The 55364-nt window shown below is 72.3% G+C and carries 55 protein-coding genes and 3 pseudogenes (2 of these 58 running past the window's edge); 29 read left to right on the forward strand and 29 right to left on the reverse strand.

Going from position 1 to position 55364, the window contains the following annotated elements; translation table 11 throughout:
• A protein-coding gene (locus tag ACFWEE_RS02120; protein WP_386885561.1) for an FAD-binding and (Fe-S)-binding domain-containing protein crosses the window boundary here: on the reverse strand, positions 1-607 show its 5' portion. Its footprint begins 2372 nt before the window's first position; only the first 607 of its 2979 coding nucleotides appear in the window; it begins with the start codon at positions 605-607; its stop codon lies beyond the left edge, outside the window.
• A gap of 357 nt (positions 608-964) precedes the next feature.
• On the opposite strand from ACFWEE_RS02120, the gene ACFWEE_RS02125 reads away from it, so the two are divergent.
• From ACFWEE_RS02125 to ACFWEE_RS02160, 8 genes and pseudogenes are all read left to right on the forward strand, one after another.
• Complete coding sequence (locus ACFWEE_RS02125; RefSeq protein ID WP_386885563.1) at positions 965-2638, forward strand: ATP-binding protein; 1674 nt, start codon at positions 965-967, stop codon at positions 2636-2638.
• Positions 2635-3099, forward strand: coding sequence for a roadblock/LC7 domain-containing protein (locus ACFWEE_RS02130; protein ID WP_386885564.1), 465 nt, complete (start codon positions 2635-2637; stop codon positions 3097-3099). Before ACFWEE_RS02125 ends, ACFWEE_RS02130 begins: the two co-directional genes overlap by 4 nt.
• Positions 3099-3470, forward strand: coding sequence for a DUF742 domain-containing protein (locus ACFWEE_RS02135; RefSeq protein WP_327176349.1), 372 nt, complete (start codon positions 3099-3101; stop codon positions 3468-3470). The genes ACFWEE_RS02130 and ACFWEE_RS02135 overlap by 1 nt, the downstream gene beginning before the upstream one ends.
• Entirely contained in the window at positions 3451-4107 is a 657-nt protein-coding gene (locus ACFWEE_RS02140; protein ID WP_386885566.1) for an ATP/GTP-binding protein, read from the forward strand. Before ACFWEE_RS02135 ends, ACFWEE_RS02140 begins: the two co-directional genes overlap by 20 nt.
• The gene (locus ACFWEE_RS02145) at positions 4104-5363 is read left to right on the forward strand and encodes a cytochrome P450 (RefSeq protein ID WP_386885568.1); all 1260 of its coding nucleotides are present in this window, start codon (positions 4104-4106) and stop codon (positions 5361-5363) included. The genes ACFWEE_RS02140 and ACFWEE_RS02145 overlap by 4 nt, the downstream gene beginning before the upstream one ends.
• A gap of 56 nt (positions 5364-5419) precedes the next feature.
• Positions 5420-6607 carry a cytochrome P450 gene (locus ACFWEE_RS02150; RefSeq protein ID WP_386885811.1) on the forward strand — a complete coding sequence of 396 codons (1188 nt, stop codon included), beginning with the start codon at positions 5420-5422 and terminating at the stop codon, positions 6605-6607.
• A gap of 110 nt (positions 6608-6717) precedes the next feature.
• Positions 6718-7836 carry a phosphoserine transaminase gene (gene serC / locus ACFWEE_RS02155; RefSeq protein WP_386885570.1) on the forward strand — a complete coding sequence of 373 codons (1119 nt, stop codon included), beginning with the start codon at positions 6718-6720 and terminating at the stop codon, positions 7834-7836.
• Between the two features lie 212 nt (positions 7837-8048).
• Positions 8049-8645: pseudogene (locus ACFWEE_RS02160) on the forward strand (Uma2 family endonuclease); the annotation flags it as partial.
• 48 nt (positions 8646-8693) lie between these two features.
• Here the strand turns inward: ACFWEE_RS02160 and ACFWEE_RS02165 are convergent.
• From ACFWEE_RS02165 to ACFWEE_RS02180, 4 genes and pseudogenes are all read right to left on the reverse strand, one after another.
• A complete protein-coding gene (locus ACFWEE_RS02165; RefSeq protein ID WP_386885813.1) occupies positions 8694-9125 on the reverse strand; it encodes a DUF4259 domain-containing protein in 432 nt (143 codons plus the stop codon).
• A 160-nt stretch (positions 9126-9285) separates the two neighbouring features.
• Complete coding sequence (locus tag ACFWEE_RS02170; protein ID WP_386885572.1) at positions 9286-9723, reverse strand: hypothetical protein; 438 nt, start codon at positions 9721-9723, stop codon at positions 9286-9288.
• Between the two features lie 88 nt (positions 9724-9811).
• Positions 9812-10432 (reverse strand): class I SAM-dependent methyltransferase, encoded by a 621-nt coding sequence (locus ACFWEE_RS02175; RefSeq protein ID WP_386885815.1) that lies wholly within the window; start codon positions 10430-10432, stop codon positions 9812-9814.
• A gap of 216 nt (positions 10433-10648) precedes the next feature.
• A pseudogene (locus tag ACFWEE_RS02180) lies at positions 10649-11167 on the reverse strand (cysteine hydrolase family protein); the annotation flags it as partial.
• A gap of 125 nt (positions 11168-11292) precedes the next feature.
• Here ACFWEE_RS02180 and ACFWEE_RS02185 point away from each other — a divergent pair.
• Both ACFWEE_RS02185 and ACFWEE_RS02190 read left to right on the forward strand, forming a co-directional pair.
• The gene (locus ACFWEE_RS02185) at positions 11293-11490 is read left to right on the forward strand and encodes a hypothetical protein (protein WP_386885573.1); all 198 of its coding nucleotides are present in this window, start codon (positions 11293-11295) and stop codon (positions 11488-11490) included.
• A gap of 455 nt (positions 11491-11945) precedes the next feature.
• A complete protein-coding gene (locus ACFWEE_RS02190) occupies positions 11946-13988 on the forward strand; it encodes a HelD family protein (protein WP_386885817.1) in 2043 nt (680 codons plus the stop codon).
• A 63-nt stretch (positions 13989-14051) separates the two neighbouring features.
• Here ACFWEE_RS02190 and ACFWEE_RS02195 read toward each other — a convergent pair whose 3' ends face one another.
• The 3 genes from ACFWEE_RS02195 to ACFWEE_RS02205 form a co-directional block, all read right to left on the reverse strand.
• Complete coding sequence (locus ACFWEE_RS02195) at positions 14052-14414, reverse strand: hypothetical protein (RefSeq protein WP_386885574.1); 363 nt, start codon at positions 14412-14414, stop codon at positions 14052-14054.
• Between the two features lie 201 nt (positions 14415-14615).
• Positions 14616-15503, reverse strand: a complete 888-nt coding sequence (locus ACFWEE_RS02200) for a septum formation family protein (protein ID WP_386885575.1) — start codon at positions 15501-15503, stop codon at positions 14616-14618.
• Positions 15504-15642: 139 nt separating this feature from the next.
• Positions 15643-16692 (reverse strand): WD40 repeat domain-containing protein, encoded by a 1050-nt coding sequence (locus ACFWEE_RS02205; protein ID WP_386885576.1) that lies wholly within the window; start codon positions 16690-16692, stop codon positions 15643-15645.
• 168 nt (positions 16693-16860) lie between these two features.
• On the opposite strand from ACFWEE_RS02205, the gene ACFWEE_RS02210 reads away from it, so the two are divergent.
• Together ACFWEE_RS02210 and ACFWEE_RS02215 are read left to right on the forward strand one after the other, a co-directional pair.
• Positions 16861-17637 (forward strand): GDSL-type esterase/lipase family protein, encoded by a 777-nt coding sequence (locus ACFWEE_RS02210; protein ID WP_386885578.1) that lies wholly within the window; start codon positions 16861-16863, stop codon positions 17635-17637.
• 207 nt (positions 17638-17844) lie between these two features.
• Entirely contained in the window at positions 17845-18663 is an 819-nt protein-coding gene (locus ACFWEE_RS02215; RefSeq protein ID WP_386885579.1) for a hypothetical protein, read from the forward strand.
• Positions 18664-18758: 95 nt separating this feature from the next.
• Here the strand turns inward: ACFWEE_RS02215 and ACFWEE_RS02220 are convergent, their stop codons facing one another.
• The 5 genes and pseudogenes from ACFWEE_RS02220 to ACFWEE_RS02240 all read right to left on the reverse strand — a co-directional run bounded on the left by ACFWEE_RS02220 (position 18759) and on the right by ACFWEE_RS02240 (position 22569).
• Complete coding sequence (locus ACFWEE_RS02220) at positions 18759-19400, reverse strand: TetR/AcrR family transcriptional regulator (protein ID WP_386885581.1); 642 nt, start codon at positions 19398-19400, stop codon at positions 18759-18761.
• A 368-nt stretch (positions 19401-19768) separates the two neighbouring features.
• Positions 19769-21259, reverse strand: a complete 1491-nt coding sequence (locus ACFWEE_RS02225) for a hypothetical protein (RefSeq protein ID WP_386885582.1) — start codon at positions 21257-21259, stop codon at positions 19769-19771.
• A 270-nt stretch (positions 21260-21529) separates the two neighbouring features.
• The gene (locus tag ACFWEE_RS02230) at positions 21530-21769 is read right to left on the reverse strand and encodes a superinfection immunity protein (RefSeq protein ID WP_386885584.1); all 240 of its coding nucleotides are present in this window, start codon (positions 21767-21769) and stop codon (positions 21530-21532) included.
• A gap of 51 nt (positions 21770-21820) precedes the next feature.
• Positions 21821-22051, reverse strand: a pseudogene (locus ACFWEE_RS02235) (pyridine nucleotide-disulfide oxidoreductase); the annotation flags it as partial.
• A gap of 308 nt (positions 22052-22359) precedes the next feature.
• Positions 22360-22569 (reverse strand): EF-hand domain-containing protein, encoded by a 210-nt coding sequence (locus ACFWEE_RS02240; RefSeq protein WP_386885585.1) that lies wholly within the window; start codon positions 22567-22569, stop codon positions 22360-22362.
• Between the two features lie 404 nt (positions 22570-22973).
• On the opposite strand from ACFWEE_RS02240, the gene ACFWEE_RS02245 reads away from it, so the two are divergent.
• Positions 22974-23942 (forward strand): SGNH/GDSL hydrolase family protein, encoded by a 969-nt coding sequence (locus ACFWEE_RS02245; protein WP_386885586.1) that lies wholly within the window; start codon positions 22974-22976, stop codon positions 23940-23942.
• 91 nt (positions 23943-24033) lie between these two features.
• Here the strand turns inward: ACFWEE_RS02245 and ACFWEE_RS02250 are convergent, their stop codons facing one another.
• The 3 genes from ACFWEE_RS02250 to ACFWEE_RS02260 form a co-directional block, all read right to left on the reverse strand.
• Positions 24034-24696 carry a pyridoxal 5'-phosphate synthase gene (locus ACFWEE_RS02250; protein ID WP_386885588.1) on the reverse strand — a complete coding sequence of 221 codons (663 nt, stop codon included), beginning with the start codon at positions 24694-24696 and terminating at the stop codon, positions 24034-24036.
• Positions 24693-24929, reverse strand: coding sequence for a hypothetical protein (locus ACFWEE_RS02255; RefSeq protein WP_386885589.1), 237 nt, complete (start codon positions 24927-24929; stop codon positions 24693-24695). Before ACFWEE_RS02255 ends, ACFWEE_RS02250 begins: the two co-directional genes overlap by 4 nt.
• A gap of 91 nt (positions 24930-25020) precedes the next feature.
• Positions 25021-26025, reverse strand: coding sequence for an aldo/keto reductase (locus ACFWEE_RS02260; protein ID WP_386885591.1), 1005 nt, complete (start codon positions 26023-26025; stop codon positions 25021-25023).
• A 166-nt stretch (positions 26026-26191) separates the two neighbouring features.
• Between ACFWEE_RS02260 and ACFWEE_RS02265 the strand changes: the two genes are divergently transcribed.
• From ACFWEE_RS02265 to ACFWEE_RS02285, 5 genes are all read left to right on the forward strand, one after another.
• Entirely contained in the window at positions 26192-26605 is a 414-nt protein-coding gene (locus tag ACFWEE_RS02265) for a MerR family transcriptional regulator (RefSeq protein ID WP_386885592.1), read from the forward strand.
• Between the two features lie 285 nt (positions 26606-26890).
• Positions 26891-27919: an NlpC/P60 family protein gene (locus ACFWEE_RS02270; RefSeq protein WP_386885594.1), complete on the forward strand. Its 1029-nt coding sequence runs from the start codon at positions 26891-26893 to the stop codon at positions 27917-27919.
• 134 nt (positions 27920-28053) lie between these two features.
• Positions 28054-28383 (forward strand): hypothetical protein, encoded by a 330-nt coding sequence (locus ACFWEE_RS02275; RefSeq protein ID WP_386885595.1) that lies wholly within the window; start codon positions 28054-28056, stop codon positions 28381-28383.
• A gap of 178 nt (positions 28384-28561) precedes the next feature.
• Positions 28562-28930: a YbjQ family protein gene (locus ACFWEE_RS02280; protein WP_386885597.1), complete on the forward strand. Its 369-nt coding sequence runs from the start codon at positions 28562-28564 to the stop codon at positions 28928-28930.
• Positions 28931-29340: 410 nt separating this feature from the next.
• Positions 29341-30507, forward strand: coding sequence for a cellulose binding domain-containing protein (locus ACFWEE_RS02285; RefSeq protein ID WP_386885598.1), 1167 nt, complete (start codon positions 29341-29343; stop codon positions 30505-30507).
• 530 nt (positions 30508-31037) lie between these two features.
• Here ACFWEE_RS02285 and helR read toward each other — a convergent pair.
• From helR to ACFWEE_RS02315, 6 genes are all read right to left on the reverse strand, one after another.
• The gene (gene helR / locus ACFWEE_RS02290; RefSeq protein ID WP_386885600.1) at positions 31038-33299 is read right to left on the reverse strand and encodes an RNA polymerase recycling motor ATPase HelR; all 2262 of its coding nucleotides are present in this window, start codon (positions 33297-33299) and stop codon (positions 31038-31040) included.
• Between the two features lie 324 nt (positions 33300-33623).
• The gene (locus tag ACFWEE_RS02295) at positions 33624-34553 is read right to left on the reverse strand and encodes a polysaccharide deacetylase (protein WP_386885601.1); all 930 of its coding nucleotides are present in this window, start codon (positions 34551-34553) and stop codon (positions 33624-33626) included.
• Between the two features lie 17 nt (positions 34554-34570).
• Positions 34571-35371 carry an SDR family NAD(P)-dependent oxidoreductase gene (locus ACFWEE_RS02300; RefSeq protein ID WP_386885603.1) on the reverse strand — a complete coding sequence of 267 codons (801 nt, stop codon included), beginning with the start codon at positions 35369-35371 and terminating at the stop codon, positions 34571-34573.
• Positions 35368-36792, reverse strand: a complete 1425-nt coding sequence (locus tag ACFWEE_RS02305; RefSeq protein WP_386885605.1) for an amidohydrolase — start codon at positions 36790-36792, stop codon at positions 35368-35370. The genes ACFWEE_RS02300 and ACFWEE_RS02305 overlap by 4 nt, the downstream gene beginning before the upstream one ends.
• Positions 36789-38111, reverse strand: coding sequence for an MFS transporter (locus tag ACFWEE_RS02310; RefSeq protein WP_386885606.1), 1323 nt, complete (start codon positions 38109-38111; stop codon positions 36789-36791). The genes ACFWEE_RS02305 and ACFWEE_RS02310 overlap by 4 nt, the downstream gene beginning before the upstream one ends.
• Before the next feature lie 28 nt (positions 38112-38139).
• Positions 38140-39975: a PucR family transcriptional regulator gene (locus ACFWEE_RS02315; protein WP_386885607.1), complete on the reverse strand. Its 1836-nt coding sequence runs from the start codon at positions 39973-39975 to the stop codon at positions 38140-38142.
• A gap of 108 nt (positions 39976-40083) precedes the next feature.
• Between ACFWEE_RS02315 and ACFWEE_RS02320 the strand changes: the two genes are divergently transcribed.
• Positions 40084-41256, forward strand: coding sequence for a M20 family metallopeptidase (locus tag ACFWEE_RS02320; RefSeq protein WP_386885608.1), 1173 nt, complete (start codon positions 40084-40086; stop codon positions 41254-41256).
• A 131-nt stretch (positions 41257-41387) separates the two neighbouring features.
• On the opposite strand, the gene ACFWEE_RS02325 is transcribed toward ACFWEE_RS02320, so the two are convergent.
• Positions 41388-42602, reverse strand: coding sequence for an FAD-dependent oxidoreductase (locus ACFWEE_RS02325; protein WP_386885609.1), 1215 nt, complete (start codon positions 42600-42602; stop codon positions 41388-41390).
• A 59-nt stretch (positions 42603-42661) separates the two neighbouring features.
• A complete protein-coding gene (locus ACFWEE_RS02330; RefSeq protein ID WP_386885610.1) occupies positions 42662-43372 on the reverse strand; it encodes a TetR/AcrR family transcriptional regulator in 711 nt (236 codons plus the stop codon).
• Positions 43373-43541: 169 nt separating this feature from the next.
• Here ACFWEE_RS02330 and ACFWEE_RS02335 point away from each other — a divergent pair, with 169 nt between their 5' ends.
• The 3 genes from ACFWEE_RS02335 (at position 43542) to ACFWEE_RS02345 (ending at position 44939) form a co-directional block, all read left to right on the forward strand.
• Positions 43542-43811, forward strand: a complete 270-nt coding sequence (locus ACFWEE_RS02335) for a type II toxin-antitoxin system Phd/YefM family antitoxin (protein WP_386885612.1) — start codon at positions 43542-43544, stop codon at positions 43809-43811.
• Positions 43801-44268 (forward strand): type II toxin-antitoxin system VapC family toxin, encoded by a 468-nt coding sequence (locus tag ACFWEE_RS02340; protein ID WP_386885614.1) that lies wholly within the window; start codon positions 43801-43803, stop codon positions 44266-44268. The genes ACFWEE_RS02335 and ACFWEE_RS02340 overlap by 11 nt, the downstream gene beginning before the upstream one ends.
• A gap of 74 nt (positions 44269-44342) precedes the next feature.
• Complete coding sequence (locus tag ACFWEE_RS02345) at positions 44343-44939, forward strand: DinB family protein (protein ID WP_386885616.1); 597 nt, start codon at positions 44343-44345, stop codon at positions 44937-44939.
• Between the two features lie 23 nt (positions 44940-44962).
• Here the strand turns inward: ACFWEE_RS02345 and ACFWEE_RS02350 are convergent, their stop codons facing one another.
• Positions 44963-45565: a TetR/AcrR family transcriptional regulator C-terminal ligand-binding domain-containing protein gene (locus tag ACFWEE_RS02350; protein WP_386885618.1), complete on the reverse strand. Its 603-nt coding sequence runs from the start codon at positions 45563-45565 to the stop codon at positions 44963-44965.
• A 157-nt stretch (positions 45566-45722) separates the two neighbouring features.
• Here ACFWEE_RS02350 and ACFWEE_RS02355 point away from each other — a divergent pair, with 157 nt between their 5' ends.
• The 4 genes from ACFWEE_RS02355 (at position 45723) to ACFWEE_RS02370 (ending at position 48848) form a co-directional block, all read left to right on the forward strand.
• The gene (locus ACFWEE_RS02355; protein ID WP_386885619.1) at positions 45723-46511 is read left to right on the forward strand and encodes an SDR family oxidoreductase; all 789 of its coding nucleotides are present in this window, start codon (positions 45723-45725) and stop codon (positions 46509-46511) included.
• Positions 46512-46670: 159 nt separating this feature from the next.
• On the forward strand, positions 46671-47972 hold the full coding sequence (locus ACFWEE_RS02360) for an aminotransferase class I/II-fold pyridoxal phosphate-dependent enzyme (RefSeq protein ID WP_386885621.1): 1302 nt from the start codon (positions 46671-46673) through the stop codon (positions 47970-47972).
• Positions 47973-48111: 139 nt separating this feature from the next.
• Entirely contained in the window at positions 48112-48528 is a 417-nt protein-coding gene (locus ACFWEE_RS02365; protein WP_386885623.1) for a DMT family transporter, read from the forward strand.
• Positions 48525-48848 carry a DMT family transporter gene (locus ACFWEE_RS02370; protein WP_386885625.1) on the forward strand — a complete coding sequence of 108 codons (324 nt, stop codon included), beginning with the start codon at positions 48525-48527 and terminating at the stop codon, positions 48846-48848. The genes ACFWEE_RS02365 and ACFWEE_RS02370 overlap by 4 nt, the downstream gene beginning before the upstream one ends.
• Before the next feature lie 49 nt (positions 48849-48897).
• Here the strand turns inward: ACFWEE_RS02370 and ACFWEE_RS02375 are convergent, their stop codons facing one another.
• Complete coding sequence (locus ACFWEE_RS02375; RefSeq protein WP_386885626.1) at positions 48898-49554, reverse strand: TetR/AcrR family transcriptional regulator C-terminal domain-containing protein; 657 nt, start codon at positions 49552-49554, stop codon at positions 48898-48900.
• Between the two features lie 59 nt (positions 49555-49613).
• Here ACFWEE_RS02375 and ACFWEE_RS02380 point away from each other — a divergent pair, with 59 nt between their 5' ends.
• Positions 49614-51071 (forward strand): FAD-dependent oxidoreductase, encoded by a 1458-nt coding sequence (locus ACFWEE_RS02380; protein WP_386885627.1) that lies wholly within the window; start codon positions 49614-49616, stop codon positions 51069-51071.
• An 85-nt stretch (positions 51072-51156) separates the two neighbouring features.
• Here the strand turns inward: ACFWEE_RS02380 and ACFWEE_RS02385 are convergent, their stop codons facing one another.
• Positions 51157-52113 (reverse strand): zinc-binding alcohol dehydrogenase family protein, encoded by a 957-nt coding sequence (locus tag ACFWEE_RS02385; RefSeq protein ID WP_386885628.1) that lies wholly within the window; start codon positions 52111-52113, stop codon positions 51157-51159.
• A gap of 106 nt (positions 52114-52219) precedes the next feature.
• Between ACFWEE_RS02385 and ACFWEE_RS02390 the strand changes: the two genes are divergently transcribed.
• Positions 52220-52702: a MarR family winged helix-turn-helix transcriptional regulator gene (locus ACFWEE_RS02390; protein ID WP_386885629.1), complete on the forward strand. Its 483-nt coding sequence runs from the start codon at positions 52220-52222 to the stop codon at positions 52700-52702.
• Positions 52703-52811: 109 nt separating this feature from the next.
• On the opposite strand, the gene ACFWEE_RS02395 is transcribed toward ACFWEE_RS02390, so the two are convergent.
• A complete protein-coding gene (locus ACFWEE_RS02395; protein ID WP_386885630.1) occupies positions 52812-53504 on the reverse strand; it encodes a hypothetical protein in 693 nt (230 codons plus the stop codon).
• A gap of 325 nt (positions 53505-53829) precedes the next feature.
• On the opposite strand from ACFWEE_RS02395, the gene ACFWEE_RS02400 reads away from it, so the two are divergent.
• A complete protein-coding gene (locus ACFWEE_RS02400) occupies positions 53830-55026 on the forward strand; it encodes a low temperature requirement protein A (protein WP_386885632.1) in 1197 nt (398 codons plus the stop codon).
• 113 nt (positions 55027-55139) lie between these two features.
• Here the strand turns inward: ACFWEE_RS02400 and ACFWEE_RS02405 are convergent, their stop codons facing one another.
• Positions 55140-55364, reverse strand: partial view of a GNAT family N-acetyltransferase gene (locus ACFWEE_RS02405; RefSeq protein ID WP_386885634.1) — the end only. The gene runs 831 nt beyond the window's last position; only the last 225 of its 1056 coding nucleotides appear in the window; its start codon lies off the right edge, out of view — the gene reads right to left on this strand; its stop codon occupies positions 55140-55142.

Below are 55364 nucleotides of genomic sequence, written 5' to 3' on the forward strand. Positions count from 1 at the left end.
CGGCGGGGGCGCCGCCCGCCCGGCCCGCGCCGGGGCCGGCGCTCTCCGCCCCCCAGCCGCGGCCGAGGCGCAGGGTGTCTCCGCCGTAGCGGGCGACGGTGAGGGCGTGGACGTTGTCGGCGGTGGTGCCCCAGGCGACGGAGTGGGCGCCGCAGGAGTTGTTGCCGATCATGCCGCCGAGGGTGCAGCGGCTGTGGGTGGAGGGGTCGGGGCCGAAGGTCAGCCCGTGCGGGGCGGCGGCGGCCCGCAGGTCGTCGAGGACGACGCCGGGCTGGACGACGGCCGTACGGGATCCGGGGTCCAGCTCCACGATCGCGTCGAGGTGCCGGGTGAGGTCGAGGACGATGCCGGTGCCGGTGGCCTGGCCCGCGATGGAGGTGCCGCCGCCGCGCGGTACGACGGGCACCCCGTGGGCGCGGCAGACGGCGAGGGCGGTGGCGACGTCGTCGGCGTCGCGCGGGGAGACGACTCCGAGGGGGACCCGCCGGTAGTTGGAGGCGTCCATCGTGGTGAGCGCCCGGGAGGTCGCGTCGAAGGAGGTCTCCCCCCGGACCTCGGAGCGGAGGTCCCGGGCCAGGGCGTCACTGAGAGCGTGCGTTTCGGCCATGGCACCAGCATGCCGGGCGGGTACCCGCACTCTTCGGACAACACCGCCCGCACAACCCCATAGGCAACACGAAACGAACAGAGAACGCCACCATGACTTCCCAAAAGGACCCTCAATTCTCCTATAGTGAGCACGACTTGCGCTGGAAGAATCAGCTCCAGTTGTCACGGCTCTCTCACCCTCCGCGACGAAGGCGCCGAAAGCCGTTTCCCGACCGCCTCGCCCCATCGCCTCGCCCCACCGCCCCAACCTCCGCCCCCCGCCCGACGCCCCCACTCGACGCCCCGCCTGCCGCCGCGTCCGCCGCGCCGCCCGACCGGTCGGCGCCGTCCGTGCCGTCCGCCCCGAGGACTCCGATTGCGCCCCTCAACCCGGTCGACCGCGCTCACCGCGCTGGTGTCGGCAGTCGTCTCAGGCTCGCTGTGCGCGTGGGCCACCGTCGTGGCCCCCGCTTCGGTGCGGACCCCCCTGGCCTGGGGGGCGGGTGCGGCAGCCGTCGCACTGACCGTGGCCGCGGCCGTCGCCGCCCACGCGCTGGGCACCGCGCGGGCGGTGCGGGAGGCCCGTGCGGCGGACAGCCGGAGGTTCACCGACGAGACCACCCGCCTGGTGTCGGCCGCCTCCGCCGACGCGCAGCGCTTCACCGCCGAGGCCGCCCGGATCAAGGCCACCTCCCGCGCCGAGGCCACCCGCGCCGCCTCCGAGGCGGCCACCGCGCTCGCCCGGGCCACCACCGAGGCGGCCACGGCCAAGGAGCGGCTGGCGGCGGAGACCGCGCGGCGCACCGCCGAGAACGAGGCCGACCGGGAGCGCTTCGCCGCCGAGAAGGCCGCGCTCTCCGCCCGCCTCGCCCAGGCCGAGCGGGAGCGGTCCGCCGCCCTGTCGACGGGCGCCAACGCGGCGAGCCGGATGCAGGCCCTGGCCACCAGCATGCTGGCGGACCTGCGGGAGATGGAGAACCGGCACACCGACGAGAACGTCCTCGGCGACCTCCTCCACCTGGACCACCGCACCGCCCAGGCCGGCCGGCTCGCCGACTCCGTCGCCGTCCTGACCGGTGCGCGTTCGGGGCGCCGATGGGCCAGGCCGATCGTGATGGAGTCCATCCTGCGCGGCGCGATGGGCCGGATCAGCGGCTACCGGCGCATCCGGCTCCACTCGACCAGTGACGTGGCCATCGCCGGTCACGCGGCCGAGGGCGTCATGCACGCGCTCGCCGAACTCCTCGACAACGCCGCCAACTTCTCGCCGCCCACCGCCGAAGTGCACGTGTACGTCGAAGAGGTGCCGTCCGGTGTGGTGATCACCGTGGAGGACAGCGGGCTCGTCATGAGCGACGTGCAGCTGCGCCGCGCCGAAGCGGCCGTCTCCCCGGGCGAGAGCGTCGCCGCGCCCTCCGGTACCCGCCTCGGTCTCGCCGTCGTGGGCCGCCTGGCCCGCAAGCACGGGCTGCGGGTCTCCTTCCGGCCGTCCGCGCGCGGGGGCACCGGCGCCCTGCTGATGCTGCCGCAGGAGCTCATCGCCCGTACGCCCGCGGGCGCCGCGTCCCCGACGCTCCCCGCCGCCGTACCGAAGCCCCGTACCCCCGAGGCGCAGACGCGCGACACCACCGCGCCGGAGCCTCCTGCCCCCGAGTCCCGCACTCCCGAGCCGGAGCCCACCCACTCGGCGGCGGACGCCGAAGCGGCGCAGGCCCCCGAGGACACGGCCCGCCCGGCCGAGGACGCCAGGACCGCGACCGAGGACGCCGGGACCGTCGCCGAGGGCGACACGCGCACCCGCGGGCCCGCCCCCGAGTCCGAGGCCGAATCGACCGGCTCCTTCCCGAAGTTCGGCGAGAGCGGACTGCCCCGCCGGCGGCGTGGGCGCACCTTCGCCGCCGCCGAAGCCCGCGCGGCGGCCACCGCCCCCGTCGATCCGGCCACCCCCCGGGACCGGGCGAACGACGCCAAGAGGCAGGCCGAGCGCTTCAGCAGATTCAGCCAGGCAGTACGGGCCAACGCCCCCCTCCCGGAAGGCAACACCCGATGACCGCGACCACCGACGAGAAGCTGAACTGGCTGCTGGAGGGCCTGCTCGAACGCACCCCCGGCGCCCGGCACGCCCTCGTGCTCTCCCGGGACGGCCTGAAGCTGTGCCGCACCCCCGAGCTCTCCGTGGACCAGGCCGACCAGCTCGCCGCGATCTCCGCGGGGATCCAGAGCCTTTCGCACGGCGCGTCCGTCGAGTTCGGCGACGGCAGCGGCGGCGTACGGTCGGCGATGGCCGAGTTCTACGGCGGGGTGCTGTTCATCGTGGAGGCCGGTACGGGCGCCCACCTGGCGGTCGTCGCCGCCGAGGACTCCGACGTGGGCCTCGTCGGGCACAACATGAGCGAGCTGGTCGAGCAGTTGGGCGAGCACCTGGTCGCCCCGCCGCGCGAGACGGCCCCGTCCGACGGTTCCGCCGGGGCGGGCACCGGGCCGGGCACCGACGCGGGAACCACCGTCTGATGCCCCCGGTGCCGCGCCCCCGCCCCGGTCGTGACGACTCCCCCGACCGGCTCTACACCCTCACCGGTGGCCGCAGCCGGACGGACTCCGACGCCTTCGACCTGGTGACGCTCGTGGTCTCCGAGTGCGAGCCGGCGCCCGGCATGCAGTCGGAGCACGTCGCGATCCTGCGGATGTGCGAGCGCCCCACCGCGGTGGTGGAGATCGCCGCGACCCTGAAACTGCCGGTCGGCATCGTCCGCATCATGCTCGGCGACATGCTCGACACCGGCCGCATCAGCGCACGCCATCCCCGTACCGCCCGTGTCGCGGACCGGCTCCCCGACCCCGACATCCTGGAACAGGTGCTCGTTGGACTCCGCAACCTCTGACCGCGCCGCCCTGCGGGCGACGGCCGACAACGGACTGAAGATAGTCGTCGTCGGCGGATTCGGCGTGGGCAAGACGACCATGGTCCGTTCCGTGAGCGAGATCCGTCCGCTCAACACGGAGGAGACGATGACGCGCGCGGGCGAGGCCGTCGACCACCTCGACGGCGTGCAGTCGAAGGCGTCCACCACGGTCGCCTTCGACTTCGGCCGCATCACCCTGGACGAGCGCTCGGTGCTGTACCTCTTCGGGGCGCCCGGCCAGGAGCGTTTCTGGTTCCTGTGGGACCGCCTCTTCTCCGGCACGCTGGGGGCCGTCGTGCTGGTCGACACCCGTCGGCTCGCGGACTCCTGGTACGCCATCGACCGTCTGGAGCACCACGGCACGCCGTTCATCGTGGCGTGCAACGACTTCGGCGGCCCGCTCCACACCGAGCAGCAGATCCGGGACGCCCTCGACCTGTCGGAGGACGTGCCGCTGGTGGAGTGCGACGCCCGCGACCGGTCGTCCAGCAAGTACGTCCTGATCACGCTGGTCGAACATCTCCACGCGCTGTCCGCCGCCCGCGCCCGGACTCCGGAAGGGGCGCTCGCGGGCGCCTCCGAGGCGGCCGGCCGAACCCCGGAGTCCACCTCGTGAACGCGTGCCCCGTCGACCACGGCCAGGGTGCGGCCCAGGGCCTCGGTCCCGTACCGCTGTCCGGGCCCCGGTTCGCCACCGAGCCGCACCAGCTGTACCGGGAGGTGCGGCGGGACCACGGCCCGGTGGCGCCGATCGTGCTGCCCGGCGACGTGCCCGCGTGGCTCGTGCTGGGCTACCGCGAGCTGCACCAGGTCACCACCGATCCGGCCCTGTTCACCCGGGACTCGCAGATCTGGAACCAGTGGCCGAACATCGCCGACGACTGGCCGCTGCACCCGATGATCAGCAAGGACCAGCCGTCGATCCTCTACACCGTCGGCGAGCGCCACAGCCGCCGCTCGAAGGTGATCAGCACCGCGCTCGAGGCCGCCGACCCCTTCGAACTCCGCACGTACACCGAGGCGTTCGCGGACGAGCTGATCGACGCCTTCTGCGCGGCGGGCAGCTGCGACCTGATCGGCGCGTACGCGATGCTGCTGCCCGTCCGGGTCCTCGCCAAGCTGTACGGATTCGCGGACGACCAGGGCCCCGCCCTCGTCACGGCGATGAACGACATGATCAACGGAGGGCCCGACGCGCTCGCCGGTCAGCGTCACATCGCCGGTTCCGTCATCCAGCTGGTGGCCGACCGGTCCGCCGCCCCCGAGGACGACGTGCCGTCCCGGATGCTCGCCGACACCGGGGAGTTCACCGCCGACGAGGTGGCCCGCGACCTCATGGTCATGCTCGCCGCCGGGCACCAGCCGACCGCCGACTGGATCGGCAACTCGCTGCGGCTGATGCTCACCGACGACCGGTTCGCCGCCTCGCTCTCCGGCGGACGGCACAGCGTCGCCGAGGCGATGAACGAGGTGCTGTGGGAGGACACCCCCACCCAGAACGTGGCCGGCCGCTGGGCGAGCCGCGACACCCACCTCGGCGGGAAGCACATCCAAGCCGGTGACCTGCTGATCCTCGGCGTCGCCGCCGCCAACGCCGACCCCCAGGTGCGGACCGACGGCTCCGCCCTGACCGGCGGCAACAACGCCTTCCTCTCCTTCGGCCACGGTGAGCACCGCTGCCCGTTCCCCGCCCAGGAGACCGCCGAGGTCATCGCCCGTACGGCGATCGAGGCGATCCTCGACCGGCTTCCCGACGTCGATCTCGCGGTCCCGGCCGAGGACCTCACCCGGCGCCCGTCGCCGTGGCTGCGCGGCCTGACGGAGCTGCCCGTCCGCTTCACACCCACTCCCGCCCTTGGAGGCACGCGGTGACCGCGACGACCACCGAACCGACCGGCGCGCAGGACGACGAGCGCATCGTCCTCGACATGTTCGTCGGCGACCTCAGGGGCGAGAGCGCCCGGCTGCACGCGGCCGGTCCGCTCGTCCCCGTGGAGCTGCCCGGCGGGGTCCACATCTACGCCGTCACCCACCACGCCGAGGCGAAGGCGGCCCTCACGGACCCGCGCCTGGTGAAGGACATCGACGTGTGGAACGCCTGGCAGCGCGGTGAGATCGCCCCCGACTGGCCGCTGATCGGCCTGGTCAACCCGGGGAAGACCATGCTCACCTCGGACGGCGCCGAGCACCGCCGGCTGCGCGGCCTGGTCGCCCAGGCGCTGACCGTGCGCCGGGTGGAACGGCTCCGCGAGGGCATCCAGGCCCGCACCGACGAGCTGCTGGACCGGCTCGCCGCGCGCCCGGCGGGCGAGAGCGTCGACCTGAAGGCCGAGTTCGCCTACCCGCTGCCGATGAACGTCATCAGCGAGCTGATGGGCATCGGCACCGAGGACCTGCCCCGGATGAAGGAACTCTTCGACAAGTTCTTCTCCAACCTGACCCCGCCCGCCGAGGTCCCGCAGGTGATGGGGAACATCCACACCCTGTTCACGCGCATCCTGGAGGAGAAGAAGGAGTCCCCGGCCGACGATCTGACCGGTGCGCTGCTGAACGCTTCCGAGGACGGCGACCGCCTCACCGACGACGAGATCCTCAACACCCTCAAACTGATCATCGCCGCCGGTCACGAGACCACCATCAGCCTCATCGTCAACACCGTCGTCGCCCTCCAGACCCACCCCGAGCAGCGGGCGCTGGTCCTCTCGGGCGGGGCCACCTGGGAGGGTGCGATCGAGGAGACGCTGCGCTGGTCGTCGCCGACCTCGCACGTCCTCATCCGCTTCGCCACCGAGGACATCGCCATCGGCGACCGGGTGCTGCCGAAGGGCGAGGGCCTGATGGTCTCGTTCGCCGCGCTCAGCCTGGACGAGAAGCAATGGGGCCCGGACGCGGCCGAGTTCGACCTCACCCGCTCCCCCAACCGCCACCTCTCCTTCGGCCACGGCCCGCACATCTGCCCGGGTGCGGCACTCTCCCGCCTGGAGGCGGCCGTCGCGCTCCCCGCGCTGTACGCCCGCTTCCCGGAGCTGGAGCTCGCGGTCCCCGCGACCGAGCTGCGGAACAAGCCGATCGTGACCCAGAACGACCTCTTCGAACTCCCGGTCACCCTGGGCTGAGCCGATTCCGCTTACCGCACCGGCCGCCGTGTTGTCCACAGGTCGGAGCGTCCGTCTCACCGGCCGGACAGGGGCTTTCGCCCCGTCCCCGAGGGACTACGCTCCGACTCGTGGCCGACATCCAGATTCCCGCTGACATCAAGCCCGCCGACGGACGCTTCGGCGCCGGGCCCTCCAAGGTGCGGACGGAGGCGCTCGACGCGCTGGCCGCCACCGGAACCTCTCTCCTCGGTACGTCCCATCGCCAGGCCCCGGTCAAGAACCTGGTCGGCGAGGTGCGTGACGGTGTACGCAGCCTCTTCTCCCTCCCCGAGGGGTACGAGGTCGTCCTCGGCAACGGCGGGTCCACCGCGTTCTGGGACGTCGCGACGCACGGTCTCATCGAGACGAAGTCCCAGCACCTGAACTTCGGTGAGTTCTCCTCGAAGTTCGCCAAGGCCGCGAAGCTCGCGCCCTGGCTGGCCGACCCGAGCGTGATCTCCTCCGAGCCCGGCACCCACCCGGAGCCGCAGGCCGAGGAGGGCGTCGACGTCTACGCCTTCACCCACAACGAGACCTCCACGGGTGTCGCGGCGCCGATCAAGCGCGTCGCCGGTGCCGACGAGGGCGCGCTCGTCGTGGTCGACGCCACCTCGGGCGCCGGCGGTCTGCCGGTCGACATCACCGAGACGGACGTCTACTACTTCGCCCCGCAGAAGTCGTTCGCCTCCGACGGCGGCCTCTGGATCGCGGCGTTCTCCCCGGCGGCCCTGGAGCGCGCGGCGCGCGTCCACGCCTCCGGCCGCCACATCCCCGAGTTCTTCTCGCTGCCCACGGCGATCGACAACTCGACCAAGAACCAGACGTACAACACCCCGGCCCTCTCCACCCTCTTCCTGCTCAACGAGCAGCTGAAGTGGCTGAACGGCCAGGGCGGCCTGGACTTCGCGACCGGCCGCACCCTCGCCTCCTCCCAGCACCTCTACGGCTGGGCCGAGGAGTCGAAGCACGCGACCCCGTTCGTCACCGACCCGGCGAAGCGCTCGCGGGTCATCGGCACGATCGACTTCTCCGACGACATCGACGCCGCCGCGATCGCCAAGGTGCTCCGCGCCAACGGCATCGTGGACACCGAGCCGTACCGCAAGCTGGGCCGCAACCAGCTGCGCGTGGCGATGTTCCCGGCGATCGACCCGGCCGACGTCCAGGCCCTCACCGCCTGCATCGACTACGTCATCGAGAAGCTGTAACCAGCACGGCACCCCGGCTCACCGCCCGGCGCCTGGCATCTGGCACCTGGCACCTGGCACCTGGCACCTGGACGACGGCCCCGTACACCTCGGTGTGCGGGGCCGTCGCCGTACCGCCTCACCCTCGCGGGTGATCTTGCGGCCTCGCGACGGAGGGGAGCGGTCCGACCCGCCATGATGCTCTCGACACCAGTGCACCCAGGAGGGACGCCATGTCCGCGGCAGCAGTCGAGTACGCCGGTGACGGTGAGCCGGAGTCCCTGCTCGACAGTGCCAACAGGCTCATGGAGCAGCTTCCCGGCCACCGGGTCGAGATCATCGGAGGCGTCATCACCGTGGGTCCACGCCCTGACGGCCCGCACGGGCGTGCGCTCACCAAGCTGATGCGCTCCTTCATCGCAGCAGGGCTCGACGACGGAGGCTCTGCGGTCATCCAGGGCATCGGCCTCTGGCTCCCCGGTGGTCCGCAGGACTACGTGATCCCCGATCTGGCCCTCGTGGACGCCGACTTCGACGCCCATCGGGCCGAAAACCACTGCTACGACCCGGCCATCTTCCGTCTCGTGCTGGAGGTCACCTCCAGCAACTACCGCAGCGACCTCCACCTGAAGCCGGCCGTGTACGCGGAGGCCAAGGTCCCGGTGTACGTGGTCCTGGACCGCCGTCACGGCCGGGTCCACGTCCTCACCGAACCCGGCGGCTCGTCCTACGACCGGCACGAGGTGTACGCCCCCGGCCAGACGGTCACGCTGCCCGCGTCGATCGGCGCGGAGGTGACGCTGGACGTGGCGGAGCTCGTCGCGGCGGGCAGCCGGACGGCGGAGGGGGCCCGGCCGGCCGACTGCCCCCGTCCCCTCCTACACGGGCGCCCCCGCCGCCAGCACGGCTCTGAGGCGTCCGATCCCCGCCAACCACTCCACCGGCTCGGCGCTCTCCCCCCACAGCTCGCGCAGCTCGGACGTCTCCGCGGTGACCTGGTCGAGGGCCCGCACCGCGAGTCCGAGCAGCACGGACGACGGGGCACCGCCGGGCAACGGCACCGGTTCGTCGGGGCCGTACGGGGTGTCCACCGGTTCGCCGCCCGGGCAGTGGGCAGCGAGCAGCGCGGCGGCGGCGACCGCCTCCATCGCCTCGTCGCTGTCGAGGAAGCCCTCGGCGCCCGCGTGCACGGCTGCTTCCAGCGCCTGTCCGATCAGCGCCGCGCGCTTCTCCGGGTCGCTGTCGTCCAGCTTCCCGCCGAAGTCGGCGGCCGTGTCGTTGTCGAAGTGCCCGATGCCCCACGTACCCATGTGACTCTCCCGTTCTCGGATGGCGACTACAGCCTGTCACCCCCCACTGACAACGGGCCCTCCGTCACCGGTACGGAACCGGGCCGTGCGCGCTAGGCCGTGTGTCGAAAGTGGCGTCGGCCGCCCGGTCGCCGGACAGGCGGGACTTTCGACACACGGCCTAGTGGCCCCGGCCGGGCGGCTGAGGGTCCGAGCGGAGCCCGATGGCACTGTGCCGGATGATGTCGGCCGAGGCATCGCCGGAGTCCCGTCCCCGACGCGTCAATGCAGTCAGTCGCGACAGGAGGTCGTGCGCCGGCTCACCCAGCACGACGGAGCTGATCACCATTTCGAGCATGACGCAGTCGTAGGCGTCGTCCCTGTTCTTGTAGCGCGCGGCGTCACGCTCGACCACGGCGTCGGCGATCCGCCATCCGCCGCCGTCGACGGGCACGAAGGTCGCCGCGAAGATTCCGTGACCGGTCCAGCTCCGGTGCAGGGAGACGACGTCGCCCTCCGCGTACACGTTCCACTTCTCGTCCATGTCCTGGGCGCGGTAGCCGAGCCGGATTCGCTCCCAGTCCTCGTCCGACCAGATCCGCCGGGGCAGCTGCGGCATCGGCCGAGGAAGTGAGATCGGCGCCCTCTTGTTACGGCGGGAGGTCGTGGACCGGGTCACGTGTTCGGCGTCGGGCATGGAGCGATTCTCAGGCACGCACCCGCTTCCGCGCCAACACGAATCCCTGCGGGGTCGGCTCCGGGAACTCCCCGTCGGTGTCGGCTTCGCGCACGGTACGTACGCGGGGCTCGAAGCCCGCCACCGCGAGCAGGGCCGCGACCGTCTCCGGGCGGCGGCGGTGGAAGTCGAGGGCGATCGGGCGTCCCCAGGCGTCGGTCCGGTGGCGGGTCTCGTCGCCCGCCTGGAAGCCCAGTTGCAGGTGCGCTCCCGGGGCGAGTACGCGGTGGAACTCGGCGAAGACGGCGGGGAGCAGGGCGTCGGTGATGTGGATGACCGAGTACCAGGCGAGGAGCCCGCCCAGGGAGCCGTCGGGGAGGTCGAGCGCGAGCATCGAGCCCTCCTCGAACCGGAGGTCCGGGTGTTCGGCCCGTGCCACCGCGAGCATGCCGGGCGAGAGGTCGATTCCGAAGACGTCGGCGCCGAGCCCGCGCAGGTGGCCGGTGATCCTGCCCGTACCGCACCCCACGTCGGCGAGCGGCCTGCCCCCGCCGGTCTCCCGTACGAGGTCCACGAACCCGGCGAGCAGCGCGCGTTCCAGCGGCTTGGCGTCCAGTTCTGCGCCGAACCGGGCCGCGTACTCGGTGGCCATGACGTCGTACGAGGCCCGCGTGGCGCGTACGAACTCGGGCTCGCATTGCGCGACTTGGACACTGTCCCCGGAAGTGAAGTCCACCTCGGAGGCGTTCGGCACCCGGATGCGGCGCCCGGGGTGGCGGAGGTTCCGGAAGATCTCGTTGTGGTGCGCGACCGACCGGTCCGGGGTCGCGTACGCCTCGTCGCCGGGGCCCCGTACGGAGGTGGTGTGCCCGTCCGCCACCAGCACCAGGTCGTACCCGTGGCTCAGCGCGGAGCGTGCGGTGGTGTCCACACAGATCTCGGTGGCGAACCCGGTGACGACCACCTCGGTGATCCCGCGCGCCCGCAGCAGGGCGTCGAGACCGGTGCCGAAGAAGCTGTCCGGCGCGGTCTTGCGGACGACCGGCTCCCCCGCTCCGGGGGCGAGTTCGGGCACCACCTGCCAGCCCTCGGAGCCGACGTCGAGCCCACCGCCGCCGTCCTGCACCGTGACGATCAACGCGCCCGCCCCGGCGGCGCGTCGGCGCAGCTCCGCGATGACGGCGACGGTCTCTGCGGCCCGGTGGGCGAGGGCCACCGTGTCGTTCTGCATGTCGATGACGAGGAGTGCGGAGGTGGTCGGCATGGGAGGAGAGCGTAGGGGGTGGCGGTGGTCTGGAGCGCCGCCGGGGCGGGCCGGGGCGACCGAGTGCCCGTGGGCGGGAGCGGACTGTCCGCCTGTGCGGGGCCATGAACAACCCGTGCCCATAAGGCTGTTGATCGCCCTGACCGGTGTCCATAGGATCGGGAGCCGGACATCTGCTGCGGGGTCGGGCCCGAACGGGGGCGGCCGGAGGCGGAGCGCCCGTTCGGCGGACAACTCTGGGAGTGCTGATGAACCGTACGGCTCGGAACTGGTCGATCGCCGCGGCTGCGGCTGTGGCGTTGCTGGGCTCTGTCGCCGGTGGGCAGCTGGCAGCGGCTGCACAGGTGGTCGCGCACGGCGCGGAATCGGTTGTGCACGGATCCACCGCCACCCATCCCTCCGACGGGGAGACCGTCGTGGTCGCGCACAACTTCATGGGTGGGTGACGTCCTGAAGGCTGTCCCGCAAATCCTGGTGGATCGGTGCACCAGGAGTGGCACAACAGCCTCCGAAGCGTGTTGCGAACCGCCCCCCTCCGGCTCCCTTTCGGCGAGTTCCGGAGGGGGCTTCGTCGTTCCGGAGCCGCCTTCGGTGGCCAATCGGTCGGCGCTTCCGACAGGTCGAAGGAGGCTCGTCGCTCTCTTCGGTGAAATAGGGTCCGCCGGTGTTCGTGAGGAGCGCGGAAGCGAATGGCGGAGGGCGGGAAACGGGGGGCGAGCCGCACGTCCCGGGCGCTTCCGTGTCCGCCCGCACCCCACCGCGAGGCCGCATTTCGGCAGGCAAGTCAAGACTTATCTTCCGGCTTCGACGACTCTAAGGTGTGGGCTCGAATCGAAGGAGCCTCCTGTTGTCGAACCCGAATGATCCCGCCGTGCGCGCCCTTGACTCGGAGCGGGATTACGTGTCTTCCCTCTACGACGTGCTCGATGAAAGGATTTCCGAGGCGCGGGCACACCGGGCGCACGTGCTGAAATCCCCGGCGGAAAGCGCCGGTGAGGCATATGAGAGAGAAATCGCCACCGAGCGTCTGACCAAGGAAATCGGCCGGCTGGAGAGCGCCGAAAAGGGGCTGGTCTTCGGGCGCGTCGACTGGACGGACGGCACGACTCTGCGCATCGGGCGGATCGGGCTGCACACGGAGGAGGACGACCTTCCGCTGCTCGTGGACTGGCGGGCGAACGCGGCGCGGCCCTTCTACGAGGCGACCCCGGTCCACCCGATGGGCCTGCGGCGGCGTCGGCACCTGGGCCTCGACGAACGCACGGTCGTCTCGGTGAGCGACGAACTGCTGGACGGGTCCGCCCCGACCGACGAGGACGTCGTCGGGGACGGCCCGTTGACCGAGGCGCTGTCGGCCCGGCGTACGGGCAGGATGCACGCGGCCGTCGCGACGCTCCAGGCCGAGCAGGACGAGATCGTCCGCTCCGCGCACCGCGGGGTGACCGTGGTGCAGGGCGGGCCCGGCACCGGAAAGACGGTGGTCGCCCTGCACCGGGCGGCGTACGTCCTGTACGCGGTCCCGCGCGCCGCGGAGGAAGGCGTCCTGGTGGTGGGGCCCAACGCCCGGTTCCTCGACTACATCTCCCAGGTCCTCCCCTCGCTCGGAGAGAACGACGTCGTGCTGGCGACCTGCCGGGAACTCGCCGGAGTGCCCTCGGGAACCCCCGACGCCGTCGACCCGTTCGACACGGCGCGCCTCAAGGGAAGTTCGGCACTCGCCGACGCCCTGGCCGACGTGCTGCGCGGCCACCAGGCCCCCGCCGGCGACTTCGCCGTGCGGGTCGGGCAGGAGCGGGTCCACCTGCCCGCCGAGGAGGTCGCCGCGGCCCGCGACGCCGCCCTGGCCGCCGCGCCGGGGCACAACCCCGCGCGCCAGGTGTTCAAGGAGCTCCTGGCCGACGCCGTCACCGACGCGATGCAACGGGACATGGGCGACCTCCTGGAGCAGATCGACGCCGACGCCGCCGCGATGACGGGCCTGGACCTCGACCGGTTCACGGGAGCCGCCCAGCACCGTGCCGAGGGTGCGGCCGACCCGGGCCAGGCCCACGAGCTGGACCTGGACGCGCTCCGCGCCGATCTCCTCGACGATGCCGGATTCGACCGGGCGGTCGAGGCGTTGTGGCCGCGGCTGGTACCGGGTGACCTCGTGAAGGCGCTCCTGACGGACGCCGACGCGCTCGCCGAGCGCCTGCCCCACCTGACCGCGCGGGAGCGGTCCCGGCTGCTGCGCGGCCCGGACGCCCCGTGGACGGAGGCCGACGTGCCGTTGCTGGACGAGGCGGCGAGCCTGGTCGACGGCCCGCCGGAGCGGACGTACGGGCACGTCGTCGTCGACGAGGCGCAGGAACTGACCGCCATGCAGTGGCGGATGATCGTCCGCCGCTGCCCGGCGCGGGCGATGACGCTGGTGGGCGACTTCGCCCAGGCGGGCCCCGTCGCGACGGCACGCGACTGGAAGGAGGCGCTGAGCCCGCATGTCGGGCCGCGGTTCAAGCTGCATCACCTGACGGTCAGTTACCGCACCACGCAGGAGATCCTGGAGAGCGTCCGGGACCTGCTCACGCGGATCGCCCCGGACCAGAAGCCCACCCGGTCACTGCGGAGCGGTGAGAGCCCGCGCACCGTGACCGCGCCTCCGGACGGCTTGGTCACCGCCCTCGTCCGCGAACTCCGCACCCAGAGCACCGCGCACCCGGGCGAACTGCTGGGGGTGGTCTGCGCGGACGGCAGAGTGGGCGAGCTGACGGCCCGGGGCGTCGCCCGCCACGCACGCGTCGTGCCCGCGTCCGAGGCGCGTGGCCTGGAGTTCGACGGGGTCGTCGTGGTGAGCCCCGAGGAGATCGTCGCGGCCCGCCCCGGTGGGGAGCGGGACTTGTACGTGGCTCTGACCCGGGCCACCAAGCGCCTCTGCACCGTCACGGTCGCCGGGCAGCCCGCCTGACGACCTTCCCCGGCAGGTACGGCCGACCGGCGCCCGTACCTGCCGGTCAGGTGTCCCTTCCGCTCAGCCGTCGCTGGGCGAGGGCCCGAAGAAGACCGACCGGACCTTCAGCCGTTCCGAGCCGCCGCCGGTGTGCGGGCGGAGGTTGAAGAAGTCACCTGTGCAGTCGGCACCCGCGAAGACCGTCGCCCAGGCGTCCGTGCGGTTCTTCGGCGAGTGGCCGGGCTCGGGGTTCTCCGGGCCGACGCCCGGGAGGTCGATGCACACGCCGCTGGGCGGGTTGTTGAGGAAGCCGGACGCGTCGTACCCCTCGTCGGTCACGTAGTCGTAGCGGAACTGCCCCTCGGCGGCGGAGGCCGACGTGGGGACGGCGGCGAAGAGGAGGGCGGCGCCGAGAACGGCGGGGAAGGCGGAGCGGAGGCGCATCGGTGGGTCTCTCTGCTGGGGGAGGTTGTCGCGGCCCTCTTCTGCCCACCGGGCAGCGCCCCGCATCCGTACCTCACTCGTACGGAGGGCGGCGAAACGGCCCTGCACTCCGCCAACCGGTCCACCCTGATCCCGCACCGCTCGCGCGGGAAGGGCCGGCGCCCCCGGCACCGGCCCTTCCACCGCACCGCCCCCGTGGCGTCAGCTGGTCCAGCCGGCCGCCATGTCGTCCGGGACGGTGGTGGCGAGGCCGAGTTCCTTGCGGGCGGCGACGGCCTTGGCCGGGTCGATGGCGTCGTAGGCCGAGGAGTACGGGTCGTAGAACGCGTCCGCGTCGGGGGCGTTCGCGGCTTCCTTCCACTTCTTGTCCGCGGCCTCCAGCTGGGTGCGCAGCTTGGCCGTCTCCGGCTGCTTGACGCCCTGGAGCGCGGCGAGGTGGGCGTCGAGCGCGGTGGCGACGGCGGCCGACTGCGCCTTGTAGCCCGCGAGGTCGTCCTCGACCGTCTCGGCCTCGGGCTGGTTGGACCAGAGCGCCTCGTAGAAGGCGTACTCGTTCTTGAGGTAGGAGGCCGCGTCGGCGCTCAGCGGCTTGCTCTTCAGCGTGCCGGTGATCTTGCCGGTGTCCTTGCTGTACGAGCAGCTGACCGTCCGGTCGCCCGTCGCCCAGGTCTCCTTGGTGGGCTGGTAGTACGAGCCGCCGACGTCCGTCGGGATCGCCCAGGTGTCGGGCGCGAACTTCTGCTCCTCGACGGCGCAGCGGGTGTCCGAGGCCTCGGCGAGCGCGTCGTCACCGGGGTAGGCGCCGTCGTCCAGCTTGAACTCCCCGTAGATCTGGGCCTGGTGCGGTTCGGTGCACGGCACGACCTCGATCGCGAGCTCCTCGGTCGCCTCCTCGCCCGCTTCGGCGGGGGCCGTGTTCGGGTTGTAGCAGTCGCCGACGTCGAGCGAGAAGACCGACCGCTGACGCGCGGCCTTCTTGATGCCGTCCTTGGCGGTCTCGGCGACCGAGCATCCGGACGCGCCGATGGCGAGAAGTGCGACGGCGGCGGATATACCGCGGACATGACGGGACTTGGCACCGAAAGACATGGCGTGTGAATCCTCAAGCGGAAGTAAAGGGGACGAACTGATGTGCGCATCGTATGGCATGACTGTGACAACGCTGTGCGAACAGGTTTTGAACCGTCATTCCGCGGGTAGTCGGGAGTCTCGCCCCGTCAGCCGCCCGTCAGCCGCCCGTACGCCGCCGCTTCGACCGGAGTACGAACCACACCAGGCCGATCAACACGAGGCCCCCGAGCAGCGTCCCGCCCTTCCCGGCCGCTCCCTCGTCACCGTCACCGCCACCGCCGTGGTCGCCCCCGGCCCCCTTCTCCCCCGCCGACGCGGACGAGGTCCCGCCGGAGGCCGAAGTCCCGCCCGACGCGCGCGGTTCGGGGGTGGCCTGGGCCGCGTTGGTGCCCTTCACGTCCAGGCGCCGCACCTCGCTCCGCTCCCCCTCGGAGCCGAGCATCAGGGCCGTACCGTCCGCCGTGTACGTGACCGACTCGGCCTGCCCCTGGAAACCGGCGCCGACGCCGCGCGGGTCGCCGAGCTTCCCGTCGTCGAAGGTGTACGCGTCGGCGCCGAGGTAGCCGCGCAGCACCAGCCGCGTACCGTCCGGGGAGAACGCGCCGTCGGTCACCCACGGCACTTCGGCGACGCGGCGGAAGACGTTGTTGCCGCTGGTGGAGAGGTGCGCCGGGCCCTCGTAGAGGCCGCCGCCGGCCTTGTTCTTGGAGGCGATCCAGACCCGCCCGGTCTTCGGGTGGACCATCAGCGCCTCGGCGTCACGGGCCCCGTCCGCGTACACCACGTCGAACTGCGTGGCGCGCACCGTGACGTCCTTGAGCACCTTCGGTTCGGGGAGGCGGTAGATCCAGACGTGGTCCCAGGTGCCGTTGAGGTTGTCGCCGATGTCGCCGACGTAGAGGTTCCCGTCGGGGCCGAGGGAGATCGCCTCGACGTCGCGCGGCTGTCCCACGCCGGTCATGGTGACGGTGGCGACGGTCTCGCCGGTGCGGGAGTCGACGGCGTAGAGGTAGGGGCCGTCGTCGCTGTCGTTGTGGGTCCAGTAGACGCCGGGGTGGACGCGGCTCGCGGCGAGGCCGCTGGACTCGGTGATCCGCGGGTCCTCGATGGTGAAGGTCTGGTCGGCGCCTTCGTCCGCCTGGGCCGGGACGGTCCCCGCGAGCAGCAGCAGGGCGGCGGTACCGAGGGCGGTGAGAGAGGCACGCATGGCGCAAGTGTCCATCATCACGGTGCGGCCCGAATGCGGGATCGGGGATGATGGCGCCATGCGTTCTCTGCCTGCCGCCGCCGACTCCACGCCCGGGTCGTGTGGTGAAAGCGGCGTCGTCCGCCCGACAGGCGGGACTTTCACGAAGCGGCCCGGCGGCGGTGGGGCATGACCCGTCACGCGACCGTTCGGCCGGACGCCGTGCGCTTCCTCTTCGTCGGTGACTCGATGACCGTCGGGCGGACGGGCGACTTCACCTGGCGCCACCGGATGTGGCAGCACTTGGAGGCGACCGTCGGCGAGGGCGGGTACGCCGTCGTCGGCCCACGCACCGGGCTGTACGACGCCGAGGCGGACGCCGCCGTCTCCACGGCGTACGCCGACCCGTCCTTCCCCGCCCCGGCCCGCCGTCATCTGTCCGGCTGGGGCGAGGGCTGGCTGCACATGGCGCCGCTGATCGAAGAGGCGGTGCGCACCTCCCGCGCGGACGTGCTGCTGGTGTCGCTCGGTCTGATCGACCTCGGCTTCTACACCGACGCCGAACAGACCGCGGCGAACGCGCGCGCCTTCATCGCCGCCGCCCGCGCCGCGAACCCGCGCGTCAAGCTCGTGCTGCTGCCGGTCATCCCGAACATCCGGGCCGAGTCCGACGCGCCCTTCGCCGCCGCCTGCGCCCGGTTCAACACGCTGCTCGCCGAGGCCGTCGCGGACCTCGCCACCTCGGGCTCCCCGGTGGTGCTGGCCCCGCACCCGTCCGGCTACGACATCCACACCGACACGTACGACGGCACGCACCCCGGCCCGAGCGGCGAACACAAGCTGGCCGCGGCCTTCGCGGACGCGATGCACGAGGCGTGGTCGATCGGCGGCCGGTACGCGGCCGAGCCCGCCCCGGCCCTCGCACCCCCAACCACCCCGGCCCCGGTCCCCGAGCCCGCGCTCTGAGGCGACCACCCACGCTCCGAGGTGGCCGCCCACGCTCCGAGTCGACCACCCCGCGCACACTTCCTTCACCCTGCCTTCGGAACGTGCTCATACCACTGATAATCTGCGGCCCCCCGCCTGCCGGTGACATGCCCTGGCAGGCGGGGCTTGTACTCCGTGCGCTCCGCACCTTCCGTGCGCGTGCGTACGCGTCGAAGGGGGTCTCTGTTGAAGGCAGTTCACCAGTCCGGCACGGTCGTGGCGCTCGCCGGGGCGCTGGCGCTCGCCGCACTCTCCACCGCTCCGGCCGCGCAGGCGGCGTCCACCGGGATCACGGTGTCGAACATCGTGGTCAACGGCGGCAAGCCGATCGTCGTGGGTACGAGCGACGCCAAGGAGCCGACGCTCAACTTCCGGGTCACGCTGCCCGCCGGGTACGCGGTGGACAACCAGTCCCGGTACACCGCCGAACCGTTTCTCTACCACGGCTCCACCCCGGCGAAGGGCGTGGCGGCCCACGACGCCCTCTTCATGGGCTCCTACGTCTGCTCCACGGTGAGCACCCGCGTCGCCGACTGCAAGGGCAACCTCTGGATCAAGCCCTCGCAGCTCAACTCCAGTGCTGACGCGGGCACCTGGAAGCTGGGGTTCGTGGCGGAGCTCATCAGCACCAAGGGGACGGTCACCGCGAAGGAGTACAAGACCGCCACCGGCACCGCCCCCGTGCGCCGCTGGGCCAGCCTCACCGCGAACGCGGCTCCGGAGCCGGTCGCGAAGGGCAAGACGCTCACGGTCACCGGCTCGCTCACCCGCGCCGACTGGGCGACCCACAAGTACGTCGGGTACGGCAGCCAGACCGTGTCGCTCCAGTTCCGCAAGGCGACCAGCTCGACGTACTCCACGGTGAAGACGGTCAAGTCCGGCTCCACCGGGGCCCTGAAGACGACCGTGACCGCCTCGGTGGACGGCTACTGGCGCTGGACCTTCGGCGGCACCCCCACCACCGGCACCGCCACGGCCACCGGCGACTACGTCGACGTGCGCTGACCGGCACCCGAGCGGCGGAAGGGCCACGGCCGGTACGCGGGACTTCTCCTCCCGCGTACCGGCCGCACGTCAACGGGCCATTGCGCACGCGGCGTTCAGCCGGTGCGCTGCGTCCCCAGCATCGACAGCGCCAGCTCCCACAGCTCGCGCGAGACCTCTTCGGGGCGGGCCCGCCGGGACCGCCGGGTGTGGTGGGCCATGAGCTCGTGGACCGTACCGACCATGACGAGCACGTCCGCCTTGTGGTCGCCCTCCTCCGCCTCGCCCCGCGCGACCGCGCGCTGGGTCTCGCCGGTCAGCCAGTGCGCCCAGACGTCACGCCACCGCTTGCAGTGCGCGTCCACCGCCCGGCTCACGCCGAGCACCTCGACGAAGGTCACCCGGGCCTCGCGGGGGTCCTCGGTCACCGCCTTCACATAGGCGTCGAACAGGACCCTCGTGCGCTCGGCCATCGAGCACTCGTCCATGCCCTCGGCCATCATGGCGTTCTCGGCGGCTCGCAGGCCCTTGGTGGTCACCCAGTCGTGCAGGGCGATCAACAGACCTTCCAGTGAGCCGTATTCCTCGTACAGCATCGACACCGGAACACCGGCCTTTTCGCAGACTTCCTCGTCGGTGGTCTGCGCATAGCCGAACGTGCCGAACATCGCGCGTGCCGCGTCCAGCAGTTGGGCGCGCTCCCGTGTACGAATCCTGTCCACGGACTCGGTACCCAGAGTCCCCCAGCTGTCCGTCACCGGTCCTCCTTAGGCAGAAACGCGGGAGAGGGTCTGGTCGTCGCCTCTGCTATCGAACCGCCCGAGTCATTGTGCTCGCACAACACGCCCCATGGGCGAAACGCCACACTCTGCCACCCATGCAGCTTTCGAACGCGGAAGCGTTGACGTGCGAAACGCCGTACGAAAGAACCCGCCCCATCTGCCTTCTTTCGAGGGGGAATTCGAAGACCTGCACGGAAAATGCGGCTAACCCACTCGGACGGGTGACAGGCTCGCTCCGGCGCCCACGGCGCGGCCGGGCGAGTCGTCGCGCGCCGCCCTGCGGCATCTCACTCGTGCCGCGGCATCTCACTCGTGCCGCGACACTTCACGCACGTCGCGACGGCTCACCGCTCAAGCGCGGCGTAGGCGGCTGCCTCCTCGGCCGGATCGTGCTCCGTGCCGGGCGGTGCGGCGGCACCGGCGAGGACATCACGCCAGCCGCCCTTGCCGTCCCCGGCCGGCCCGTCCTCGCCCCGGGCCCGCGCTGCGGCCTCCCGGTGGGCCGCCCACGCAGCCCAGGCCTCCGCCGCCCGGCACGGGCCGCACAGCACCTCTCCGGCCCCCGCCCGGAACACATGCTCGTCACCCGGTCCTTTGCAAGTCACGAGGGGCAACGGAGACACGTACGCGGGCTCCTCCTCCACACCCTGGGGACCTACGCCCTGGGGGCGCGACGCGTCCACGGCCACCGCACCCATCCCGACGGATCGACGCTCCGGCGGCGCGGGCATCCTGCTCTCCAGCCGCTTCCGTACGAACCCCGGCGGCCAGTACACCCCGCCCTCGGGGAGCAACGAGACCAGCGCCCGCTTCAGTTCGGCCGCCGACACACCTCGCCGCATCCACTCCGCCGCCAAGTCGACGAGCTGCCGCGCCTCCTGCGCGCCCAGACGCAACTGGCTCGAAGCCCGCCCCAGCGACAGCAGCACCCGTTCCGCCTCCACCTCCTCGGCGCCCCACTCCTCCACCGGCTTCGACGCAGGCTCCGGCCGGGCCACCCGCACAGGTACGGGTACGGGCACAGGTTCCTCAACCGGAACCGGAACCGGCACGGAATCCGGCACGGAATCCCGCACGGGCACCGAAACCGGCACGGAATCCGGCTCGGAATCCGGCACGGGCAAGGACACCGGCGCCGAAGCGGACCCCGCCACCGGGGACTCGCCCCTCTCCCCCTCCCGGGACTCCTGGTCGTTCAACCACTCCGGTGGTTCGGTCCAGAAGCCTTCGCCGTCCTCCGCCGCGAATTGCGAGACCTTGTCGAACTTGCGTCCGTACGCCATTCGTTCAGTTTTCGAAGCGCGAACACGCCTGGAAGGTAGGGGGTATGAGCTCCCCGGAGTATGTACGTGTGGTGGAGAGCCACCGGTCGACCGGGCTCCCGGAAGTCCGGTCGCCGGAAAGTGATCACTCGGCGCGACCTGCGGAAACGCGACGTCCACGGGGTGCGCGGACATCTCGTCCACCTCGTCGTCGTCGAGGCCCGCATAGTCCCGGCAGCTCTCCCAGTACTCCTCCGCCTGCTGCCGCGTGGTCGGCGCGTTGGAGAGGATCTGCGCCGTGGCCCACCGGCCGCCGGAGCGCGGGTACGGCCACTCGTGGAGATAGCCCTCACGCTTCAGGAACTTCTTGGCCTTCTGGTACGGGCCGGGCCTGATTCCCGCATCCCGCGCGAATTCCCACAACGGACCCAAGGCCCGGGGCTGTTGCGCGGAGGGAAGGCTCTCCAAGTACAGAATGATGATCTTCGCGTCACTGTTCATCCGACGCGAACCGATCAATCCGCCCGAACGCCGCCCGGTGCTCAACACCGGCGAGATAGCATGCCAAAGCATCGCTGTGGAGTCTCGATCCACTCGTGGTGAAGGCCCTCGGACGGTGTTCCAGCACCCCCGGGGGCCGCTCCATGCGCTCGACGGCGCACGGAGCTTGATGACGCGATCACCGTAAATCACGCCGTGGGCACGGTTGTCCCAGTTTCGGAAAAAACAACCCCTGCGTGTGATCACGGACTTCGCACACCCCCCGCGCCACGGCCCGCCCCCCTCCGAACGGGCCATGCCGCACAGGTCATGCGGAACGGGCCACGCCGTACAGGTCCCGGTTCAGGCCGCGACCCGACCGCCCGGCACCGGCACGGCGGCGGACTGGGTACGCATCCTCAACGCCATGTACAGGGCCACGAACCAGAACACACCGGTGCAGGCGCCCAGCGCGTTCACCAGGACGACCAGCCACAGGCGTTGCACCCGACGCCTGTACGCGATGAACGACGGCACCGCCAGGAAGAGCAGTGCGCACAACGACATGAAAAGCAACTCGTAGAGACCGACGTCCGAGAACACCGGCTCACCCCCCTGCGCCGTAGGCCGTCCCGCCGGGCGGCAGGCCGGCCGTCAGCGTACCGGCAGCTCTCGCGCCGCGTAGTAGGCCTGCGGTGCGGCCTCGGCACCGGAACCCATGGCGGTCGTGACCCGCTGGAAGCGGGCGGACCGCAGGTCGCCCGCCACGATGACGCGAGGATGCTGAGCGGCCGGAGGGCAGTATCCGTCGGTCTCCCGGACGAGGTCCCCGGGCGGGGCCACGGGCGCGCTCCCGAGGCTGAGGCAGGCGGCGTCCGCGACGACCGCGCCGACCACGGGCGTCATGCCGTGATCACGTGTGCGGATTCAGACCGTAGCTCACGGACTCCCGTCCACGCCGGGTCCGCGAAGAGACCGACTTGCTGCCCAGCAGTACGGTGACACGCGCTTCGAGGGCGGCGTTGAGAACCGGTCGGCCGGAAGGTGCCGTGCCCGTCCCGGCCAGACGGGGGCGGCGGGTGCGTGGCCCCGCCGGGCCCGTCCCGCAGGCACGGGGAGGACGCTCCCCGGCTGCGGGCCGTGCCCGGTCGAGACCGGGAGGTGCGGGCGGAGGCCCGGTGCCGCCGCGCCGGTCAGGCGAAGAACGACTTGAACTCGGCAAGGGTGATGCGCCTGTCGCCGTCGGTGTCGGCCGCGCGCACGAAGTCGGCGAGCTTCACACCGTCGAGGACGCCGTCGGTGTCGTCGTAGTCCCGCAGCTCCCGCAGCCGGATCTCTCCGCTCCCGTCCGCGTCGATCTTCGCGAATGCGGCCTCGGCCTCGGCTTCGGTCAGCTTGCTCATCGTTTCTCCTGGGTTCGTGCACGAGGGGGCCTGCCCCGTGACGCCCGAGACGCCCAGTGGGGCCGACACTCCGCCTCGTGGGGAAGGTCGTTGGATCACGCGCAGTGCACGCACCCGGCCCAACGACTCCCGACCGCTGGGGATGCGCCCGCGTTGTCCGGCCGTTCCCCGTCGACGCGGTGCGCCCGATCCCGGGCACCAGCACGTGACGCGGTTTCGGGGTCGCCCCTGGTCACTCCCCCCTCAAACCCGGTCGGCCCGGAAGACCGTCCACGAAGACGGAACGGCAAGGCGGTGTGCACGAGCCCCACTCTTGAGTGAACTCCGCGTAGGCAATCTAGTGCGGAGAGTGACATCTCCCATACGGTCGGCGCGCTACCACCACCCCGTCCCCTGGAGGATTCATGGCCCGCTTCCGTACCCGTCCGGCCCTGCTGGCCTCGGCCGCGACCCTCGCCGCGACCGCTCTCGTCTCCACCCAACTCGTCGGTGCGCAGCCCGCCGCAGCCGCCGACTACGACTGGGTGGCCCTGGGCGACTCGTACACCGCCGGGGTCATTCCGGCCGCCGGTGACGTCTTCGAGATCCCCCGCGACGGCTGCGAGCGCACCGACCGGTCCTACCCGCAGGTCGTCGACCGGGACCTCGGCTCGTTCTTCGAGCTGACCAACGTCAGCTGCGGGGCCGCCACGATCGAGGACGTCACCTCCAACGCGCAGGTACCGATCGGCCGGAGCGTGCCGGGCAGGCCCGACCCGGAGTCCCCCTTCGCCCCGGTGCCGCCCCAGTCGGACGCGGTCAAGTCCGGCACCGATGTGATCACCGTCGGCGTGGGCGGCAACACCCTCGGGTTCGGCGACATCCTCTTCAAGTGCCTGGAACTGGGCGAGGGCAGCGGCGGCGTGGGCACCCCGTGCAAGGACGAGCTGACCGCTTCCGTCCCCGGCAGGCTGACCAAGGTCGGCGAGGAGTACGACGACATGCTCGCCAAGCTGCACGAGAAGGGCCCGCACGCCAAGATCCTGGCCGTCGGCTACCCCACGGTCGTCCCCGAGGACACCTCCAAGTGCCGGTACAACGACCCGCACCAGTTCCTCTCGATCACCGCCGGTGACCTGGACTGGCTCCGCCAGGACGTGCTGGAGCCGCTCAACAAGGTCATCGAGAAGGCGGCCGACTCGCACGACTCGGCCACCTTCGTCAACCTCTACGACTCCTCCGCGAAGCACAGCGTCTGTGACGCCGGCAAGTGGATCGAGGGCATTCTCGACCAGGACAACCAACTGGCTCTCGTGCACCCCAACGCCAAGGGCCACCGCAACGCCGCCGACCACGTGACGGAGGCGATGCTGAACGCCGTCAGCCCGAACTGACCTGCGGCCCACTCCCGCGGGCGGTCCCGCGGCCCGTTTCCTCCGCTCTCTCCCGCGGAGGAAACTCCGCGCGGAGCCCGTCGGTGCGACCTCAGGGCCACAGCATCCGCTTGGTCCACCCGTCCGGTGAGGACAGGTAGGCGAGCCGGGTGTGGCGGCGCTCCTTGTCGCCCTGCCAGAACTCGACCGACTCGGGGCGCACCGAGTACAGCGTCCACCCGGGTGCCACGAGGTCCGGCTCGCTCTCGACCCTTGCGAGCGATGCCTTCACCTGGGCGTCCCGCTCGGCCGGGTCCGCGAGGGGCTGGGACTGCCGGCCGAGCAGGGCTTCCGCCCGCGCCCCCGCACCTCGGGCGAGGAAGTCGGCGGCGCACCGTTCGGGGGTCTCGCGGACCACCGGTCCACGCACCCGGACCTGGCGGGCGAGCGGAGCCCAGTAGAAGGTCAGCGCCGCGTAGGGGCGGTCGGCCAGGTCAAGGCCCTTGCGGCTGCCCGCGTCCGAGGCGAACTGCCAGCCCTGGGGGCCCACGTCCTTGAGGATGAGTACGCGTGCGGTCGGATCGCCCCCGGCGCCCGCCGTCGCCAGGGTCATGGCGTGCGGCTCCTTGACCCCGGCGCTCAGCGCCGAGAGCAACCACTCGGTGAAGAGTTCGTCCGGAGTGTCCGGCGCGGTCGCCGGGTCGAACCCGGGAAGGTCACCGGCGAAGACCTCGATGCCCCGCAGAATCTGCCGCAGGTCGGACGTACCCGTCATGCTCCACTCCCTCGGCCGTGATCGCTCGACGTCGAGCCGAACCTATCAACCTGCCCCGCGGCAGACGGCTCGGGAGGATGCCGTCGCGCGGTCCGGCGGCGCCGAAGTGCCGCCCGCACCCAGAGCGTCAGCCCCACGAGGGAGCAGATCACCGTCAGCCCGACGACGATCGGCACCACCGCCACCAGAGCGAAGGTGAACAGGAGCTCCATCCAGGTCGGTTCGTCGCCCATCGTGCTTCCACCCCGTGCCATGGCCATGAACGACACGACGCCGGGACGCCGGGCTCAGTTCCCCGTGCGCGCCTCCCGCGCTCCGGGCCCCTCACTCCCCCGGCAGCGTCTCCGCACTCCCCGGCAGCGTCTCCGCGCGCGCCGCGTCCAGGACCGCGCGTTGCTCCGGGGCGAGTTCGACGTCCACCGCCTCCAGCGCCTCGTCCATCTGCCCGGGGGTGGAGACGCCGATCACCGGCAGCACGGCCGGGTCCCCGCCCAGCAGCCAGGCGTACACCACCTGGTTGACGGTGGCGCCGGTCTCCGCCGCGACCTCGCGCAGGGCGGCCAGCTGCCGGTGCGAGGCGGGATGGTCGTACGGGGCGGGCAGCGGCTTGGCCGGGTTGGAGTAGGCCCCGTCGAGAAGGGCCGTGTAGGCGAGCAGGGTGAGTTCAGGCCTGCGGCGCACCTCGGCGAGGACCGCGTCGTCCGCGTACCGCTGGACCCCGAAGTCCGTACCGGGCAGGGGGCGGAGGTACGTGTGGCGCTGCTGGAGCGCGACGGCGTCGCCCAGGCCGAGTGCGGCGGCGGCTTCCTCGGTGGCGCGCAGGCGTGCGGCGGTCAGGTTGCTGACGCCCGCCATGCCGACGGCGCCGCTCGCGATCAGTTCGCCGAAGACGCGCACGGTCTCCTCCAGCGGGGTGTCCGGGTCGTCGACGTGCCGGTAGAGCAGATCCACCCGGTCGGTGCCGAGACGTTCGAGGCTGCCCTTGAGGGCGTCCCGTACGGCGGGGGCCGAAAGGCCCTCCAGGATGTCGGCCGCCCGGTCCGGGCCGACGGGGCCCACCGGCCGGCCGCCGAGCTTGCTCGCGAGGACGACCTCGTCCCGGTTGCCGCGCCGCGCGAACCAGCGCCCGAGCAGGGTCTCGCTCTCGTCGCCCGTACATCCGTCGATCCAGAAGCAGTAGTTGTCCGCCGTGTCGATGAAGTTGCCGCCGCGCTCGACGAATCGGTCGAGCAGCGCGAAGGACGTCTCCTCGTCGATCCGTGCGCCGAAGGGCATCGCCCCCAGGCAGAGCACGCTGACGTCGCGGTCGCCGATGCGGTGGTAGCGCATGTGTCTCCTCGTGTGCGGGCCGGTGGGGCCACGTCGGTGTCGGCCCCACGCTCACATCCGGCGCGCGGGGCCACGTCGGTGTGGACCCACGCTCACATCCGGAGCGCGCTCCGGATCAAGTCCCGGTGGCCGACCGCCCGTCCGTACCGGCGGCAGAATGGCCCGCATGGAACCAGAACCGGTGACCGCCGCGTTGCTGACGCCCGCCGAGACCGCCGCGGAGTCCGGGTTCAGCCTGGACACCCTCCGCTACTACGACCGGATCGGGCTGCTGGGGCCGGTGGCGCGCTCGGCGAGCGGGCACCGGCGCTACTCCCCCGGCGATCTGGAGTGGCTCGCGGTGCTGCGCTGCCTGAGAGAGACGGGCATGCCCATCGCGGACATGCGGAGCTACACCGAGCTGGCGAAGGCGGGTGACGGGACCGTGCCGGAGCGGCTGGCCGCACTGGAGGCGCACGACCTCCAGGTCGAACGCCGGCTCGCCGAGCTTCTCCATCAACGTGCGCATCTGAAGGAGAAGATCGCGTACTACCGATCGCTCGAAAGGGAGGAAAACGGCATCAACCACGCGGATGACTGACAACGGCGGCCGGGGAGCCCGGAATCCGGCCGGGCGGACGCTGAACGTCAAGTCGTCGTTACACGCCGTGTGTTGTGAGTAAAGAAACGCGCCGAGCGCCGCTATTCCCCCGGCGGAGATTGCTCCGATCACAGAGTGGTCACTAAAGTCAGGGCTCGAACCTTCGCGCGATCGACCACCCAACCGGGTGACAGCGAAGATGCCGTCGTCTCCGTGACGTGCCGGGAGCCAGGGATTCAGCTCCCAGCGGCCCGGCGGGCGGCTCGATGAGAAGGAGCTCGCTCCGTGGCGTCCCACCGTCGTCCCAAGCCGCCGAGCCGCGCGCGCGTGACCGTGCTCACCGCCACCGCCGCCGCCGCTGTCGCCCTGACCTCCCAGGCGGCCCACGCCGACCCGAAGCCGACCAAGAGCGAGGTCAAGGCGAAGGTCGACAAGCTGTACTCGGAGGCCGAGAAGGCCAGCGAGAAGTACAACGGCGCCAAGGAGCAGCAGGACAAGCTCAAGAAGGAAGTCGACGCGATCCAGGACAAGGTCGCGCGCGAACAGGACGAGCTGAACGCCCTGCGCAGCGAGCTGGGTTCCATCGCCACCGCGCAGTACCGCAGCGGCGGCATCGACCCCTCCGTGCAGCTCTTCTTCTCCTCGGACCCGGACAGCTTCCTCGACCAGGCCTCCGCGCTGGACAGCCTCACCGCGAAGCAGGCCGAGTCGCTGGAGAAGATCCAGGCCAAGCAGCGCGCCCTCGCCCAGGAGCGCAAGGAGGCCCAGGGCAAGCTCGGTGAACTCGCCGAGGTCCGCGAGGCGCTCGGCAAGAGCAAGAAGGCGTCCCAGGCCAAACTGGCCGCCGCCCAGCACCTGCTGAACACCCTCACCGCGGCCGAACGCGCCCAGCTCGCCGAGCAGGATCAGCGCGCCAGCCGCGACGCCGGTGCGCGGGTCGACCTCGGCAACGAGCTCCCCGCCTCCGCCGTCGGATCTGCCGCCCTGTCGGCCGCCGCCACCCGGATCGGGATGCCGTACTCGCACTCCGCCACCACGGGCCCCAACTCGTTCGACTGCTCGGGCCTGACCCAGTGGGCGTACCACCAGGCCGGTGTCGAGATCACCCGCACCACGTATACCCAGTTCAACCAGGGCACCCATGTCTCGCAGAGCGCCCTGAAGCCCGGTGACCTGGTCTTCTTCAACGGCAACTCGCACGTCGGCCTGTACGCCGGAGGCGGCCAGGTGCTGCACGCCCCCTACCCGGGTGCCTACGTCCGCTACGAGTCGATGAGCACCATCGGCAGCTTCTACGGCGCGGTACGCATCTGATCACGCGTCTGGTCATGCCGTAGGTGCCCCCGCGCCACGGAGTCGGGTCGAGTCGGGTCCTCACGCACACGGCACGCGGGGAGCGCACACGCCGGGGGCAGATCATGTGGGGCAGAGGCTGTGGCGTCGGTGCGGTGTGCGGCCTTCTCGCCGCCGCCCTCGCCTGCGTCCTCATCGGCAGGGCCTGGGCCACCTGCGACGTCGGCGGGAACTCCTACGCGAACTCGCTCACGCTGGTCGTCCTCTTCGTCCCGCTCTGGATCGTCGGCGCCCTGTGCTGGGTGCTGCCGTACGGGCTGCTGGGGCGGCGCCCGAACGGCGGGTGGGCGGTCGCGACGGGCACGGCGGCCACCCTCCTCCTCGTCTGGTCCGCGGCCACCTGGCTGGGGATGCCGGACGACTACCCGGCGCCGTTCTGCGTGGACGGCGTGCCGGGGTGGTGGCCGACGTGGATACCCGCGTGAGCCTCGGACTGAGGCCGGGCGGACCGGGCAGACGAATCAGTGGAGGACTCGAACTCAGCTGCGTCCGAGCCGAGTTACCCCCGTCACCATCGGGCGGGAGGCCCCGGCCGTACGGAACGCCGAGCCCCTGAAGGCACTCACGCCCGCCCGGATCCCCCTACCACGTGAGGCGAATGCCATGTCCCTGGATGACTACACCGGCGGCCAGCCAGGCGGCTCCGATGTCCTGGTCGTGACCACCAACGACGTACCGGGCTACGAGGTGGCGCAGGTGATCGGTGAGGTGTTCGGCCTCACCGTGCGCTCCCGCAACATCGGCTCCCAGCTCGGCGCCGGCCTGAAGTCGGTGATCGGCGGCGAGCTGAAGGGCCTGACCAAGACCCTGGCGGAGACCCGGAACGAGGCGATGGAACGCCTCGTCGAAGCGGCCCGCGCCCGCGGCGCCAACGCCGTACTGGCGATGCGCTTCGACGTCACCGCAGCCGCGGACATCGGCACCGAGGTCTGCGCCTACGGAACCGCTGCGGTCATCGCCCCGAAGGCCTGACCCCCGGGAAGGCGGACGGCGGGTGGTCTCCCGCGCCGACGGCCACCGCCAGGTGACCATGCCCGTCGGCGCGGGGAGACCACCCGCCGTCCGCGACCGGGGCCCGTCCCGCCCGTCCGGGACCGGTCGCGCGCCGCTGCCGGACGGCGGCCGACTGCTGACCGAGCGCGTCAACTCCCAGTCATGCGCGGCGAGTTCTGCGGAAGCGCTTCACCTTCCACGAGCGTCCCGCACCGCAGGGCCGACCGCCCCAACGGGCCCCCGTCGAAGGTCTCGTCGAACGTCCCGTCGAACAAAACAAACCCTGTCCACCGTCTTGTCACCCTCTCCCGGCCACCCCTACAGTCCCCCCGGATGGGAGCGCTCCCACACCCGCCCCGCCACCTTCCCCCACTGCCCGAAGGGACATGATGCGACACCGTGCACGCACCCTCCTGACAGCTCTGACGCTGATGCTGGGTACGACCACCGCGCTGCTCACCGCCACCCCGGCCACCCAGGCGGCCACGCAGGCCACCGGCCAGTTGTGCGAGCAGTACGGCACCACCACCGTCCAGGGCCGCTACATCGTCCAGAACAACCGCTGGGGCACCAGCGCCACCCAGTGCATCGACGTCAACGACAGCGGGTTCACCGTCACCCAGGCGGACGGCTCCGTCGCCACCAACGGTGCCCCGAAGTCGTACCCGTCCATCTTCCTCGGCTGCCACTACACCGCCTGCTCGCCGTCGACGAACCTGCCGAAGCGGATCGACACCATCGCGGCGGTGCCGACCTCGCTGACGTACGGATACGTCAGCAACGCGACCTACGACGCGGCGTTCGACATCTGGCTGGACCCCCAGCCGAAGACGGACGGGGTCAACAAGACGGAGATCATGATCTGGTTCAACCGGGTCGGCTCCATCCAGCCCATCGGCTCCCCCACCAGCACCGCCACCATCGGCGGCAAGACCTGGGAGATCTGGACCGGGAACAACGGCGGCAACGACGTGATCTCCTTCGTCGCGCCGTCCGCGATCAGCAGCTGGTCCTTCGACGTCAAGGACTTCATCGACCGGACCGTCAGCCAGGGCATGGCCTCCAGCAACTGGTACCTCACCAGCGTCCAGGCCGGCTTCGAGCCGTGGATCAACGGGGCGGGCCTCTCGCTCTCCGGCTTCTCGTCCTCGGTGACCGACGGCCAGGACACCAACGGCAACGGCACCGGCACCACGACCCCGCCCGGCGGCGGCACGACGACCCCGCCCGCCGGACAGGCCGCCTGCCAGGTCGAGTACACGCCCAACGTCTGGCCGGGCGGGTTCACCACCAACGTCACCGTCAAGAACACCGGCACCACGGCGGTCAACGGCTGGGACCTGGCCTTCACCCTCCCCTCCGGCCAGCAGGTGTCCCAGGCCTGGAACGCGACGGTCAGCCCCACCAGCGGCGCGGTCACCGCACACAGCACCACGTCCAACGCCGTCATCAGCCCCGGAGCCACCCAGAACTTCGGCTTCCAGGGCACGTACACCGGCACCTACACCGAACCGACGGCCTTCACCCTCGGCGGATCCGCCTGCACGGTCGTCTGACCGGGGCCGTCCGCACGGTCGTCGGACCGGGGCCGCCGCCCCGCAGTGAGGCACCCGCAGCAACGCCCCCGTAGTGACCCTGCCGGGAACGCCCGCACCCGGCAGGGTTCCTACGGTGCGACCCCGTCGCCCGAGACCCCGGGAAGTGCCGTGCCGAGGACGGGCCCGAACATCGAGTGGGCCGTGCGCTGAACCCGCGCCACGGCACCCTGAACGCTTCGTCCTCGGGCGCGGCCCACCGGTAGGTTGAAGCCCCCCGCACCGAGGATTCGAGGGACGCCCATGGCCACCGCACCGGATCGCTTCAAGGACACCGGGCCCGGCCGGCCCCCGCGCCGCACGCTCTTCGGCGAGGTCGCCGAGGTGTACGACCACGGGCGCCCCGGGTACGCCTGACCCACCGCGCTACCGACCCACCGCACTACTGACCCGCCGCGCCGCTGACCCGGGGCCCGGAGCCCGGGTCACCGTACGGCGGTCGGGCTCAGGGCCGTGGCCGTGGCCGTGGAAGGGCTGATGGCAGAGGTCGCTCAGGCGTCCGTCAGGACGACCAGCCGCTGCGTCGCCCGGGTCATCGCGACGTAGCGGTCCACGGCACCCTCGATGCCCGCGCCGAAGGACTCCGGCTCGACCAGCACGACCAGGTCGAACTCAAGCCCCTTGGCCAGCCGCGGAGTCAGGGACCTCACTCGGGAGGTCGCCGGGAACGCCGGGTCGCCGATGACGCAGGCGGTCCCCTCCGGGTGGGCGTCGAGCCAGTCGCCGAGGACCGTACGGAGGTCGGCGACGGGACCGTACGTGACGGGGATGCCGCTGCTGCGGATGGAAGTCGGCACGTTGGCGTCCGGCAACGCGGCCCGGACGACCGGCTCGGCCTCGGTCATGATCTCCGCCGGGGTGCGGTAGTTGACGCTCAGCGAGGCGAGTTCGATCCGGTCGAGCCCGATCCGTTCGAGCCGTTCGCGCCAGGACTCCGTGAAGCCGTGGCGGGCCTGGGCGCGGTCGCCGACGACGGTGAAACTGCGGGACGGGCAGCGGAGCAGCAGCATCTGCCATTCCGCGTCGGTGAGTTCCTGCGCCTCGTCGACGACGATGTGTGCGAACGGGCCCGCGAGCAGGTCCGGGTCGCCGCCGGAGAGCGCCGACACGTCGGTCAGGGCGTCGCGCATGTCCCCGACACGCAGCATCGTGATGACGCCCTCGCCGTCGTCGTCGGCCTCCAGGAGGGCGTCGACGGTCTGGGCCATCCGCGCGTTCTCTGCGGCGATCAGCGCCTCGCCCCGGCGCTTGCGGCGCGCGGCCTCCGGGTCGCCGAGCCGCTGCCGGGCGGCGTCGAGGAACGGCAGGTCGGAGACGGTCCACTCCTGGGCGCGGGCGTCGTCGCGCCGCAGCAGACGCCGTTCGTCGGCGTCCAGCCAGGGTGCGCAGACGCGCAGGTAGGCGGGTACGGACCAGAGGTCGCCGACCAGGTCGGCGGCGTCGAGCAGCGGCCAGGCACGGTCGAAGGCCGCGACCAGTTCGTGGTTCTTCGCCAGGGACGCGGTGAGCCGGTCGGTCGGGGTGTCCTCGTCGTGCTTGTCCACGAGGAGGGTGACCAGTTCCTCCCAGACCTGTTCGCGGGCCTCGTTGTGCGGGGTGCCGGGCTCCGCCGCTTCGAAGGCCGCCGCCCACTCCTGGGCGCTGAGCCGCACGTCGGCCCAGTGGGTGGTGACCGTCATGCCCCGGGCGGGCGGCTCCTCGTAGAACCGGACGGCCGCCTCCACCGCCTCGACCACCAGCTCCCGGGACGCCTTCAGCCGCGCCACGGCCGGGTCCCGTTCCGCGGACGCCCGGGCGCCCTCGGCGACGAGGTCGCGCAGGACGCAGGTCTGGACGCCCTCCTCCCCGAGGCTGGGCAGCACGTCGGCGACGTAGTCCAGGTACGGGCGGTGCGGGCCGACGAAGAGCACGCCGCCCCGGCGGTGGCCGAGCCGCGGGTCGGAGTGGAGGAGGTACGCGGAACGGTGCAGCGCCACGACGGTCTTCCCCGTCCCCGGGCCGCCGTCCACCACGAGGGCGCCCCGCGATCCGGCGCGGATGATGGCGTCCTGGTCGGCCTGGATGGTGGAGAGCACGTCCCGCATCCGGGGCGAGCGGTGGGAGCCGAGGCTCGCGACGAAGGCGGACTGATCGTCGAGCGCGGCGTGCCCGTCGATCCCGTCGGCGGTGAAGACCTCGTCCCAGTAGTCGCTGACCCGGCCGTCGGTCCACCGGTATCTGCGGCGGCTGGCCAGGCCCATCGGGTTGGCGTGGGTGGCCCCGAAGAACGGCTCGGCGGCCGGGGAGCGCCAGTCGAGCAGCAGCCTGCGGCCCGCGCTGTCGGTGAGGCCGAGCCGCCCGACGTACACCGGGTCTGCCGCCGCCCCCGGCCCTGTCCCCGGCCCTGCCCCTGTCCCTGCCTCCGCCTCCTCCGTCCCTGCCCCTGGCTCCCCGACCATCCGCCCGAGGCAGAGGTCGAGGCCGAAGCGGCGCAGGGTGCGCAGGCGGGCGGTGAGGCGGCGGATCTCGGTGTCCCGGTCCATCGCCTGCCGGCCCGCGCCGCCGGGCGCCCTGCGGGCGGCGTCGAGCTGCGCGGTCAGCTCGGCGATCGACTCCTCCAGGCTCCGCGCGACCGCCGCGAAGTGCTCCTCGTCACGGGCGATCAGCAGGGGGTCGGCCTTCGCGGCGAGGCGGGCGGGGAGAGCGAAGGCGGTGGTGGCGGGCGAGGTGTGCGGGGGCGTGCTCAGGGGGGCCGGGGAGGGCTGGGAGGGCATGCGGGCGGCTCCGGGGTGGGGGCACGACACACGGAATTCCGAGGTCGGCCGCCGATTGTGCGCCACCGAGGGGGCCTTGCCGCAAGGCCCCCCTTGCGCTATATGTTGAGAGTGGAAAGAGGTGGGTACACCCTCTTCCTCCACCCCCTCCCCTTCTCCCTGCTTCTCCTCACCTTCGCCGGTGGCCGCCCTGCCGCGCGGACGAAGCCGGCCGCGCGCACAGCACGACGGGTCCCCGGGCGTGCTGCCCGGAGACCCGTCGTGTGTGCGCGTACCGCCGTGCCCTCCCCCTGACCGGTCGGGCGGTTCGGTACGGCGGGCCGGTCAGACCGGCCGGTACTGCCCCGGAGCGGCACCCGCCGCGACCAGGTCGGCGACCTGTTCGCAGGTGACGAACTCGACGCCGCGCGAGGCGACTTCGTCGAGCCAGTGCTCCAGGGCGAGAAGTCGGTGGCCGCGGCCGATGACCTCGGGGTGCATGGTCACCGTCAGGACGCCGTCCTTGAAGTCCCGGACCATGTAGTCGAGATCGGCGGTCCAGCTCGCGAACATCTCGCGGGGGTCGCGGAGTCCGGGCATCAGGCCGGACGGGGTCCGCAGGAATTCCAGGTACGGGAAGTCGTCCAGGGACCAGGCGACCGGGATCTCCAGCAGCCCGGCGGGCTCGCCCCAGCGGACGCCGGAGTCGTGGGGGACGTCCGGGGTGCGGCAGGGGTACGGGGCGTAGTCGTGGCCCATCAGGCTGCTGTCGTAACGCAGCCCGTGTTCCACGAGCAGCTCGACGGAGGCGTCGGACAGGTCCCAGGCGGGTGCCCGGAAGCCGCGCGGCAGGGCGCCGGTGACCTCCTCAAGCGCCTCCAACGACCGCTGGAGCACGGCGCGTTCGGCCTCGCGGTCCAGGGCGGCGACGTTCTCGTGGGCGTGCCCGTGCACCGCCACCTCGTGGCCCCGGTCGATCAGCTCACGGGTCAGCTCGGGGTACGTGAGGGCGGTGTGCCCGGGTACGAACCAGGTCGCGGGGATGGACCGGGACTCCAGGATGTGCAGCAGCCGGGGTACCGCGACGGCGGCGAACTCTCCCCGGGAGAGCGGGGTCGCGGTCAGCATGCCCCGCGCCATCCACGAGGAGATCGCGTCGAAGTCGAAGGTGACGCAGACGTATCCGCGCCGCGAGGACGAAGAAGCCGGCGAGGTTTTAGAAGCCGGCGAGGTTTTCGAAGCCGGCGAGGTTTCCGGCGAGGTTTCCGAAGTCATGGGTGTCGTCGCTCCGTTCAGCTCAGCGGCAGTGCGGCGTTGCCGGTGCCCGCACCGCCGTCCACGGAGAGCGAGGCGCCGGTCATCCACGAGGCGTCGGGGCCGCAGAGGAAGGCGACCGCTCCGGCGATGTCGTCGGGGACACCGGCGCGGGGCCAGGGCTGTCCGCCGCGGATCTTGCGGACGTACTCCTCGCCGAGGGGGTTCACCTCGCTGTCGACCTCGATGAAGCCCGGGGAGACGGCGTTGACGTGGATGCTGTGCTCGGCGAGCTCCAGGGCGAACGCCTTGGTGAGCATGTCCAGGCCGGCCTTGGAGGTGCAGTAGTGCGCGGCACCGCGGCGGGCGCGGGCGGAGGCGCCGGAGCTGATGTTGACGATGTGGCCGCCGTGGCCCGCGTCCACCAGGCGCCGGGCGAAGGCCCGCGACAGGGAGAAGACCGCGGACAGGTTGACGTCCATGACCTGGTCCCACTGGTCGTCGCGCATCTCCAGGAGCGGGGCGCTCGGGTAGAGGCCGGCCGCGTTGACCAGGATGTCCAGGCCGCCGAACACCTCCCGGGCGCGGTCCACGAAGTCCGGCAGCGAGGCGCGGTCGGTGAGGTCGACCTCCAGCGCGGCGAACGCACCGGCGCTCCCGGAAGAAGAGGACGCGGCGACGAGCGGGGCGAGGCGGTCGGCGCGGAGGTCCGCGAGGATCACCTTGACGCCGTCCTCGCTCAGCCGCCGTGCGACGGCCGCCCCGATGCCTCCGGCCGCTCCGGTGACCAGCGCGATCCTGGGCTCGTTCCGCGCGGGGGTGCTCTCGGGGGTGCTCACAGTTCTCCTTCTGTCCCACGCACCGTGTCGTGGGTCGTGTCGTCGTAGTGGGTCAGGCCGTCGAATCCGGCCCGCAGCTCGCCGTACCGGACGGCGGCGGACCGCCCGTCCGGCTCCGCGCCGCCGCGGGACGCGCGCCGGGCGAGGGTGTCGTGCGCCCCGGCGGCGCCGTCGGCCAGCAGGTCGATGACGCACCAGGCCATCAGCACGGCGGGTTCCAGGGCGGCGAGGACGTGGTCGGTGACCACGTAGTCGACGCTGTGCGCGTCCCCGGTGGCGCCTCCCGCGAAGGGGTGCAGCACCGGCATGACCGCGCCGAGGTCCCCCATGTCGGTGGAGGCGCCGAGGTGCCGGCCGGGGGCCACGGCGTCCGGCCCGTGGAGCGCGGTGCCGTTGGTCCTGGCCAGCTCGACCAGGGCCGGGTCCTGGTGGTGCGGGAGGTAGTTGAGGGTGGTCTCCACGGACGCGCGGGCGCCGAGCGCCAGCGCGCCCGCCCGGGCGGCCCGGTCGACGACGGCGCAGGCGCCGCGCAGGGCGTCCAGGGTGCGGGCCCGGATCACCACTTCGAGCTCGGCGCGGTCCGGTACGGCGGTGGGCGCGTCACCCCCGTGCGGCAGTACGGCGTTGACGCGTACCGCGTCCTCGTCGCGGAAGGTGTCCCGCTGGGCGTCGATCGCGCTGATCGCCAGCATCGCCGCCTTCAGCGCGTTCACCCCGTGCCACGGGGACGAACCGGCGTGGCTGGACCGGCCGGTGAAGACGATCCGCTTCACCACCGACCCGTTGTGGCTGTCTCCGACACTGAGCCGGACGGGCTGCCCGGTCGTGTGGACGAGCATCGCCATGTCCACATCGTCGAAGGCGCCCCGCGCCAGCAGGTCGGCCTTGCCGACCAGGTGCTTCAGTTCACCGGCCCGTACCCGTGTCCGCCGCCACTCCAGTTCCACGCTCTCCTCGGCCGGTACGGCGAGGAACGCCACGTCCCCGTCCAAGTGCTGCCGTACGGCGGCCAGGCCGATCGCGGCGCCGATCATCGACGCCACCTGGGCGTGGTGGCCGCAGGCGTGGGCCGCGCCGGTCTCCGGGTCGGCGAGCGGGTGGCGGGGCAGGACCAGGGCGTCCAGTTCGCCGAGCACGGCGACGGTGGGGCCCTCGGTACGCCCGGACATCCGCGCCTTCACCCCGGTGAGGGAGAGGCCGCTCTCGAAGGGGAGCTGGAGCTCCGTGAACCACCGGGCCACCGTCGCGGCGGCCCGGTGCTCACGGAAACCGGTCTCCGGGTGGCGCTGCAGGTCCTCGCTGAGGTCCAGCAGGCGCTCCCGGCACCCCTCGATCGCCGCCCGCGCCCGCTCCTTGAGCCGGGCGACGGGCACGGGGCCGGGGCCGGAACCGGTGCCGCTTCCGGGTACGGGCGCCGTCACGCGGCGCTCACCGCGACGGGCTCCGGGGCGGACGTGGGCCGCGACAGCTCCAGGTGGTGGCCGAGGCCGGCCCGGAACGCCTCCGGGGTCTGCGGGGTGACCAGCGCGCCGACGATCGCCAGGACACAGCCCGTACCGAGGAAGGAGAACGCCACACCGTACGAGAAGTGCTCCGCGAGGAAGCCCATCACGAACGGGGAGATCGCACCGGCGAGCTGGCCGCCGAAGTTCACCATGCCACCGCCGACACCCGCGTACTCCGGGGGCAGCATGCGCAGCGGCAGGCCGAAGATCTGCATGTAGGCCAGGTACATCACGAGGGTCGCGCAGGTCTCCCAGGCGATGAACTCGCCCGCCGACCCGGCGCGCACCATCATCACCAGCAGGCCGCCCAGGACCACCATGACGGGGACGACCACGCGCCGGTGGTTGCCCTTGAGGAAACGGTCGAAGAGGTAGCCGCCGATCATCATGCTGATCGCCGCGGCGACCCACGGGACGCCGGAGAGCAGGCCCACGCCGGTGAGCGAGACGTCCTTGGTCTCGCGGAGGTAGGACGGCACCCAGGACACCAGGCCCCAGCCGATGATGTTGAAGCCGCACATCATCAGGGCGAAGCGCCACATCATCGACGACTTCAGGAGGCCCATCGCCTGGCGCAGCGACACCTGGGCGACCGGCTCCGGGGCCTCCGTCTGCCCGGTCGCGGCGGCGAGTTCCTCGGTGGTCAGCGGCTTCGGCAGGCCCTTCCACAGCACGAGCACGATGAGCAGGCCGAGCACGGACACCGCCCAGAACGCCCCGCGCCAGCCGAAGGCCACGATGAGCGGCGCGGCGACGATCGGGGCGATCGCCGAACCCAGCGGGTTGGACGCGGACATGATGCCGTTCGCCGTCAGCCGCTGCGCCGGGGTGGAGCGCTCGCTCAGCGCCTTCATGGAGGCGGCCGGGTACATGCCCTGGAAGATGCCGAAGACCGCGCGGATCACGATCATGGTCGTCAGGCCGACGGCGATCCCGCTCGCGGCGGTGAAGACCGTCCAGCCGCCGGCCGCGATCAGCATCGCCCGGCGGGCGCCCTTGGTGTCGGCGAGGATGCCGCCGGGGATCTGCATCGCCGCGTAGGTGATGAAGAAGGCCGTGAGGATCAGGCCCTGCATCGTGGTGCCGAGGCCGAACTCCTCACCGATGTCGGGCAGGGCAAGGGTGATCACAAGCCGGTCGATGTAATCGATCAGCCAGGTCATGAAAAGCACGGCGACGGCGGCCGTGGCCACTCGCTTGGCTGAGCGAACCCGGGAGCTCTTGCCCTCTGTCATCTTCCACCTCCACGCGGATACCGGTCGATCACGACCCGGAACCTGTCGTCGGATCGTGGTCAGCAGTGTGCAAACTGGGCGTACTCCCACGGTTTGTGGACGACGAAGAGGTTTTCGGCGTTTTCTCGTGCTCCGCGACAAGCGCGTTCGGCCCGAGGGCGAAGAGCTGTACGGCCGCGTTCAGCCGCTCGTAGGGATCGCCCAGGTCGAGCCCGGTCAGCTCACGTATCCGGCCCATCCGGTAACGCAACGTGTTCGCGTGTACGTTCAGTTCCCGGGAGGCCGCGGCGGTGTCCCCGAAGGCGTCCAGGTAGGCCGCCAGGGTCTGGGTGTACGCGGTGCCGCGCCGCAGATCGTGCGCGCGCAGCCGGTGCACGGGCCCGTCCTGGAGCCGCCGGTCCGCGGTGACGGCCTCGCCCAGCACCAGCAGGTTGACGGTGCCGCGCACGTCCTCCAGGCAGGCGCTGCCGACCTCGCCGCGCCGGGCCAGGGCGCGCACCACCAGCTCCGCCTCCATCCGGCTCGCGGGCAGCTCCCCCAGGTGCGGGACGCAGAGGCCGATGCCGGTACGCGGCCGGGCGCCGACCGCGTCGGCCACCGCGGCGCCGGTCGCGTCCGCCGCCCGCCGTATCCCGTCCGGGTCGACCGGGCCCACCAGGGCGACGACGACCCGGGCGGGGCCGGTGGTGGCCAGCGCGCGCCACCGGTAACCGGCGAGACGGCGCAGCACCTCCTCCTTCGCCCGGTACAGGTCGGCGGCGCCGAGCCCGGAGCCGTGCGCCGACAGGTCCGCGATGAGCACGGTGACCGGCGTCCCCGGGTCGACGGCCAGGTGGGAGGCGGCGAGGCGCGGGTCGACGTCGCCGAGCAGGGCCCGGCCGAACAGCTCCTCGTCCAGCCGCCGTCGCGCCACCTCCTCCTGGTCGAGGCCGAGCAGCACGCTCACCGCGACCGTCGCGGCGTCCGCGAGGAGTGCGGCGGCGTTCGCGGCGAGCGGGTCGCCGCCCTCGGCCACCCAGATCGAGCCGAGGTTCTCCGTACCGGCGCGCACCGCCGCCGCGAGCCGGCGCCCCGCGCCGAACTCGGGGACCGCCGCCACGTCGACCACTTCGGGGCCGGACCACAGCCGCCGGTAGACGCCGAGTTCGACGAGGCGGGCCCGGTACCCGACCGGGCCGTGCTGGTCGAGCACGGCGGCCCGGCGCATCTCGTCGTCGCCGGGGCCGAGACGGGAGGCGGCCAGCAGCTCCTGGCCCGGCGTGAAGATCATCACCGAGCCGTTGACCAGCCGGGCGAGAGAGTTGGCGAGGCTCACCAGGTCGTGCCGCCGCCCGAACATCGCGGCCCGCCGCGTCCCGGGCCCCACCCGTACCGCCAGCAGGGCGCGCAGCCGGCCGATCAGGTCGGTCCAGTCCTGGTCGGGCGCGAGGGCGAGGACCGCCACCCCGTGCTCCGTACCGAGGGCGCTCGCCTCGCGCAGGGCGCGGTCCCCGCCGTCCTTGACGATCACGGCGCCCGCCCCGGCCCCGACCGCCGCCCGGATCAGCCCGGCGGGCTCGCCCCCGGCCCCGATGCCGAGCAGCAGCGGGCTGGGCGGTGACGCGCCGGGCCGTTCGGTCCCGGCCGGTTCCGGTGCGGTCCCGGCGGAGTCCGGGCCCGGCGCGCCCTCGTGGACGGCGAGCGTACGGACCGGGACGCCGAGGCCGTGCGGGGCGGCCCACACGGCGACGGTGCCGGGCCCCAGGCAGTCCACGACGGTGGCCAGGGTCACCGGGGTGTCGGCGGCGGGCTGCGGGGCGGTACCGGGGGCGGCGGCGTCCACGTGCCCGGCGGCGCCCACGTGCTCCGGGTTGTGGTCGGGCACGGCGGATCAGCTCCAAAACTTGGCGGGTCACACAAACTTTCGCATGTCGGGGCAGAGCAATCATGCAGAGGCGTATCCCCACGGAAGCCGCGCCAAAGGAGTCCCGCCGTGCCCGCATCCCAAGTCCTCGACCCGCGTGATCTGTTGCGCCGCCTCACCGAAGACACCGACGCGATGGTCACGGATCTGGAACGGCTCGTACGGGCCGAGTCCCCCTCCTCCGACGGGGACGCCCTCCGCGCGTGCCGGGACGTACTGGCCGACATCGGCACCCGCCTCCTCGGCACCGCCCCCACGGTGCTGCCGCACGACCCCGGCAACGGCCGCCCCGGCGGGCTGCTCTGGCGCCTCGGCCCGGCCGACGTGCGCCCCGTCCTGCTGGTCGGCCACTTCGACACCGTCTTCCCGCTGGGCACACTGAAGCGCCGCCCCTTCCTCGTCGACGGCACCCGGGCGACCGGCCCCGGCGTCTTCGACATGAAGGGCGGCCTGATCCAGGGCCTGTACGGGCTGGCCCGGCTGCGCGAACTGACCGGCGAGGACCCCGCCGTCGCGTTCCTGATCACCGCCGACGAGGAGATCGGCTCCCCCGCGGGCGGCCCGGTCGTCACCGAGTGGGCGCGCAACTCCCGCGCCGCGCTGATCCTGGAGGGCGCGGCGGACGGCGGCGGCCTGAAGCACGCCCGCAAGGGCTGGTCGTTCTACGACATCCGCGTCAAGGGCATCGCCGCCCACGCCGGCCTGGAGCCCGACAAGGGCTCCAACGCCCTGACGGACCTGGCCAGGATCATCGTCGCGCTGGAATCCCTCGCCGCGTACGACGACCGGGTCACCGTCACCCCGACGGTGGCGAGGGCGGGCACCACCCAGAACACCGTCCCCGACCGCGCCCACGTCACCGTCGACGTCCGCGTCCCCGACGTCCAGGCGCAGAAGGACATCGACGCCGAACTGCACCGCATCGTCGCCGACGTGGCACGGCTCCCGTACGAGATCACCGGTGGCCCCAACCGCCCGCCCCTCGAAGAGGCCTCCGCCACGGACCTGCTGGAGACGGCCCGTACCGCGCTCGCCGGACTCGGCCTGGAATGGCCCGGCTCGGCCGCCGTCGGCGGCATCTCCGACGGCAACCTCTGCGCCGCGGCGGGCGCCCCCACCCTGGACGGCCTCGGCGCGGTGGGCGGAGGCCCGCACGCCGACCACGAGTGGACCGACGTGACCCGCATGCCGGAGCGCGCTGCGCTGCTGGCGCGGATGGTGGCGCTGCTCCAGGAGGGGTGAGAACCCGGGGCCGGGGCGCGACGGCCGGGGCGGAGGCGGGGGCGCCGGCCGGGGGCCGGGGGCCGGTTCGGGTTCCGTACGGGAGGTACAGGGGTCCTTCCGTACGGAACCCGACACCCGGGCTCTCGGCTTCAGCCCTGCACCGCGCCCTGTGACGCGTCCGGACCGCCGAACCCGGCGAACATGTCCAGCAGCGGCTGCGGGGCGTTCGGCGCGAAGATGGCCTCCAGCCCTGCGGCGGACTCCACGGCCGTCCGCTCGGCGCGCGGGAAGAGAAGCTTCTCGTACGCCGTGAGCGCCGCCTCCGTGTCCCCCGGGTGCGCGGCCAGGCAACGGCCGAGGTCCGCCCCGTCGATGAGCGCGAGGTTCGCGCCCTCCCCGGCGAACGGCGACATCAGGTGCGCCGCGTCCCCGAGCAGCGTGACACCCGGAACCCGGGGCCAGCGGTGGCCGACGGGCAGGGCGTGGATGTGCCGGGGCACCAGCGGCCCGTCCGCCTCCGCGACGAGCCCGCGCAGACCGGGCGCCCAGTCCGCGAAGTGCTCCAGCACCGCGGCCTTCGCCGCCCCGGTGTCGGTGAAGTCGACCGTACCCAGCCAGCCTTCGTCGGTACGCAGCCCCACGTAGACGTGCAGGCTGCCGTCCGTCTCACGGTGGCCCAGCAGCGCCTTCCCGTCGCCGAGCCCGAAGAACATCCCCCCGCCGAGCAGCGCCGCGGCCTCGGGGTGACGGGTGTCCGCGTCGAACAGGTCGACCTCCACGAAGGAGATCCCGGAGTACGCGGGCACCGCGTCGGACACCAGCGGACGCACCCGCGACCAGGCGCCGTCGGCCCCGACGAGCAGATCGGTGGTGAACACCGACCCGTCGGCGAGCGTCACCTCGTACCGGCCGCCCGGGCTCTCGTCACCGTCCGTCGCCCGGCACGCCACCACCTTGGAGTTCCAGCGGACGGTGCCCTCCGGGAGGGAGGTGAGCAGCAGGTCCCGCAGGTCGCCCCGGTCGATCTCCGGGCGGTCGCCGGAGCCGTCGTCCTCTTCCTCCCGGTGGACGAAGCCGCTCTTGTCGAGCACCCGAAGCGCCTGACCGCCCGGGTGCACCTTGGCCAGGAACGCCTCGTGCAACCGCGCCTCGCGCAGCGCCGCCTGCCCGGTCTCCTCGTGGATGTCGAGCATCCCGCCCTGCTTACGGGCGTCCGGCGAGGCGTCCAGGTCGAAGACCGGGACGTCGATGCCGTGCACGTGCAGGACCCGGGCGAGCGTGAGCCCGCCGAGTCCGCCGCCGACGACGGCCACGGAGTGGTGGGGGGCGGGGGTGCTGGTGCTGGTGCTGGTGCTGGTCGTCATGGTGTGGCTCTCCTTCTCGACGTGCTTCGTACCGGCAGCGGCGCCGGGATCGGGTCGGATCAGGTCAGGTCGCGCGGGGTGGACAGCGCGCCGTTGACGACCACCCGGAACATCCACCCGAGGCGCTGCGGCGGGGTCCCGGAGAACAGGTCGTCGCCGAGAGCGGCGATCCGCGGATACGTGTCCGCGGACGCGGCGCGCAGCGCCCCCACCAGCGCGTCGTGATCGTCCTCGGCGGAGTCGGTCTCCGAGCGGGTGCCCTGCTCTGCAGCGGCGGCGGTCGCCAGCTGGAGGAGTACGTCCACGCCCCAGGCGGCCTGCCCCAAAGGCACCCCTCCCTCGTCCAGCAGGGCGAGGATCGCCTCCACCAGCGCCAGGTAGTTCGCCCCGGTGGGCCGCGCCACGAGCGCGGAACGCGCGAGGCTCGGGTGCTCGAAGAGCACCCCCGTGTACGACCCGAGCACCTGGACCAGCCGCTCCCGCCAGTCGCCCTGGGCATCTGCGGGACCCTTCGCGGGGCTCAGGTCGACCGCGCCGAGGTACTCCTCCAGGATCGCGGCGTGCAGCTCGGCCGTGTTCCCGAAGTAGACGTAGAGCGAGGCCGGCCCGGTGTCCAGCTCCGCCGCCAGCCGCCGCATGGTCACGCGCTGGAGCCCTTCGGCCCGCATGATCCGCACGGCGGCCTCGACGATGCCCGCATGGCTGAGCGCGGGCTTGGCGGGCCGCTCGCGGCGGCTGCGGGGAGCGGGGGGTGGGGTGGCTGGTGTCATACGACGAGGGTAACGAACATGTTCGGAGCGAACAAGTTCTTCACGAACATGTTCGCCATGGGTGCGAACCGGCACCCCCTCGAACACCGCGCAGTACGTCATTCACCGCGTCGCACGGCCATGTAGCACCCCATGGCACCTCGTGGCACACGCCACTAGACTGAATCCCATGAGCGCTCAACCCGAGATCAACCAGCGGGATCTACGCAATCGATCCCGCGAGATCATGGACGCCATACAGGGAGGCCAGTCCTTCACCGTCACTCGTGACGGACACCCGATCGGTGAGCTGATCCCGCTGCGGCGCCGCCGCAGATTCGTCTCGCGCCACGAGTTCGCCGCCATGTCGAAAACCGCTCCGGACCTTGACCTCGACGCGTTCCGGGCCGACCAGGACGCCACGGCCGACACCTACCTGGACGACCCCTATGCCCGCTGACCGTCCGACATACCCGCAGGGGCTCCTGGACACAAACGTCGTGATCCTGCGCAGGTGGGTGGCCCCCGACGAACTGCCGGACGAAGTCGCGATCACCGCCATCACGCTGGCCGAGTTGTCCGCCGGCCCGCACGAGGTGAAGCGAAACGAGGAACACAGCGGCTACGACGAGCACGCCGAGCGCGCCCGCAGGCTCGATATTCTCCAGCGCGCCGAGAACCAGTTCTCCCCCATCCCTTTCGATGCCCATGCAGCTCGCATCTACGGCCGCATCTGCGCCGCCGTCATCAGTGCGGGTCGCAAACCGCGCCGCAGGGTGGCGGATCTGATGATCGCCGCCATCGCCGTGGCAGAGGACCTCCCTCTTTTCACCACCAACCCCGATGACTTCAAAGGGCTGGATGAGCTCCTCACGGTGGTACCGGTTACGCGCCCGGCCCCACCCCACGAGCGCTGACTCCCTCGTGTTCGCGCGTCGCCGGCAGGGACCACGCACACCCTCCTGTCAGACCCCCGTGCTTGGCTCACCCCATGGACGACGCATCCAGCACGGACACCGCCGCGCAACGCAGCGAACCGCCCACCTCCGCCCCCACCGCCCACCATCAGCAGGGCGCGCCGACTCCGGCGCCCAACGCCGAAATCGCCGCCCTCCTCTCCTTCCTGCACGCCCAGCGCCGGCACGTGCTCGGGATACTCGACGGGCTCGACGCCGACGCCCTGCGCAGGCCCGTACTCCCCTCGGGGTGGAGCTGCCTGGGGCTGGTGCGGCATCTGGCGCTTGATGTCGAACGGTTCTGGTTCCGGGCCGTGTTCCTCGGCGACACCGAGGTCATCCGGTCACTGGACGACATCGAGGACGCCTGGCAGGTTCCGGCCGAGGCTTCGCCCTCCGACGTCCTCGGCACATACCTCTCCGAGGCCGAGCGCGTGGACTCCGTCATCGCTGCCGCCGCCTCCGCGGACGCGCCCCTCGCCTGGTGGCCGCGCCACCTCTTCGGGGAGCCGCATCTCCACACCCTGCGGGACCTCCTGCTGCACGTCGTCGCCGAGACCGCCTGCCACGCCGGGCATCTCGACGCGGCCCGCGAACTCATCGACGGGCGACGGTGGTTGGTCCTCACGTAAAGGACCGCGGAGCGCCCGCCGCCTCACTTCCGGATGCCTCGCAGGAGGTTGCGGATCAGCGCATCCGCGAACGCCGTGTCGAGCGGCTCGCCGGGCAGCAGCAGGCGGTGGTAGCAGGCGCCCCACAGCTGGTCCACGACGACCTGCGGGTCGACGTCGGCGTGGATCTGACCGAGGGCCTGAGCTTGGTCGAGCCGTTCGACCGCGAGAAGTCGGCGCGGGCGGGTGTAGTGCTCCGCGAGAGCGGCGGCCAGGGCGGCGTCGGACTGGGCGGCGCCGACGAGTTGGGCGATCACGTGCCCCGTACGCGGATCCGTGAGCAGGCCGACGAAGGCGTGGAGCTGGGCCGTGAGGTCGCGCTCGACGTCCCCGGTGTCCGCGAACGCGAGGGTGCTCTCGACCGCGTCGAAGTACGCCTCGAAGGCCAGGGCCCCGGGCGAGGGCCACCACTTGTAGAGCGTCATCTTGCTGGCGCCCGCGCGGGCGGCCACCTTCTCGAACGTGATCCCGGGCAGCCCCGCCTCGAAGAGCATCGCACCGGCCGCGTCCAGTACCGCCGCGCGCACCTCCGTCGCGGGGCGGCGACCCCGGCCGCGCCTGACGGACTCCTTCGGCTCCTCGGTCATCACCGCACCCCTTCCCGCTCACCGTCGCGCGCCAGGGGCTCTGGCGCGCCGCGTCGGCGGTACGCCTGCCCCTGCTTGCAGTATATGGACAATCAGTCTACATTTTTTAATGGACAGACAGTCCATAACTGACCAGGCGAGCGGGAGGCTGATCCCCATGACCGACACCACCCAGCCCCGGACCGACAGCGGCCCCGACAGCGGCGCCACCCCCGGCGCCCCGACCCGCGTCGCCATCGTCACCGGCGCCTCCGGCGGCATCGGCCGGGCCGTCGCGGAGCGGCTGGCCACCGACGGCATGGCCGTGGTCGTGCACTACGGGCGGGACGAGGCACGGGCCCGTGAGGTCGTGGCAGCCGTGGAGAAGCTGGGCGGACAGGCCACCGCGATCAGCGGCGACGTGGCGGACGAGCACGCGATGGCGGCGCTCTTCGCGGCGGCCGAGCAGGCGTACGGGGGCGTGGACCTGGTGGTGAACACGGCCGGGATCATGCTCCTCGCGCCGGTCGCCGAGTTCGACCTCGACGCCTTCGACCGTATGCACCGCACCAATGTGCGCGGCACGTTCGTGGTGTCCCAACTGGCCGCCCGCACGCTCCGGTCCGGCGGCGCGCTGATCAACTTCTCCACCTCGGTGACCCGGCTCCAACAGCCCACGTACGCCGCCTACGCGGCCACCAAGGGTGCCGTCGAGGCGATGACACTGGTCCTCGCCCGCGAGCTGCGCGGCCGTGACGTGACGGTGAACGCGGTCGCGCCCGGCCCGACCGCCACCCCGCTCTTCCTCGACGGCAAGCCGCAGCAGGTGGTGGACACCATCGCGGGCCTCTCGCCGATGGAGCGCCTCGGCACCCCCGAGGACATCGCCGAGGCCGTCGCGTTCCTGGCCGGTCCGGGCCGCTGGATCAACGGCCAGGTGCTGTACGCCAACGGCGGCGTCGCCTGACACCCAGGACGCCCCGCCGGGGAGGTGGCGTACGCCGGGACGGTGGTGCGCACCGCGGCCCCGAGGAAGCCGCGCACCGAAAGAAGCAAGCCACTGACCGGTTTGTATCCTCGGCAGGGTGCCGTCCGGCACCGAGCGGGACCCGCGAGAGGACACACCGTGACCACCGAGCTGAGCTCCGATGCCCTGAGCGCCCCCGGCGCCCCGAGCGACCTGAGCGCCCTTGTCGACCGCGCCAGGCAGGACTACGAGGAGCTGGCCGGTCGCGGCCTCTCCCTCGACCTGACCCGGGGAAAGCCGGCGCCGACGCAGCTCGATCTCTCCGAGGACCTGCTGAGCCTGCCGGGTGGCCGGCACACCGCCGCCGACGGCACCGACGTGCGCAACTACGGCGGCCTCCAGGGGCTGACCGAGCTCCGGGAGATCTTCGCCGAACAGCTCCAGGTGCCGGTGGCGCAGCTGCTCGCGGCCGGCAACTCCAGCCTGGAGCTGATGCACGACTCCCTGGTGCACGCGATGCTCAGCGTCCTGCCGGGTGCCGAGTCGCGCTGGGTGGACCAGGGCCGGATCGCGTTCCTCTGCCCCGTCCCCGGCTACGACCGGCACTTCGCACTGTGCGAGCGGTTCGGCATCGACATGATCCCCGTGCCGATGACCGAGGCGGGCCCGGACATGGACGTGGTCGAGCGTCTCGTCGCGGAGAACCCCGCCGTCAAGGGCATCTGGTGCGTCCCGAAGTACAGCAACCCGGACGGCACGGTCTACAGCGACGAGACGGTGGCCCGGCTGGCCGCGATGGAGACCGCCGCGCCCGACTTCCGCGTCTTCTGGGACAACGCCTACGCGGTGCACCACCTCACCGAGGAGCGGGTGGAGATCGCCGACCTGCTCGCCGCGTGCGACGCGGCCGGGAACGCGGACCGGGTGTTCGTCTTCGGCTCCACCTCCAAGATCACTCTGGCGGGCGCGGGCGTCGCGTTCTTCGGTTCGTCCCCGGCCAACGTGAAGTGGCTGCTCGCCAACAACTCCAAGCGCTCCATCGGCCCGGACAAGGTCAACCAGCTGCGGCACGCGATGTACCTGCGGGACGCGGACGGCGTGCGCGACCTGATGAACCGTCAGCGTCACGAGCTCCAGCCGAAGTTCGAGGCCGTACAGCGCATCCTCGAAGCCGAGCTGGGTGGCACGGGCCTCGCCTCCTGGACCAGGCCCAAGGGCGGCTACTTCGTGAACCTGGAGGTCGAGGAGGGCTGCGCGAAGGAGGTCGTGCGGCGTGCCGGTGCGGCCGGTATCGTCCTCACCCCGGCCGGTGCCACCCACCCGTACGGCGACGACCCGAGCGACTCCGTCATCCGCGTCGCGCCCAGCTACCCGACGCAGGAGGAGCTGGAGGAGGCCATCCTCGGCCTGACCGCGTGCGTGCGCGTCGTCGGGTACGAGAAGCGGCTCGCCGCGAAGTAACCCCGTTACTCCGCAAGAGATTTACGCAGTGCTGCGGTACCGCAGTACCGCAGCACTGCGGCCGGGCCGTACGTCTTCCGGGGCGTACGGCCCCCGGCGCGCGCCCACCCGAGCAGGCCCAGGGGGAAGGACCCCACGCATGACCCGCGACAGCTCCGACAACGGCTCCAGGAAGTGGCTGTTCCTCGTCGGCGCGATCGTCTCCGAGGTCGCGGCGACGCTCGCCCTGCGGGCAGCGCTCGACGCCCGGCCGTGGTTCGTGCTGGTGGTCGCCGGTTACGTCACCGCCTTCGCGATGCTGGCGCTGGTACTGCGCGAGGGCATGCCGATCGGTGTCGCGTACGGGATCTGGGGCGCGAGCGGTGTCGCCGTCACCGCCGTCCTGGCCGCGCTCCTCTTCGGGGACCCGCTGACCTGGCTGATGGGCCTCGGCGTCGTGGCGGTCGCCGGCGGGGTCATGACCGTGGAGCTCGGCGCGCAACGCGCCACGGCCGCCCGGGAACGGGCCGAAGCCTCTGCCTCCCGCCCCGCCGCACCCGAGGAGACCACCCCGTGAGCTGGCTCTTCCTGATGGGCGCGATCCTCTGCGAGGTCAGCGGCACCCTCGCCCTGCGCGCCTCCGAGGGCTTCCGCAAGAAGGCGTGGCTGGCGCCGGTCCTGCTCGCGTACGTCGTCTCCTTCGGCTGCCTCGCGCTGGCGCTCTCCCACGGCATGGCGATCGGCGTCGCGTACGGCATCTGGTCCGCCTGCGGGGTCGCGCTGACCGCTGTCCTCGCCCGCCGCCTCTTCGGCGAACCGCTCACCCGGCTGATGGGCCTGGGCATCGCCCTGATCGCGGGCGGCGTCCTGCTGATCGAAGCGGGCGCCCACCCGTAGCCTCCGGGCCCCTGCCGCCCTGTCGCCCCGATCGCGACCCACCCCCTCCTCACCCCGCCCGCGGCCCGCCCAGGATGCGGCCGATCCCGTCCTCGAAGCGGCCGGGGAAGGCGTCCGGCGAGAGTACGGGCAGGGCCCTGCGCAGCGCGGGGTACGGGCCTTCCGTCACGGCCGCGCGCAGCCGGTCCTCGTCCACGCCGGCCAGCGCCTGCTCCTCCTGCGTGAGGCCGAGGGTGAAGTACATCAGGGCGTAGAGCGTCCACGCCGCCGCCTCGTCCGTCGCTCCCCCCACGACGAGGGTGGAGAGCAGCGTGTCGGCGAACCGCAGGGTGTGGGGTTCGGCCGCGTAGGTGCCGGTCACCAGGGCGGCGCCGTCCCGGTGCGCCAACAGGGACCGCCGGTAGCGCCGCATCAGTTCCCGCGCCCGCTCCTCGGGGTCCTCGGGCAGGTCCTCGTAGTCGATCGTCCCGGCGAGGGCGTCCGCCAGCAGCTCCAGCAGCCGGTCCTTCGTCTTGACGTGCCAGAGCACGGTGTTCATCCGCACGCCGAGCCGGTCCGCGACCGCGCGCGTGGTGACGGCGCCCAGCCCTTCCTCGTCCAGCAGTTCCAGCGCGGCGTCCACCACGGCGGCGGGCGTGAGGCGGACACGGGGCGGGGCGGTCGCGGACTTCGGGGCCCTCGATGGCCCGGCTTGCTTATTGGTCACTGACCTAGTTTAGTTCGAGTCAGTCATTGGTCACTGACCAAGAAGTCGAGGGAGCAGCCATGGAAGCGAACACCGTGACGGAAGAGGCAGAGGTCGTCGTCGTTGGAGCGGGCCCCACCGGGCTCTGGCTCGCGGCCGAACTCCGCCTGCAGGGAGTCCGGGTGACCGTCCTGGAGGCCAGGACGGAGCCGAGCCCGCACTCCAAGGCGCTCACCGTCCACCCCCGGACCGTGGAGATCCTCGGGATGCGCGGCCTCACCGAAGTCGTCGAGGCGGGCGCTCCGCTCCCGTTCGGCCATTTCGGCGCGCTGGAAAGCCGGCTGGACTTCCGGGGCCTGGACACTCCGTACCCTTTCACCCTGCTCCTGCCGCAGGCGCGCACCGAAGCGCTGCTGGAGGCCCACGCCCGTGAGCGCGGCGCCGTCGTCCGGCGCGGGCACCGGGTGACCGCCCTGGAACAGGACCCCGGGTCCGTACGTCTCTCGGTGGACGGGCCGGAGGGCCCGTACGAGATCGAGGCCCGGTACGCCGTCGGCTGCGACGGCACCCGCAGCACGGTCCGGAAGGCGGCGGGCATCGCCTTCCCCGGTACCGACGCGACGGTCTGGGGATGGCTGGCCGACGTCGTCCTCGACGCGCCGCCCGCCGGCGGCCCGGTGAGCCGGTTCGGGGCGGCGGGCGGGGTGATGGCCGTACCTCTGCCGGACGGACTCACCCGCTTCGTCGGCATCGACCCGCAGGACCACCGGCCGGGCGACAGCCGCCCGGAGGCGACGGAGCCGACTCTCGACGAGGTCCGCGCGTCGACCGTCCGCGTCCTGGGTTCCGACTTCGGTATGCGCGAGCCGCGTTGGATCTCCCGCTTCGGCAACGCCACGCGTCAGGCCGCCACTTACCGGGCGGGCCGGATCCTTCTCGCGGGCGACGCCGCGCACATGCATTTCCCGACCGGGGGCGTGGGCCTCAACGTCGGCTTCCAGGACGCCACCAATCTCGGGTGGAAGCTGGCCGCCACCCTCCACGGCACGGCCCCGGAAGGGCTGCTCGACTCGTATCACCGTGAACGGCACCCGGTCGGCGCACGGCTCCTCGCGTCCACCCGGGCGCAGACCGCGCTGATGACCGCCCACACGGCCGAGGGGCAGGCCCTGCGCGCCCACCTCTCCGAACTGATCGACCAGGTGCCGGAGTTCTCCCGCGCACTGGCCGAGCGACTCGGCGCCCTCGACGTCCGCTACCCCCCGGCCGACCCGGCCGCCGCGCACCCACTGACCGGCACCCGCGCCCCCGACGTGGCGTTCGCGGACGGCACCAGCCTCTTCGCACTGCTGCGCGAGGGCCGCCACGTGCTGCTCGAACTGGGCTCGGACGCAAAGACGTTGACGGCCGCCGGCCGGAATGCACTGCCGCACGGGACGCTGCGCCACACCACCCGCCTCGCGGAGCCCGCGGGACGGTGGAGCGACCTCGGCGCGGTACTGCTCCGCCCGGACGGTCACATCGCCGACGCCGCCTGACCGCGCGTCCGACCGGGACGAGCGCACGCACGGCCGAGACGCACCGCCCGCTCCGCCTCCCCACCCGCACGGCCCGCCCCGGCGCCTACGGCGTGAACACCAGGCGCCGGGCCGGGTCGGCGGGCTCCGCCCAGGCCGTCTCCACCTCGGACAGCGGCACCGCCCGGGTGGCGACAGCGAACGTACCGGCGGTCAACTCATCGACCAGCGAGGGGAGTTCGGCGACGATTCCGGCGGGGGTGAGCGAGCCCTGGCCGCTGCCCATGATGCGCAGGTTGGCCGCGCGCAGCACGAACGACGGCAGCGTGATGTCCGGCCCGGCCGTGGAGCCGATCTGGATCCAGTCGAGCGGTGCGCTCCGGTCGGCGCGGCGGGTGAGCAGTGCGGGGACGGCGAGTTCGGTGGGGCGGCCCCAGGTGTAGTCGATGACCACGTCCACGTCGGCCGCCGCCTCGCCCAGCCGGTCCGCCACCTCGGCAAGATCTCCGGCCAGGGAGACGGTCCGGGTGGCGCCGAGGGCCGTCAGCCGGTCCAGCCGCCCGGGGTCCCGCCCGGCGGCGACGACCGCCTCGGCGCCGAGGTGGCGGGCGATCTGGACGGCCATCTGACCGGCGTTGCCGGTCGCGCCGAGGACCAGCACGCTCTGGCCGGGCCGGAAGGAGATCCGGCGGCGCAGCGCCACCCACGAGGACATCGCGGGGTTCATCGCCGCCGCGACGGTGACCGGGTCGGCCCCCTCCGGGAGGGGCACGGACCTGCGGGGGTCGAGGACGGCCCGCTCGGCGAGGGTGCCGGGCACGTCGTCGTCGGCGACGAAGTAGACGTGCCGGCCGTCGGGCAGCCGCCCCACCCCGTCCACTCCGGGGACCAGGGGCAGGCGCCCGTCGCTGGTGTAGTGACTGCCGTCGGCGCCCGAGCGCACCCGGGGGTGCAGGCCCGAGGCGACTACGTCCACGAGGACCTGTCCCGCACCCGGCACCGGGGTCGGGAACTCCTCGAACCGGGGCGGACTGCCGAACGACCGGACGACTGCTGCGCGCATGGCGACTCCTTCGGTCAGCGCTTGCTCATGGAGATGCTCACCGCATTAGTACGTGACACCAACCAAATTAGTTGGTGCCACGTACTAGGTCAAATACAATGGGTCCATGCCGCACGCGAACCCGCCCCGACCGGGCACCCCCGAGACACCCGCCGCCCCTTCCGGGCCCGACGACCTCGGACTGGTGGACGGACTGGCGCAGCTGAGCTTCGCGGTGCAGGCGGCACTGGGGAAGGTCGCGTCCGCACACGGGCTGTCGATCGTGCAGCTGCGCATGTTCGGCGTGCTCCGCGACCGCGAACCGGGCATGCAGGAGCTCGCCCGGTTCCTGGGACTCGACAAGTCCTCCGCGACCGGGCTGGTGGACCGCGCCGAACGCCGGGGCCTGGTGCGCCGCACCCCCTCCCCGCACGATCGCCGCGCCGTGCAGGTCTCCTTGACCGAGCAGGGGCATCAACTGGCCCGCCAGGCCACCGCCGAGGCCGGGCAGCACATCCACGCCCTGGCCGCGCACCTCACGGACGCGCAGCGCACACAGCTCTCCCTGCTGGCGAGCGCCGCGGTGGCCGGACCGGCCCCCGACGCCTGACCGCCCCCCACCGCCGGACCGTCACCCGGTGCCCGACCGCCCCCACCACCCGACCCGCGCCCGGCGCCCCACCGTCGCCCCCGTGCGGTCCGGCCGACCCCGCCCCGTATCAGTCCAGTTGGTGCGTCAGCTCCCGGAAGCACGAGCGCCGGCGCGCACCCTCCGGGGTGTACGTGAACGAGTCGCGGAAGGCACCGGCACCACCGACGCGTATGGCGAGCACCACCGGTTCCGCGTGCTCGGCGGTCCAGCCGCACAACGAGTCCGCCCGGGTGCCGTTCCAGAGGTGGAAGCAGACCATCGGGTCGGCCGGGTCCGCGGTGACGTAACCGAGAGTCTTCCCGAACCGGGGGTTCGACCCGCCGAACCGCACCGAGGGCGGCCCGAACTCCGCCGCCACGTCGGACCAGCCCCGGTCCTCCCGCTCCGCCCACTCCGGCGCCGTCGCCCGCAGCCGGGCGTACTCCCCCGCGTCCAGCACCCGTACCGCCCGCAGCCACCCGGCCCGGTGCGCGAACTCCCCGTAGAGCGAGACCACCGCGTCCGCCGGGCCGTCGGCGTGCAGATGCCGCTCGAAGGCCCCCTTCGCCCCGTTCACCGACCAGGCCCCCGACACCTCCCAGGCCGTCTGCTGCTGATGCCACAGCCCGGGGCGGCCCTCCACGTAGAGGAGGTCCTGACACATCACCCGAAGGATCATCTCGTCCCCCCACATCCCCGGTCGCCGCAACACCGAGTTGAGCCGGTCGACGAAGTGGGCACGGATGTCCGGGGAGGGCACGAGGGCATCGGAAGAGATCACCCGACCAGTGTTTCGTGTCAACGTTCGACGCGCATGCGTACGAAGAATTTCTTGGGAGATTGCCCAGCCCGACGGGCCCGTCGGTCACCGGGGGAACATCCGGCCACTACGAGCAGCTACGGCGGGGCCCTCCGCCTGCCGTTACCGCCCGCTTGCCCGTGAGCGCGCGGTTCCGTTCGTCTCGCGCACAGCCCTGGCGGAGCCCGCGTCCGCGCGACGCGTCACGAGCCGTCCGGGCGAGGATGAACCACGGCAAAGCGCCGCGTCGCGGTACGCCGCCGCATCGACAGCACCGGCACGACGGACGACGACAGGAGCAACGGCAATGGTGGAGCGCACGGTCCCCCTGCTGCGGACGATGCGGGCCCGGGACCCCGACGAGGAGCACCGGGCGTCGACTCCCCTGGAACTGCTCTTCGACCTGACCTTCGTGGTCGCGGTCTCGCAGGCCGCCGCGCAGCTCCATCACGCGCTGGCCGAGGACCACGTCGGCACGGGGCTGACCGGCTACGCGGCGGTGTTCTTCGCCATCTGGTGGGCCTGGATGAACTTCACCTGGTTCGCCTCCGCCTACGACACCGACGACGTGCCGTACCGGCTGGTGACGCTGGTGCAGATGGCGGGCGTCCTGGTGCTCGCCTCCGGGGTGCCCGCCGCCTTCCAGGACGGGGACTTCACGGTCGTCGTCATCGGATACGTCATCATGCGCGTCGCGATGGTCGCCCAGTGGCTGCGGGCCGCCTCGCAGCACCCGGAGGGCCGCCGCTGCGCCCTGCGGTACGCGACGGGCATCGCCGTGGCACAGCTCGGCTGGGTGGCCCGGCTCTGGGTCCCGGACGCGTGGCAGGCGGCCACCTTCGTGGCGCTCGTCCTGGTCGAACTCGCCGTCCCCGCGTGGGCCGAGTCCCGTGGCAATAGCACCAGTTGGCACCCGGAGCACATCGCCGAGCGGTACGGCCTCTTCACCATCATCGTGCTCGGCGAGGTCATCCTCGCCTCGCTCGCCGCGGTCCAGTCCGCCGTCTCCGACCACGGTCTGACCACCGCCGTCCTGCTGATCGCGATCGGCGGGCTGCTGCTGGTCTTCGGCCTGTGGTGGATGTACTTCACCGGCGGCGAGATCGGCCTGCCCACCCTGCGTTCCGCCCTGACCTGGGGATACGCCCATTACGGCGTCTTCGCCTCGCTGGCCGCCCTCGGCGCCGGACTGGAGGCGGCCGTGGACGCCGCCGAGCACCACGCGCACCTGCCCGAGCGGACCGCCTCGCCGGCCGTCGCCGTACCGGTGGCGATCGTCCTCGTCCTGCTCGGCGCCCTGCACCGGATGACCGGCACCGGGGGCGTGGAGCACACCGCGGTGGTGGTCACGGGCGCGCTCGTGGTCCTCGCGCTCGGCTTCGCCGGACCGGCCCTCGGACTCGGCCTGGGCGGCGCCGTACTCGGCATGGGCCTGGCCGTCGCCGCGACCGTCGCCGCCGACGCGGCGGTCCTACGGCGACGAGCGGCGGGAGCCCCGGCGTAGAACATTCGGGTGGTGTCCGGCGGATCAAGGCCGGACACCACCTGACGGCCTGGTGCATGGTTGGCGGTGACGATCCCCGCATGCGCGGGGAGCACCATCGCGAAGCGGCCGGTTCACCACGCCGCCAAGCCTGCGCAGAGCCCGGCCGTGGCCATCGGGGCGTTCCCCAACTCCCGCTGGAGGTACACGGACCGGTGCGTGGGTACGTACCCCAGCGCGTCGTTCACCGCGCGCATCGGGGCGTTGGCGTCGGCCGTGTCGGTCACGAGGCCGGTGAGGGCGGGGTGGGTGGTCAGGGCGGTACGGATCGACTCGGCCTTCATCCAGCGGGCCAGGCC

Source organism: Streptomyces sp. NPDC060184 (assembly GCF_042728795.1).
Taxonomy (GTDB): Bacteria; Actinomycetota; Actinomycetes; order Streptomycetales; family Streptomycetaceae; genus Streptomyces.

What these genes read in the sequence shown, in the direction of transcription:
- ACFWEE_RS02355 (WP_386885619.1), top strand. Translation starts at nt 45,723, where the DNA reads ATGACCGACACCACCCAGCCCCGGACCGACAGCGGCCCCGACAGCGGC.
- ACFWEE_RS02400 (WP_386885632.1), top strand. Translation starts at nt 53,830, where the DNA reads ATGGTGGAGCGCACGGTCCCCCTGCTGCGGACGATGCGGGCCCGGGAC.
- ACFWEE_RS02340 (WP_386885614.1), top strand. Translation starts at nt 43,801, where the DNA reads ATGCCCGCTGACCGTCCGACATACCCGCAGGGGCTCCTGGACACAAAC.
- ACFWEE_RS02240 (WP_386885585.1), bottom strand. Translation starts at nt 22,569, where the DNA reads ATGAGCAAGCTGACCGAAGCCGAGGCCGAGGCCGCATTCGCGAAGATC.
- ACFWEE_RS02210 (WP_386885578.1), top strand. Translation starts at nt 16,861, where the DNA reads ATGACCCGTCACGCGACCGTTCGGCCGGACGCCGTGCGCTTCCTCTTC.
- ACFWEE_RS02265 (WP_386885592.1), top strand. Translation starts at nt 26,192, where the DNA reads ATGGAACCAGAACCGGTGACCGCCGCGTTGCTGACGCCCGCCGAGACC.
- ACFWEE_RS02255 (WP_386885589.1), bottom strand. Translation starts at nt 24,929, where the DNA reads ATGGGCGACGAACCGACCTGGATGGAGCTCCTGTTCACCTTCGCTCTG.
- ACFWEE_RS02280 (WP_386885597.1), top strand. Translation starts at nt 28,562, where the DNA reads ATGTCCCTGGATGACTACACCGGCGGCCAGCCAGGCGGCTCCGATGTC.
- ACFWEE_RS02350 (WP_386885618.1), bottom strand. Translation starts at nt 45,565, where the DNA reads ATGACCGAGGAGCCGAAGGAGTCCGTCAGGCGCGGCCGGGGTCGCCGC.
- helR (WP_386885600.1), bottom strand. Translation starts at nt 33,299, where the DNA reads ATGCCCTCCCAGCCCTCCCCGGCCCCCCTGAGCACGCCCCCGCACACC.
- ACFWEE_RS02285 (WP_386885598.1), top strand. Translation starts at nt 29,341, where the DNA reads ATGCGACACCGTGCACGCACCCTCCTGACAGCTCTGACGCTGATGCTG.
- ACFWEE_RS02245 (WP_386885586.1), top strand. Translation starts at nt 22,974, where the DNA reads ATGGCCCGCTTCCGTACCCGTCCGGCCCTGCTGGCCTCGGCCGCGACC.
- ACFWEE_RS02330 (WP_386885610.1), bottom strand. Translation starts at nt 43,372, where the DNA reads ATGACACCAGCCACCCCACCCCCCGCTCCCCGCAGCCGCCGCGAGCGG.
- ACFWEE_RS02250 (WP_386885588.1), bottom strand. Translation starts at nt 24,696, where the DNA reads ATGACGGGTACGTCCGACCTGCGGCAGATTCTGCGGGGCATCGAGGTC.
- ACFWEE_RS02135 (WP_327176349.1), top strand. Translation starts at nt 3,099, where the DNA reads ATGCCCCCGGTGCCGCGCCCCCGCCCCGGTCGTGACGACTCCCCCGAC.
- ACFWEE_RS02225 (WP_386885582.1), bottom strand. Translation starts at nt 21,259, where the DNA reads ATGCTTTGGCATGCTATCTCGCCGGTGTTGAGCACCGGGCGGCGTTCG.
- ACFWEE_RS02260 (WP_386885591.1), bottom strand. Translation starts at nt 26,025, where the DNA reads ATGCGCTACCACCGCATCGGCGACCGCGACGTCAGCGTGCTCTGCCTG.
- ACFWEE_RS02345 (WP_386885616.1), top strand. Translation starts at nt 44,343, where the DNA reads ATGGACGACGCATCCAGCACGGACACCGCCGCGCAACGCAGCGAACCG.
- ACFWEE_RS02325 (WP_386885609.1), bottom strand. Translation starts at nt 42,602, where the DNA reads ATGACGACCAGCACCAGCACCAGCACCAGCACCCCCGCCCCCCACCAC.
- ACFWEE_RS02195 (WP_386885574.1), bottom strand. Translation starts at nt 14,414, where the DNA reads ATGCGCCTCCGCTCCGCCTTCCCCGCCGTTCTCGGCGCCGCCCTCCTC.
- ACFWEE_RS02335 (WP_386885612.1), top strand. Translation starts at nt 43,542, where the DNA reads ATGAGCGCTCAACCCGAGATCAACCAGCGGGATCTACGCAATCGATCC.
- ACFWEE_RS02200 (WP_386885575.1), bottom strand. Translation starts at nt 15,503, where the DNA reads ATGTCTTTCGGTGCCAAGTCCCGTCATGTCCGCGGTATATCCGCCGCC.
- ACFWEE_RS02380 (WP_386885627.1), top strand. Translation starts at nt 49,614, where the DNA reads ATGGAAGCGAACACCGTGACGGAAGAGGCAGAGGTCGTCGTCGTTGGA.
- ACFWEE_RS02295 (WP_386885601.1), bottom strand. Translation starts at nt 34,553, where the DNA reads ATGACTTCGGAAACCTCGCCGGAAACCTCGCCGGCTTCGAAAACCTCG.
- ACFWEE_RS02390 (WP_386885629.1), top strand. Translation starts at nt 52,220, where the DNA reads ATGCCGCACGCGAACCCGCCCCGACCGGGCACCCCCGAGACACCCGCC.
- ACFWEE_RS02310 (WP_386885606.1), bottom strand. Translation starts at nt 38,111, where the DNA reads ATGACAGAGGGCAAGAGCTCCCGGGTTCGCTCAGCCAAGCGAGTGGCC.
- ACFWEE_RS02185 (WP_386885573.1), top strand. Translation starts at nt 11,293, where the DNA reads ATGAACCGTACGGCTCGGAACTGGTCGATCGCCGCGGCTGCGGCTGTG.
- ACFWEE_RS02170 (WP_386885572.1), bottom strand. Translation starts at nt 9,723, where the DNA reads ATGCCGCAGCTGCCCCGGCGGATCTGGTCGGACGAGGACTGGGAGCGA.
- ACFWEE_RS02385 (WP_386885628.1), bottom strand. Translation starts at nt 52,113, where the DNA reads ATGCGCGCAGCAGTCGTCCGGTCGTTCGGCAGTCCGCCCCGGTTCGAG.
- ACFWEE_RS02175 (WP_386885815.1), bottom strand. Translation starts at nt 10,432, where the DNA reads ATGGCCACCGAGTACGCGGCCCGGTTCGGCGCAGAACTGGACGCCAAG.
- ACFWEE_RS02165 (WP_386885813.1), bottom strand. Translation starts at nt 9,125, where the DNA reads ATGGGTACGTGGGGCATCGGGCACTTCGACAACGACACGGCCGCCGAC.
- ACFWEE_RS02365 (WP_386885623.1), top strand. Translation starts at nt 48,112, where the DNA reads ATGACCCGCGACAGCTCCGACAACGGCTCCAGGAAGTGGCTGTTCCTC.
- ACFWEE_RS02205 (WP_386885576.1), bottom strand. Translation starts at nt 16,692, where the DNA reads ATGCGTGCCTCTCTCACCGCCCTCGGTACCGCCGCCCTGCTGCTGCTC.
- ACFWEE_RS02130 (WP_386885564.1), top strand. Translation starts at nt 2,635, where the DNA reads ATGACCGCGACCACCGACGAGAAGCTGAACTGGCTGCTGGAGGGCCTG.
- ACFWEE_RS02150 (WP_386885811.1), top strand. Translation starts at nt 5,420, where the DNA reads ATGTTCGTCGGCGACCTCAGGGGCGAGAGCGCCCGGCTGCACGCGGCC.